This window comes from Oceanisphaera sp. W20_SRM_FM3 (assembly GCF_052119705.1).
In the GTDB taxonomy this organism is placed as follows: Bacteria; Pseudomonadota; Gammaproteobacteria; order Enterobacterales; family Aeromonadaceae; genus Oceanimonas.
In genome coordinates, this window is the sequence record NZ_JBGQOP010000003.1 from 115,344 (window position 1) to 166,541 (window position 51,198).

50 protein-coding genes, 1 pseudogene and 1 other annotated feature (1 of these 52 cut by a window edge) are annotated in these 51,198 nt (G+C 51.6%); of the genes and pseudogenes, 44 read left to right on the top strand and 7 right to left on the bottom strand.

Features of this window, described 5'->3' with window-relative positions:
* The 38 genes from fliF to ACEN2G_RS03255 form a co-directional block, all read left to right on the top strand.
* A protein-coding gene (gene fliF, locus ACEN2G_RS03070; RefSeq protein WP_442019996.1) for a flagellar basal-body MS-ring/collar protein FliF crosses the window boundary here: on the top strand, positions 1-848 show its end. Its footprint begins 862 nt before the window's first position; 848 of the gene's 1,710 nt are visible here — the last part of the coding sequence; the start codon falls outside the window, past its left edge; its stop codon occupies positions 846-848.
* A complete protein-coding gene (gene fliG, locus ACEN2G_RS03075) occupies positions 841-1,887 on the top strand; it encodes a flagellar motor switch protein FliG (protein ID WP_442019997.1) in 1,047 nt (348 codons plus the stop codon). Before fliF ends, fliG begins: the two co-directional genes overlap by 8 nt.
* The gene (fliH, locus tag ACEN2G_RS03080; RefSeq protein ID WP_442019998.1) at positions 1,884-2,759 is read left to right on the top strand and encodes a flagellar assembly protein FliH; all 876 of its coding nucleotides are present in this window, start codon (positions 1,884-1,886) and stop codon (positions 2,757-2,759) included. Before fliG ends, fliH begins: the two co-directional genes overlap by 4 nt.
* Positions 2,760-2,800: 41 nt before the next feature.
* Positions 2,801-4,147: a flagellar protein export ATPase FliI gene (gene fliI / locus ACEN2G_RS03085; RefSeq protein WP_442019999.1), complete on the top strand. Its 1,347-nt coding sequence runs from the start codon at positions 2,801-2,803 to the stop codon at positions 4,145-4,147.
* Between the two features lie 151 nt (positions 4,148-4,298).
* On the top strand, positions 4,299-4,745 hold the full coding sequence (gene fliJ, locus ACEN2G_RS03090; RefSeq protein ID WP_442020000.1) for a flagellar export protein FliJ: 447 nt from the start codon (positions 4,299-4,301) through the stop codon (positions 4,743-4,745).
* A gap of 346 nt (positions 4,746-5,091) precedes the next feature.
* Positions 5,092-7,197, top strand: a complete 2,106-nt coding sequence (locus tag ACEN2G_RS03095) for a flagellar hook-length control protein FliK (RefSeq protein WP_442020001.1) — start codon at positions 5,092-5,094, stop codon at positions 7,195-7,197.
* A 131-nt stretch (positions 7,198-7,328) separates the two neighbouring features.
* Positions 7,329-7,802 carry a flagellar basal body-associated FliL family protein gene (locus ACEN2G_RS03100; RefSeq protein ID WP_442020002.1) on the top strand — a complete coding sequence of 158 codons (474 nt, stop codon included), beginning with the start codon at positions 7,329-7,331 and terminating at the stop codon, positions 7,800-7,802.
* 7 nt (positions 7,803-7,809) lie between these two features.
* On the top strand, positions 7,810-8,865 hold the full coding sequence (gene fliM / locus ACEN2G_RS03105; protein ID WP_442020003.1) for a flagellar motor switch protein FliM: 1,056 nt from the start codon (positions 7,810-7,812) through the stop codon (positions 8,863-8,865).
* Positions 8,862-9,293 (top strand): flagellar motor switch protein FliN, encoded by a 432-nt coding sequence (gene fliN / locus ACEN2G_RS03110; RefSeq protein ID WP_442020004.1) that lies wholly within the window; start codon positions 8,862-8,864, stop codon positions 9,291-9,293. Before fliM ends, fliN begins: the two co-directional genes overlap by 4 nt.
* A complete protein-coding gene (gene fliO / locus ACEN2G_RS03115; RefSeq protein WP_442020005.1) occupies positions 9,293-9,664 on the top strand; it encodes a flagellar biosynthetic protein FliO in 372 nt (123 codons plus the stop codon). The genes fliN and fliO overlap by 1 nt, the downstream gene beginning before the upstream one ends.
* 143 nt (positions 9,665-9,807) lie before the next feature.
* Positions 9,808-10,527, top strand: coding sequence for a flagellar type III secretion system pore protein FliP (gene fliP, locus ACEN2G_RS03120; protein ID WP_442020042.1), 720 nt, complete (start codon positions 9,808-9,810; stop codon positions 10,525-10,527).
* Positions 10,527-10,796 (top strand): flagellar biosynthesis protein FliQ, encoded by a 270-nt coding sequence (gene fliQ / locus ACEN2G_RS03125; RefSeq protein ID WP_442020006.1) that lies wholly within the window; start codon positions 10,527-10,529, stop codon positions 10,794-10,796. The genes fliP and fliQ overlap by 1 nt, the downstream gene beginning before the upstream one ends.
* Positions 10,797-11,156: 360 nt before the next feature.
* A complete protein-coding gene (gene fliR / locus ACEN2G_RS03130) occupies positions 11,157-11,945 on the top strand; it encodes a flagellar biosynthetic protein FliR (protein ID WP_442020007.1) in 789 nt (262 codons plus the stop codon).
* Positions 11,946-13,091, top strand: a complete 1,146-nt coding sequence (gene flhB, locus ACEN2G_RS03135; RefSeq protein WP_442020008.1) for a flagellar biosynthesis protein FlhB — start codon at positions 11,946-11,948, stop codon at positions 13,089-13,091.
* 520 nt (positions 13,092-13,611) lie between these two features.
* Entirely contained in the window at positions 13,612-15,714 is a 2,103-nt protein-coding gene (flhA, locus tag ACEN2G_RS03140; protein ID WP_442020009.1) for a flagellar biosynthesis protein FlhA, read from the top strand.
* 45 nt (positions 15,715-15,759) lie between these two features.
* On the top strand, positions 15,760-17,316 hold the full coding sequence (flhF, locus tag ACEN2G_RS03145; protein WP_442020010.1) for a flagellar biosynthesis protein FlhF: 1,557 nt from the start codon (positions 15,760-15,762) through the stop codon (positions 17,314-17,316).
* Positions 17,309-18,193 (top strand): MinD/ParA family ATP-binding protein, encoded by an 885-nt coding sequence (locus ACEN2G_RS03150; protein ID WP_442020011.1) that lies wholly within the window; start codon positions 17,309-17,311, stop codon positions 18,191-18,193. Before flhF ends, ACEN2G_RS03150 begins: the two co-directional genes overlap by 8 nt.
* Complete coding sequence (locus ACEN2G_RS03155; RefSeq protein ID WP_442020012.1) at positions 18,177-18,899, top strand: RNA polymerase sigma factor FliA; 723 nt, start codon at positions 18,177-18,179, stop codon at positions 18,897-18,899. The genes ACEN2G_RS03150 and ACEN2G_RS03155 overlap by 17 nt, the downstream gene beginning before the upstream one ends.
* Before the next feature lie 223 nt (positions 18,900-19,122).
* On the top strand, positions 19,123-19,494 hold the full coding sequence (cheY, locus tag ACEN2G_RS03160) for a chemotaxis response regulator CheY (protein WP_442020043.1): 372 nt from the start codon (positions 19,123-19,125) through the stop codon (positions 19,492-19,494).
* A gap of 11 nt (positions 19,495-19,505) precedes the next feature.
* Positions 19,506-20,255, top strand: a complete 750-nt coding sequence (locus ACEN2G_RS03165; RefSeq protein WP_442020013.1) for a protein phosphatase CheZ — start codon at positions 19,506-19,508, stop codon at positions 20,253-20,255.
* A gap of 9 nt (positions 20,256-20,264) precedes the next feature.
* Positions 20,265-22,415 carry a chemotaxis protein CheA gene (locus ACEN2G_RS03170; protein WP_442020014.1) on the top strand — a complete coding sequence of 717 codons (2,151 nt, stop codon included), beginning with the start codon at positions 20,265-20,267 and terminating at the stop codon, positions 22,413-22,415.
* Between the two features lie 27 nt (positions 22,416-22,442).
* Positions 22,443-23,615: a protein-glutamate methylesterase/protein-glutamine glutaminase gene (locus tag ACEN2G_RS03175; RefSeq protein WP_442020015.1), complete on the top strand. Its 1,173-nt coding sequence runs from the start codon at positions 22,443-22,445 to the stop codon at positions 23,613-23,615.
* A 1-nt stretch (position 23,616) separates the two neighbouring features.
* Complete coding sequence (locus ACEN2G_RS03180) at positions 23,617-24,360, top strand: flagellar motor protein (RefSeq protein ID WP_442020016.1); 744 nt, start codon at positions 23,617-23,619, stop codon at positions 24,358-24,360.
* The gene (locus ACEN2G_RS03185) at positions 24,357-25,298 is read left to right on the top strand and encodes an OmpA family protein (RefSeq protein ID WP_442020017.1); all 942 of its coding nucleotides are present in this window, start codon (positions 24,357-24,359) and stop codon (positions 25,296-25,298) included. The genes ACEN2G_RS03180 and ACEN2G_RS03185 overlap by 4 nt, the downstream gene beginning before the upstream one ends.
* Positions 25,295-26,080, top strand: coding sequence for a ParA family protein (locus ACEN2G_RS03190; RefSeq protein WP_442020018.1), 786 nt, complete (start codon positions 25,295-25,297; stop codon positions 26,078-26,080). Before ACEN2G_RS03185 ends, ACEN2G_RS03190 begins: the two co-directional genes overlap by 4 nt.
* The gene (locus tag ACEN2G_RS03195) at positions 26,077-27,021 is read left to right on the top strand and encodes a chemotaxis protein CheW (RefSeq protein ID WP_442020019.1); all 945 of its coding nucleotides are present in this window, start codon (positions 26,077-26,079) and stop codon (positions 27,019-27,021) included. Before ACEN2G_RS03190 ends, ACEN2G_RS03195 begins: the two co-directional genes overlap by 4 nt.
* 20 nt (positions 27,022-27,041) lie before the next feature.
* Complete coding sequence (locus ACEN2G_RS03200; RefSeq protein WP_442020020.1) at positions 27,042-27,530, top strand: chemotaxis protein CheW; 489 nt, start codon at positions 27,042-27,044, stop codon at positions 27,528-27,530.
* A complete protein-coding gene (locus ACEN2G_RS03205; protein ID WP_442020021.1) occupies positions 27,530-27,937 on the top strand; it encodes a DUF2802 domain-containing protein in 408 nt (135 codons plus the stop codon). The genes ACEN2G_RS03200 and ACEN2G_RS03205 overlap by 1 nt, the downstream gene beginning before the upstream one ends.
* Positions 27,938-28,387: 450 nt before the next feature.
* Positions 28,388-29,023 carry a cytochrome c biogenesis heme-transporting ATPase CcmA gene (ccmA, locus tag ACEN2G_RS03210; RefSeq protein ID WP_442020044.1) on the top strand — a complete coding sequence of 212 codons (636 nt, stop codon included), beginning with the start codon at positions 28,388-28,390 and terminating at the stop codon, positions 29,021-29,023.
* On the top strand, positions 29,020-29,688 hold the full coding sequence (ccmB, locus tag ACEN2G_RS03215) for a heme exporter protein CcmB (protein WP_442020022.1): 669 nt from the start codon (positions 29,020-29,022) through the stop codon (positions 29,686-29,688). Before ccmA ends, ccmB begins: the two co-directional genes overlap by 4 nt.
* Before the next feature lie 146 nt (positions 29,689-29,834).
* A complete protein-coding gene (locus tag ACEN2G_RS03220; protein ID WP_442020023.1) occupies positions 29,835-30,581 on the top strand; it encodes a heme ABC transporter permease in 747 nt (248 codons plus the stop codon).
* Positions 30,571-30,777: a heme exporter protein CcmD gene (ccmD, locus tag ACEN2G_RS03225; RefSeq protein WP_442020024.1), complete on the top strand. Its 207-nt coding sequence runs from the start codon at positions 30,571-30,573 to the stop codon at positions 30,775-30,777. The genes ACEN2G_RS03220 and ccmD overlap by 11 nt, the downstream gene beginning before the upstream one ends.
* Entirely contained in the window at positions 30,774-31,268 is a 495-nt protein-coding gene (gene ccmE / locus ACEN2G_RS03230) for a cytochrome c maturation protein CcmE (RefSeq protein WP_442020025.1), read from the top strand. Before ccmD ends, ccmE begins: the two co-directional genes overlap by 4 nt.
* A gap of 14 nt (positions 31,269-31,282) precedes the next feature.
* Entirely contained in the window at positions 31,283-33,268 is a 1,986-nt protein-coding gene (locus tag ACEN2G_RS03235) for a heme lyase CcmF/NrfE family subunit (RefSeq protein ID WP_442020045.1), read from the top strand.
* Positions 33,265-33,798 carry a DsbE family thiol:disulfide interchange protein gene (locus ACEN2G_RS03240; protein ID WP_442020026.1) on the top strand — a complete coding sequence of 178 codons (534 nt, stop codon included), beginning with the start codon at positions 33,265-33,267 and terminating at the stop codon, positions 33,796-33,798. Before ACEN2G_RS03235 ends, ACEN2G_RS03240 begins: the two co-directional genes overlap by 4 nt.
* A gap of 3 nt (positions 33,799-33,801) precedes the next feature.
* Positions 33,802-34,314 carry a cytochrome c-type biogenesis protein gene (locus ACEN2G_RS03245; protein ID WP_442020027.1) on the top strand — a complete coding sequence of 171 codons (513 nt, stop codon included), beginning with the start codon at positions 33,802-33,804 and terminating at the stop codon, positions 34,312-34,314.
* A gap of 1 nt (position 34,315) precedes the next feature.
* A complete protein-coding gene (gene ccmI, locus ACEN2G_RS03250; protein ID WP_442020028.1) occupies positions 34,316-35,527 on the top strand; it encodes a c-type cytochrome biogenesis protein CcmI in 1,212 nt (403 codons plus the stop codon).
* Between the two features lie 94 nt (positions 35,528-35,621).
* The gene (locus ACEN2G_RS03255; RefSeq protein ID WP_442020029.1) at positions 35,622-36,482 is read left to right on the top strand and encodes an MlaA family lipoprotein; all 861 of its coding nucleotides are present in this window, start codon (positions 35,622-35,624) and stop codon (positions 36,480-36,482) included.
* Between the two features lie 88 nt (positions 36,483-36,570).
* Here ACEN2G_RS03255 and ACEN2G_RS03260 read toward each other — a convergent pair whose 3' ends face one another.
* Positions 36,571-37,164 (bottom strand): DUF502 domain-containing protein, encoded by a 594-nt coding sequence (locus tag ACEN2G_RS03260; protein WP_442020030.1) that lies wholly within the window; start codon positions 37,162-37,164, stop codon positions 36,571-36,573.
* A 388-nt stretch (positions 37,165-37,552) separates the two neighbouring features.
* On the opposite strand from ACEN2G_RS03260, the gene ACEN2G_RS03265 reads away from it, so the two are divergent.
* Positions 37,553-38,623 (top strand): 3-deoxy-7-phosphoheptulonate synthase, encoded by a 1,071-nt coding sequence (locus ACEN2G_RS03265; protein ID WP_442020031.1) that lies wholly within the window; start codon positions 37,553-37,555, stop codon positions 38,621-38,623.
* Positions 38,624-38,764: 141 nt separating this feature from the next.
* Positions 38,765-39,901 carry a bifunctional chorismate mutase/prephenate dehydrogenase gene (gene tyrA / locus ACEN2G_RS03270; protein ID WP_442020032.1) on the top strand — a complete coding sequence of 379 codons (1,137 nt, stop codon included), beginning with the start codon at positions 38,765-38,767 and terminating at the stop codon, positions 39,899-39,901.
* Between the two features lie 1,268 nt (positions 39,902-41,169).
* On the opposite strand, the pseudogene ACEN2G_RS03275 reads toward tyrA, so the two are convergent.
* Positions 41,170-42,318: pseudogene (locus ACEN2G_RS03275) on the bottom strand (chorismate mutase); the annotation flags it as partial.
* 33 nt (positions 42,319-42,351) lie between these two features.
* Positions 42,352-42,515, bottom strand: a sequence feature (Phe leader region).
* Positions 42,516-42,794: 279 nt separating this feature from the next.
* On the bottom strand, positions 42,795-43,190 hold the full coding sequence (gene hpf / locus ACEN2G_RS03280; RefSeq protein WP_442020033.1) for a ribosome hibernation-promoting factor, HPF/YfiA family: 396 nt from the start codon (positions 43,188-43,190) through the stop codon (positions 42,795-42,797).
* 463 nt (positions 43,191-43,653) lie between these two features.
* On the opposite strand from hpf, the gene ACEN2G_RS03285 reads away from it, so the two are divergent.
* Both ACEN2G_RS03285 and ACEN2G_RS03290 read left to right on the top strand, forming a co-directional pair.
* Complete coding sequence (locus tag ACEN2G_RS03285; protein ID WP_442020034.1) at positions 43,654-45,561, top strand: transglycosylase SLT domain-containing protein; 1,908 nt, start codon at positions 43,654-43,656, stop codon at positions 45,559-45,561.
* Positions 45,551-46,372 carry an NAD(P)-binding domain-containing protein gene (locus ACEN2G_RS03290; RefSeq protein ID WP_442020035.1) on the top strand — a complete coding sequence of 274 codons (822 nt, stop codon included), beginning with the start codon at positions 45,551-45,553 and terminating at the stop codon, positions 46,370-46,372. Before ACEN2G_RS03285 ends, ACEN2G_RS03290 begins: the two co-directional genes overlap by 11 nt.
* A 9-nt stretch (positions 46,373-46,381) precedes the next feature.
* Here ACEN2G_RS03290 and yjjX read toward each other — a convergent pair whose 3' ends face one another.
* Entirely contained in the window at positions 46,382-47,014 is a 633-nt protein-coding gene (yjjX, locus tag ACEN2G_RS03295) for an inosine/xanthosine triphosphatase (protein ID WP_442020036.1), read from the bottom strand.
* Positions 47,015-47,184: 170 nt separating this feature from the next.
* Here yjjX and yciA point away from each other — a divergent pair, with 170 nt between their 5' ends.
* On the top strand, positions 47,185-47,577 hold the full coding sequence (gene yciA / locus ACEN2G_RS03300; protein ID WP_442020037.1) for an acyl-CoA thioester hydrolase YciA: 393 nt from the start codon (positions 47,185-47,187) through the stop codon (positions 47,575-47,577).
* Positions 47,578-47,753: 176 nt separating this feature from the next.
* On the opposite strand, the gene ACEN2G_RS03305 is transcribed toward yciA, so the two are convergent.
* Together ACEN2G_RS03305 and gloB are read right to left on the bottom strand one after the other, a co-directional pair.
* Positions 47,754-49,172 (bottom strand): LysM peptidoglycan-binding domain-containing protein, encoded by a 1,419-nt coding sequence (locus ACEN2G_RS03305; RefSeq protein ID WP_442020038.1) that lies wholly within the window; start codon positions 49,170-49,172, stop codon positions 47,754-47,756.
* 63 nt (positions 49,173-49,235) lie between these two features.
* A complete protein-coding gene (gene gloB, locus ACEN2G_RS03310) occupies positions 49,236-50,039 on the bottom strand; it encodes a hydroxyacylglutathione hydrolase (RefSeq protein ID WP_442020046.1) in 804 nt (267 codons plus the stop codon).
* A gap of 91 nt (positions 50,040-50,130) precedes the next feature.
* Between gloB and ACEN2G_RS03315 the strand changes: the two genes are divergently transcribed.
* A complete protein-coding gene (locus ACEN2G_RS03315; RefSeq protein WP_442020039.1) occupies positions 50,131-50,841 on the top strand; it encodes a class I SAM-dependent methyltransferase in 711 nt (236 codons plus the stop codon).
* 90 nt (positions 50,842-50,931) lie between these two features.
* On the opposite strand, the gene ACEN2G_RS03320 is transcribed toward ACEN2G_RS03315, so the two are convergent.
* The coding region (locus tag ACEN2G_RS03320; RefSeq protein WP_442020040.1) for an integrase core domain-containing protein at positions 50,932-51,198 on the bottom strand (267 nt) is incomplete at its 5' end.

The following is a 51,198-nucleotide window of genomic DNA, read 5'->3' on the forward strand; positions in this document are numbered from 1 at the left end:
ACTTTACCCGCACCGAACAAACCGTTAAGTCTTTTAATCCGGACCTGCCAGCGGTGCGCTCCGAGATGGTGATGGAAGACACGAGTTCGGGCCTGGGCGCGTTAGGCATTCCGGGTGCGCTGACTAATCAGCCGCCGGGTGAGTCAGATATTCCCGAAGATGCCGCTAATGCCAACACCCAAGAAAAGCGCAGTAATGATCGCTCGCGAAAAGAAGCGACCCGTAACTTTGAACTGGACACCACCATTAGTCACAGCCAAAACGCCACCGGTGATGTGCGTCGTTTAACCGTGTCGGTTGCCGTGGATCATAAAGATGTGGTGGCTGAAGACGGTACCGTGACCCGCGTGCCGTTAAATGAAGAAGAGCTGGTGCGGATCGACCGTTTATTGCGCGGCGGCTTAGGTTTTGATGTAAGCCGGGGTGACGCCATCGAAGTGGTGGCCGTGCCCTTTAACCGCCCTGTGATGGATGATATTACCGGCACGCCGTTTTATCAGCAGGCGTGGTTTTTACACATGTTACGCATCTTAGGTGCCGTGATTGTGCTGGTGGTGTTATTACTCACCTTGGTGCGGCCCATGGTGCGCCGTTTGTTGGGCAGCGAAGATTTGCCTGAGGAATTTGATTTAGACGGCCAAAATGCGCTGTTAGGCAGTGATGATCTCACGCTGTTAGCTCAACAGGCCGAGCAAGATGAAGGTATGTTTGGTATTCGCGAAGGGCGCTTGCAGCTGCCGGATCTGAATAAAGATGAAGACGTGCTGTCGGCCATTCGGGCCTTGGTGGCTAACGAGCCAGATTTGGCGGCACAAGTGATCAGAGATTGGGTGAAAGCCGATGAGTAGTACCGAACAGCTAATGGTGACCGATGAGCAGCGTAAGTTGCTCAATAATATGACCGGCACCGAAAGAGCTGCGCTCTTGATGTTAAGCCTGCGCGAAGAAGACGCCGCGCAAATATTTCGCCATCTCGACCCTAAACAAGTGCAACGGCTCGGCATGAAAATGGCGGGAATGGGCGATTTTGGCCCAGAGCGGGTGGGCGCGGTACATAGATTATTTATCGAAGATATTCAGCGCTTTACCAAAATTGGCGTCGGCAGCCAAGACTTCGTGCGTAACGCGCTGGTGGCGGCGCTGGGTGAAGATAAAGCCGGACGCTTGGTGGATCAGATCTCGGCCGGGGCGGGCTCACGCGGGCTGGACTCACTGAAGTGGATGGATGCGCGCCAAGTGGCCGGCATTATCTTGAACGAGCACCCGCAAATTCAAACCATAGTGCTGTCGTACCTAGACCCTGAGCAGGCAGCTGAAATTTTGCAGCAATTTGCCGAGCCAGTACGCCTCGATTTGGTGATGCGCATCGCCGAGTTAGAAGAAGTGCAGCCCGCGGCCTTGCAAGAGCTGAACGACATCATGGAAAAACAATTTGCCGGCCAAAGTGGCGCCAAAGCCGCGAAAATGGGCGGCTTGAAGGCGGCTGCTAACATCATGAACTATCTGGATACTTCTATCGAGGGCACCTTAATGGATGCGATTCGTGATGAAGACGAAGAAATGAGCATGAAGATCCAAGACTTGATGTTTGTGTTCGAAAACCTGATCGACGTGGACGACCGTGGCATACAAATGCTGCTGCGTGAAGTGAACGGAGAACTGTTACAGCGCGCATTAAAAGGCGCAGACGATCAGCTTAAAGATAAGTTTTTAAAGAATATGTCTAAACGTGCCGCGGAATTACTGCAAGACGACTTAGAAGCCATGGGGCCGGTGCGCGTCAGCGACGTAGAGCTGGCGCAAAAAGAAATCTTGGCGGCGGCAAGGCGCTTGGCCGATAGCGGCGAGCTGATGCTGTCTAAAGGCGGCGGAGACGACTTCGTATGAGTCGCAATCCTTATGGCGTTAAGCCCGGGCGCATCCCTACCGGCCTTAATACCGACTTAAGCAGAGAGTTAGACAGAGAATTAGCAGCTGGACCCTCATCCGACAGCTGGCCTTGGCCGGAATTGTCTGGGCATCAGGCTTTGCCGCCCGCAGCCGAGCCCACCCAAGCGCTGAATATTAAACGCCACGTCGATGTGGTTCATGATCAGCCAGAAGATACGCATGAGCCCGAGCCCCTCACCGCAGAAGCGCTAGAAGAAATTCGCCAAGCCGCCTATGAAGAAGGGTTTGAGCAAGGCAAGCAAGAAGGCACGTTAGTGGGCCAAGAAGAAGGGCGCTTAACCGGCTTGCAGCAAGGCCATGAAGCCGGGCTCGCTCAAGGCATAGAGCAGGGCTTGAGTGAGGGTAGCGCGCAAATTGACGCCCAAGTAAAGCTGTGGGAGCAGTTAATCGGCCAGCTGCAAGCGCCCTTGGCGCAGGTTGATAAAGTCGTCGAGCAAAGCTTAGTGACGCTGGCCCAAGAGCTGGCGCGCAATTTATTGAAAACTGAGGCCACTACCTCGCCGCAGCTGCTCTTGGCCACGGTACAAGAGGCCATGTCTGCTTTGCCGAGCGCCGATAATCACGGGGACACCACACGTATTACCTTGTATTTGCATCCAGAAGACTTAGCTGTGTTAGAACAGCATTTTGATGAACGCAGCATAGCTGCGCGCCACTGGCAGTTGATCAGTGAACCCGCTCAAGCTCGCGGTGATTTACGGGTAAAAACCGCCCTTTCTGAGCTGGACGTGAGTCTGGCGCGACGCATCGATGAGTTAATGGCGAATTTCCTTAAAGCCAATTGGACTCGATTCCATGGCGCAGAATAGCGACATGGCACCCAATAGCTATATGCCGCGGAATAGGCTTAATGCCCCACACTAAAAGCTCCCTTCTTAAACGCCTTAACACCTACCAAACCAAAGGCTTAGTGCCGGCCATGGCTGCCAGCGGCAAACTCACCCGTGTGGTGGGCTTAACGCTGGAGGCCGTGGGCTGCACCGCCGCCGTGGGCAGTTTGTGTAAAATTCAAACCTTGTTTGGCGACATGGATGCCGAAGTGGTGGGCTTTTCCGACGACAAGCTGTTTTTAATGCCCAGCGAATCCTTAAAGGGCGTGATCCCAGGTGCGCGCGTCACCCCCGTCGGCCAAGGCGAAGGTGTGCCGGTGGGCATGGAATTATTAGGCCGCGTAATCGACGGCATCGGCCAACCGCTGGATGGTCTTGGGCCAATAGTGACCAGCAAAACCGCAGATTTTACCGCTCAGCGCTTAAATCCCATGGCGCGTAAACCGATCCGTGAGGTGATGGATGTGGGCGTGCGCGCCATTAATGCCCTGATAACCGTGGGCCAAGGCCAGCGTATGGGCTTATTTGCGGGATCCGGCGTGGGTAAGAGTGTGCTGCTGGGCATGATGACCCGTGGTGCCAAAGCCGATGTGGTGGTGGTGGGCCTAATTGGTGAGCGTGGCCGAGAAGTAAAAGAATTTATCGATGAAATATTGGGTGTGGAAGGCCGCGCTCGCGCCGTGGTAGTGGCGGCCCCCGCCGACTCATCGCCCTTGATGCGCCTTAAAGGTTGCGAAACCGCCTTAACCTTGGCGGAATATTTTCGTGATCAAAATTTAAACGTGCTGCTCTTGATGGACTCATTAACTCGTTATGCCCAAGCCCAGCGTGAAATTGCACTGGCCGTGGGTGAGCCACCAGCCAGTAAGGGTTATCCGCCTTCTGTGTTTGCCCGTTTGCCGGCCTTAGTTGAGCGGGCCGGAAATGGCGGCGAAGGGCAGGGCAGCATAACGGCGTTTTTTACAGTATTAACCGAAGGCGATGACTTACAAGACCCCATTGCCGATGCCTCGCGCGCCATCTTAGATGGCCATATCGTTTTATCGCGCCAACTGGCAGACAGCGGCCATTACCCGGCGATAGACATTGAAAAGTCGATCAGTCGCGTGATGACGGCGGTGACCACTCAAGAGCATCAGCAACAGGCGCGAGCGGTCAAGCAGGCCTATGCGCTGTATCAGCAAAACCACGACTTGATTAACTTAGGCGCTTATCAGTCTGGTGCGGATCCGCGCATCGATATGGCGATTATGATCCGGCCCCGTCTTGAGCATTTTTTAACGCAAAGCATGACAGATGTAGTAGAAATGCCCATGTGTTTGGCTGACTTAGCCAACATGAGCTCGCCGCTATTACGTGCTAACTAAGTGCGGGCGCAGTAGTGATGGCTGAGTTGGGATGAGTGGTTTAGAGATTAGAGATTGGAGATTAGAGAAGAGTGGCTTGGGGAATAGTGGATTAGGGAGTTAAAATTCACCCATCACCAGTCCCTATTCCCCTTTTATAAAGGCTTAAGCAATGAGCAGAGCACTGCATTTATTACTGGAGCAGCTAGATAATAAAGAGCGCCAAGCCTCAAGTGAGTTGTCGGCCGCCCAGTTACAGCTACAGCAATTAGTACAGCAGCAGCAAATGCTCAGCCAATATCAGCGCAACTACAGCGAAGACTTTCAAAAACGAGGCCGAGCAGGCTTAACTGCCAATCAATTCAGCCATTTTCAAGGCTTTATTAATAAGCTAGAAGTGGCCCAAGAGCAGCAAGTTGACGGCCTACAGAGCGCCCGCCAACAGCTTGAACAAAGCCGAGCTAGCTGGATGGCGGTGCGTGCGCGCAAGCAAGCCATAGAAACCCTGCTCGAGCGTGAAGCCGAACGAAAGCTAAAAGAAAGCGACAAGCAAGAGCAAAAAATGCTTGATGAACTCACGCTACATCGCTTTTACAGCCAAAAAAACGGTAACAGATAGTGTTTAGCGCCACGCCAACCACAGACTCCGCACACGTAGTCGCTCTTTTTTTACACAGAGAGCGTTAGCGGATGTTTTTGTAATCAAACATAAAACCGGCCCGAATAAATTGAGCCCTACAAAATACCCGCCTCCTGTAGCCGCCAACTTGTTCGGCGGTCCTGCGCAGCAGGATGGTTTGATATTTAGGAAAAACCAAACCGTGGCGCGCCCTTAAAATCTTGGTTCGGTTCTTGCATTAATCTGGCATTAGTCTGAAGTTGCCGCTGAGCTTAATCGCGTCGCGCAGCTTGATAGAGCACATTAGGCTGACGATTAAGCCGCAGGATTGATGGGGAACACTTCAATGACCATGAATATAATGTCGGTAAGCGTACAGACAAACGCACAAACAGGCGCAGCTGTTTCAGGCAAGGCCGCGAGCGCGGCTAATGGCGGCCTGTTTGCCGAGGTGTTTTCACAAGAGTCTGATAGTCAATCATCTCCCTCTTCCTTATCCGCAACCAATCAAGCTGCGGTGGCCGCTAGTGACCAAGACTCGTCTGTGCAAAATAAGTCTGTTCATGCTGAACCGGCGGAGCAAGCGCAGAGCGCGGAGCCTGACGACACGGATGCCGAGCCTGCCGCTAACGCTTCTAACGTTAGTAGCAAAGCTGCGTCCACCGAGACGCGTGCTCGCCAGTCTGCAGATGAAGCGAGTACAGACCAATCGAGTGCAGACCAAGCTGAGCTTGCGCCGCCGAGTGCGCCTGCGCCTGCGCTTAGCCTTGCCCCAAACCAGGCATCTTACCTTGAATCTTCTGAGCTTGAGCCTTCTGAACTTGAGTCTTCGCAAGACAAAGCCAAGGCAGATAGCCTAGCCACGAGCAAAAGCCGTGAGTCAGCGTCACTCAACGCTCATGAGAGTGCTTTTGCTGAGCGGAGCCGCCAAGCTGGTGAAAACGCAGCCACCCAAGCTGATATGAATACCAAGCGGCAAGGCGGCAGCGCTTTGCCGCTTGAGTCTGCTGCATCGCCAGCTCAGGCCGCTGTAAATACCGAATCCAATACTGAATCCACGGCTAAATCACTGATTGTCGACGGGCAGGGTCAGCATAAAGTAGAGAATAAAGCAGAGAGCAAAGCAGCCACGTTGCATTCAGATAACCCTGCAGCAAATGAGGCGGTAAAAGCGGCGGTCAATCAAGGCCCCTTACTTAATAGCGCGAATATAGCCGCCACAGGATCCCTAAACCCAGCTGATTTATCGCCAACCACAGGCACCAAAGCTGGCGAGCTAACAGAAGGTGGGGCCAAACAAACGAGCTCAGCCGCTTCCAGCACCACGGCTCAAGCTGCTAGCGCGCAAGGGTTAGCATCGTCTGCGCAGGTGGTTAGCGCTCAAGCGACCCAAGCTGCTCAAGCCACGCAATCTGCTCAGGCAAATAACCAAGCGGCACAAATTTTAGCGGAGCACGCCGACGTTAAAATGCAAGCCCAAGCTCAAACCCAAGTGAGCGAGCAAGCCGTTAACACCGAGCAGGCTAACCGCACGGCCAATCTTGCTCCCGAGGCGGCACGCACCGCAGCACCGGACTGGTTGGCCCAAATTGAGCATGGCAAGCGTTGGTCACAAGCACCGAGCAAGGGTACGGCTCAAACCTTAGCGACTGACGAGGCGTCGTCGGCCATAGACGAAAAATTAGCTGACAAATCCGGTGTCGCGCGGGCCATTAACGCCGCTTTGACTAAGGCTGAGCGGGCTGATGGCCAAGCCACAGTGTCAGTGAATGAGCTGGCCGCGAATGCTGCAGGCAGTGGCTTAAGCCAAGCCACTGCCGAGCAAACCAAGCCCTTAGAAAGTACCGGCCAAGAGGCCAGCGGCTTACTCATCAATCGCGAAAATACCTTATTAGCGGCCTCGCCTGAGCGCACCGCCATGTTAGATAAGGCGTTGACCTTGCATGGCTCGGCGGAGCAAAACGCCAAGCAGCTGGCGCAGCAAGCACAAGTTTTGGTCAGTCAGAACTTACAAGAAGCCGACATTAAGCTGAATCCGTCCGAGTTTGGCGCCATGCGTATTCAAGTGCGCATGGAGCAGGGCGAGGTGCAGGTACAATTTATGGCCAGTCATCCGCAGGCGCGCGAGTTACTCGAACAAGCCATGCCACGTTTAAGGGAGATGCTGCAGCAGCAAGGCATGAACTTACAGCAAGGTGGCCAGCAGCAAGGTAATCAGCAAGGGCAGCAAGCGCAAAACCAAGCCGCTGCCGGCTTCTTATCTGGTCAAGACTCAGGCCAGTCGGGGCAGCAGTCAGGTCAACAAGCCAACCAAACTGCCAGTCAAATAGGGCAAGAGTCTGAGTGGCGTAGTTATTCTGCTAACGGCGATGAAGTACAAGAGCAAAGGCTGAATAATCAATCTCGTGCGCTTTATGGTGCCGATGGCGCCAAAATAGACTTTTTTGCTTAACCGAAACGAGTACACTAAGCGCCGCTCTCTTAACGGGCGGCTGATGACAGATGCTGGGCGATTGTCTGCTTAAGACGCCCGCACTCAAGAAACTAACTCAACGCACGTATTAAGAATAATTAAGGGTAAACATGGCCGATAATCTGATCATGCCTAAAGTGGCGTGGTACAAACGTAAACTTATTTTAATCCTCATTGCCGTTTTATTAGTGGCGTTAGGGGTTGGCGGCGCCATGTTATTAATGCCGAGTGGTGATAAGGTTGAACAAGAGCCCGTTGTCGATAATAAGCCATTATATGTGGGCTTATCGCGGCCGTTTATTTTCCCGGTGATGGCGGGACGACGTGAGCGTTTAGTACAAATTGAAGTGCAACTTATGGTGCGCGGCGATCAAGGCCAACTTGATGCCCAACGTCATTTGCCGTTATTAGAAAGTACCTTGTTGACTGTATTTAGCCGGCAAACTGCCGACAATTACATCACAGCGGAAGGTAAACTCACCGTCAGGCAGGAAGCGCTTGATGAACTGAATGCGGTGCTGACCGAAGAAGTGGGTCATCCTCTGGTCGAAAAAGTGCTGTTTACCAGTATCGTAATGCAATAGGTGAATCGTGAGCGATCTTTTATCTCAAGATGAAATTGATGCCCTGTTACACGGGGTAGACGATGTAGAAGAAGATGCCGGTAATGTGGGCGGCTTGTCTATGTTCGATTTTTCATCTCAAGACAGGATAGTGCGCGGGCGCATGCCCACCCTTGAGATGGTGAACGAACGTTTTGCCCGCCATATGCGCATCAGCTTATTTAATATGATGCGCCGCACCGCCGAAGTGTCGGTGAATGGCGTGCAGATGATTAAATTTGGCGAATACGTGCATTCGCTGTTCTTACCCACCAGTTTAAACATGGTGCGCTTTCGGCCGTTAAAAGGCATAGGTCTGGTGACCATGGAAGCGCGCTTGGTGTTTATTTTAGTGGATAATTTTTTTGGTGGCGACGGTCGTCACGCCAAAATTGAAGGCCGTGAATTTACGCCCACCGAGCGGCGCGTTATTCAATTATTGCTCAAGTTAATATTTGAAGATTATAAAGAAGCCTGGTCGCCGGTGATGGACGTGGAGTTTGAGTATTTAGACTCTGAAGTGAACCCGACCATGGCCAATATAGTGAGCCCGACCGAAGTGGTAGTGGTTAGCTCGTTTCATATTGAGTTGGACGGCGGCGGCGGTGATTTTCACGTGACCTTGCCCTATGGCATGCTGGAGCCCATTCGTGAGCTGCTGGATGCGGGGGTACAAAGTGATAAGGGTGAAAATGACCTGCGCTGGAGCAAGGCGCTGCGCGATGAAATTCTCGATGTAAAAGTAGACATGTCGGTGCGGCTGCTGGAAAAAGAGCTGAGTTTACGCAACATCATGAACCTGCAGTCTGGCGACATTATTCCCATCGATATGCCTGAGCATTTATTAGTGTCCGTAGAAGGCTTACCTACATTTCGTGCCCAATTGGGGCGCTCTGACGATAAGATGGCGGTGCGGATCAGCGAAAAAATTAAGAAACCAGACACGGTTAAAACCGAACTCAATCAGGTTACTCGTCGCGGTATTCGCATTGACGGGGAAGCCGAATTAGAAGAATTAGAAAGAACGATCGAGGATGCATCATGAGTGATGAACAAAACGAGATAGATGACGTTTGGGGCCAAGCCATGGCGGAGCAGGTTGCTAAAGAGGGCGCCGAATCTGAACCTGAGAAAACGGATGCCAATACGGCAAAGCCGGTAGAGTTGGATGATTTTAATAACACCCACAATGCGCCGCTGTCAGGAGATGAAAGGCGCAAGCTAGACGCCATCTTAGATATTCCGGTGACCATTTCCATGGAAGTGGGCCGTACTCAGATCAGCATTCGTAATCTGTTGCAGCTTAACCAAGGCTCGGTAGTGGAGTTGGATCGCTTAGCCGGTGAGCCACTAGATGTGATGGTGAATGGCACCTTAATCGCTCACGGCGAAGTGGTGGTGGTGAACGACAAGTTTGGTATTCGACTGACCGATGTGATCAGCCAAACCGAACGCATTAAAAAGTTGAAATGATGCGCACTTTTTTCATGTTATTACTGCTGCCCATGGCAGTGCTGGCAGAAGGGCCAGAGATCAAGTGGGGCTCTTGGGCTGTTTCGTCATTAGCTGTGATAGCCGCCATTTTCGTGTTGGGCTGGCTGTTGCGCCGACTGCGTGGTGCCGCACTGTTGGGCGGCAGTCGTCAGCTTAAAATAGTGGCCTCATTAGCCATTGGCCAACGGGAGCGCGTGATGGTGGTGCAAGTGGGAGAAGAGCAATGGCTGCTCGGCGTGACTGCGCAACAGATCTCTGGCTTGGGTAAATTAGAGCAACCGCTAGCGATGGAGCCAACTAAGAGCTTATTAGCGAAACTTAGCCCAGAGCAGCCAGCAAAGGATTTGTAATGAGCCAACGATTAGGGGCCGCCGAGCACAACCGCTTGGCAAATTTTTCTAGCCGTGCAGCTGCGTGCTTAAAACGCAGCTCATTCTTGGCATGGCGCGCTTGCTTTAAATGGAGCTGGCCGTTACTGCTGGGCGTGGTGCTGATGCTGCTGTTACAGGCTAATCCGGCCTTTGCCCAACAAGGCATGTCTGCGGTGACCGTGACCACCAACGCGGATGGCAGCCAAGAATATAGCTTGACCTTGCAAGTGCTGGCCTTGATGACGGCGCTGTCGTTCTTGCCGGCGATCGTCATTATGATGACGTCTTTCACCCGAATTATCATAGTGCTGTCAATTTTACGTCAGGCCATGGGCTTGCAGCAAAGCCCGAATAACCAAGTTTTGATTGGCATTAGCTTATTTTTATCCTTTTTTATTATGTCGCCTGTGCTCGACAAGGTGAACGAAACCGCCTTGCAGCCTTATTTAGCTGAAGAGATCACTTCTAAAGAGGCGCTGTCGTTTGCCGAGTTACCGATACGTGACTTTATGCTGGCGCAAACGCGGGTTAAAGATCTCGAAACCTTCCTTAATATCGCGAACATTCAAGTGGATAGCGAAGCAGAGGTACCACTGCGGGTGGTGATTCCGGCTTTCGTGACCAGTGAGTTAAAAACCGCCTTTCAAATTGGTTTTATGCTGTTTTTGCCCTTCTTGGTGATCGACTTAGTGGTGGCCAGTATTTTGATGGCCATGGGTATGATGATGCTGTCACCTATGATTATCTCGCTGCCCTTTAAACTCATGCTATTTGTGTTGGTCGATGGCTGGAGTCTGATTATGGGGACACTGGCCAATAGCTTTGGCTTAGGAGCGGGATAATGAGCCCAGAAGTGTTCGTTGATATCTTTCGCAGCTCCCTTTGGCTGGTGACGGTATTGGTCTCGGCGGTTATTTTGCCCAGTCTCGCCATCGGTTTGGTGGTGGCTGTGTTTCAGGCCGCCACGTCCATTAACGAACAAACCTTGAGTTTCTTACCCCGTTTATTGATCACCTTAGGTGGCTTGGCCGTGGGCGCCCATTGGGGCTTTGGTATGTTGATGGATTTTTTCTACGAGATCATCGAACAAATACCGCAGGTGATAGGTTAATAGCCGTGAAGAGTGAAGAGTGAAAGGTGAGGAGAAACACCTAACCTAGCGCCAAACTACAGAGAAGGACTCAAAATTTTTGCAACGCTTCTTTGCTTCACCGAGTCACGGAAGAACACGGAAAAATAGTGATCAAATCTGAAAGCTAAGGGCAGCACCAAGCTAAACAAAAAGGGGGGTGTTTATGTTTTTAGCTCGGCACTGTAACTACTTGTCGCACGTGAACTGCTTCCGTGGATTCTGTGCGTCTCGTAATAAAGAGTCGTGGCAAGAATAGGTTGGTTTTTAGTTTAGGGCTGGGTGTTATTTCGTTCGCTTCACCCTTCACACCTTACGCTTCACCCTAGTTAAAGGAACCGCGTGAATTTTTCCACTGAGCAAATATTGCTATGGCTGGCCAGCTACTTATGGCCGCTGTGCCGTATCGCCGGCATGATGATGACCATGGTGGTGTTTGGTGCCAACCTGACGCCTATGTTTAACCGCTTGCTGTTGGCGGTGGCCATTACTATAGCCGTGGCTCCTGTGTTGCCCGTTATGCCGGATGTGGCGCTGTTCTCCATAGGTGGTTTCTTGATTACCGCTCAACAGGTTCTGATTGGCGCCACCATCGGCTTGCTCTCCCAGTTTTTAGTGCAGGCCTTCGTTACCGGCGGCCAAGTGATCGCCATGCAAACCAGTTTGGGTTTTGCCTCTATGGTGGATCCGCTGAACGGGCAATCGACGCCCGTGGTCGGCCAGCTGTATTTGATGCTGGGCACCTTATTGTTTTTAGCGCTCAATGGTCATTTGGTGATGATTGAAGCCATAGTGCTGAGCTTTGATACTTTGCCGGTGTCCATGGATGGCATTAGCGTGGCCAGTTGGCAGCAGTTAGCCGGTTTACTCAGTATGCTATTTTATGCGGCCGTGGCCATGGCGTTGTCGGCAATAGTCGCCATGCTATTGATTAACTTTACCTTTGGTATCATGACGCGTGCCGCGCCCCAGTTGAATATCTTCAGTATCGGTTTTGCGGTGAGCATGGTCTGCGGCCTATTTATTTTATGGCTGACGCTGGGGGGCTTTTTAGGTCACTTTGAAAGCCACTGGCAGCGCACCCAAATGGTAATGTGCGATACCTTGCAGCTCACCTGTGAAGGAGGCTAAATGGCAGAGTCCGATGGTCAAGAAAAAACCGAACTGCCTACGGCGGAAAAGCTTCGCCAAGCCCGCGAAAAAGGCCAGATCCCGCGCTCAAAAGAGCTAGGTACGGCGGCGGTATTGTTGAGCGGCGCCTTCGGCTTAATTATGGTGGGTGATGCGCTGACGTTGGCGTTGTTCAAGGTATTTAAGACGAGTTTTTCTGTCGATCGCGCGACTTTATTTGACCCTGAGTCCATGCTGCCGGCCTTTCGTGACTCCATGTTCGCCCTTATGTGGCCCTTGATGGGGTTTTTCGCCATTGTGTTGGTGGCGGCCTTAGTCGGTAACAGTTTGTTGGGTGGCATTAACTTTAGCAGCGACGCCATGATGCCCAAACTGAGCAAAATGAGCCCCATTAAAGGCTTAAAGCGCATGTTTGGCGTGCAAGCTATGGTAGAGCTGCTTAAGTCGATTGCTAAGGTGGTGTTTATTGCCACCCTCGCCATTACCGTATTATGGGGCCAGTTCGATAATATTTTACGTCTCAGTAACGAGAGCTTACCCAAGGCCATGGTGGAGGCCACCGACTTGGTGATGAATATGGGGCTGGTGCTGTGCTTAGCCTTGCTACCGATCGTGGCCATAGACGTGCCGTTTCAAATTTGGAACCACACCCGCCAGCTAAAGATGACGCTGCAGGAAGTGAAAGACGAATACAAGAACAGCGAAGGTAAGCCGGAAGTGAAAGGGCGTATTCGGCGCCTGCAACAAGAAATGGCTAATCGACGCATGATGGGTGATGTGCCCGAAGCGGACGTGGTGGTGGTCAACCCTGATCATTTCTCGGTGGCGCTGCGTTACGATAAATTTACGCCCGGTGCCTCGCCTAAAGTCGTGGCCAAAGGCATGGATGAGGTAGCGTTAAAAATTCGTGAAATTGCTCGCGAGTATGAGATACCCGTGATTTCTTCGCCGCCTCTGACGCGTGCTATTTATTTTTCGACGAAAGTGGGTAGCGAGATCCCGGAAGGCCTGTTTGTGGCGGTTGCACAAGTATTGGCTTATGTGTTCCAGCTAAATAACTGGCGCAAAGGCCAAGGCCGCAAACCCACGGCGCTAAAAGACGACCTGCCCATTCCCGACGAGCTAAAAGTGGATAGACCCTATTAGAGATAGCTGGAAGCTAGAAGCGAAATACCGATTTTTTTTGCAGCGTGCCCCTATTTTAGGTGGAGAGTATTCGGCATGGTTTGGTGTCTTGTTTAAAAACAACCAACAAAACTATCCCGCCGAAGCCCTAAGTGTCTTGTAGATACCTGTTGGGCGTCAATCTTTACGCCGCTCTGCGCTCTGTTGTTATGCGCCCTTATTCCGTCTTTGCGAGCGTAGCGCGGCAATCCATACTACAACGGCGCTGTACATAACTATGGATTGCTGAGTCGTTGCACTCCTCGATGACGAAGGTTAGGGTTTAGCTCTGGCCTTTTGTAGGGTGGCAACTTGTTCGCCACGGTTTTATGTTGTCTTCAAAAACATCCGCTGACGCGGACCGGCGAACAAGTTGCCGGCTACAAGGACCGTCGCACCGCTCTTCCCCTCACCCTTCACTCTTCACGACTCACAAGTAAGACCTTTGGCTCGTTTCTTGCATCCATTCAGCCCATCTCTCTTTGGTGGCAATTTAGGCGTAATGGCATTTAAGGAAAAATTTCAACAGTTGGGGCCTTGGTCTACTTGGTTTAGCAAGGGCATAGGCACGCCGTTATTGGTGCTGGCTGCATTGGGCATGGTGGTATTACCCATACCTGCGCTGCTGCTCGATATTCTATTTTCTTTTAATATCTCGCTGGCCTTGGTCATCTTATTGGTGGCGGTTTACAGCAAGCGGCCGTTGGACTTCGCCGCCTTCCCAACCGTGTTATTAGTGGCGACTTTGCTGCGGCTCGCGCTCAACGTCGCCTCGACCCGAGTGGTGCTGCTAGAAGGGCACTTAGGTGAGGGCGCGGCCGGTAACGTTATCGAAGCTTTTGGTAATGTGGTGATCGGCGGTAACTATGCGGTTGGTTTGATCGTGTTCTTGATTTTGATGATCATCAACTTCGCCGTGGTGACCAAGGGTGCTGGCCGTATTGCCGAAGTAAGCGCGCGCTTTACCTTGGATGCCATGCCAGGTAAGCAAATGGCGATAGATGCGGACTTAAACGCCGGCTTAATAAATCAAGATGAAGCCCGTAGCCGCCGTGCCGAAGTGACCCAAGAAGCGGACTTTTACGGCTCCATGGATGGTGCCTCTAAGTTCGTAAAAGGTGATGCCATCGCCGGCATCATGATCCTGTTTATCAATATAATTGGCGGCTTTATTATCGGCATGGCCCAGCATGGCTTGTCGTTTGGTGAAGCGGCAAAAATTTATACCCTGCTCACTATCGGTGATGGCTTAGTCGCGCAAATCCCCTCGCTGATGCTCTCTATTGCCGCAGCCATTATCGTCACCCGCCAAAATAACAGCGAAGACATGGGTGAAGCCATGCTGGGCCAGCTGTTTGATAAACCCAAAGCGCTGTCGATTGCCGCGGGTATCTTGATTGTTATGGGGCTAGTACCCGGCATGCCGCATTTTGCTTTTCTGTTACTAGGGGGGGCATCGGCGTTTGCTGCTTGGTGGACGATTAAGCGTAATACCCGCGTGGCTCAAGAGTTAGTTGAACAAGAGCTAGCACCGCCCCCACCGAGTACAGATGTGAAAGAGCTGGGTTGGGACGATGTGGCGCAAGTGGATACTATTGGCCTGGAAGTAGGCTATCGCTTAATCAGTCTGGTGGATCAAGCTCAGGGCGGCGAACTACTGAGCCGCATCAAAGGCGTGCGCAAGAAGCTCTCTCAAGAGTTGGGCTTTTTAATTCCTGCGGTGCATATTCGCGACAACCTAGAGCTGGGGCCCAACCAATACCAAATTACCATGATGGGCGTGAGCTCAGGCTCGGCGGAGATTTATCCCGAGCGCGAGCTGGCCATTAACCCCGGCCAAGTGTTTGGTCCGGTGCAAGGCATAGACACCCGAGATCCGGCTTTTGACTTAGAAGCCACTTGGATTGCCAAAGACCAAATAGAGCAGGCACAAAGCTTAGGCTATACGGTAGTGGATGCCGCGACCGTGGTGGCCACGCACTTAAGCCAGTTGCTGACTAACCATGCCGCCGTGTTATTGGGCCATGAAGAAGTGCAAAACCTCATCGATCAGGTGGGGCGTAATCAACCTAAACTGGTAGAGGGCCTAGTACCCAATACCATGAGCTTAGGTTTAGTGACCAAAGTGCTGCAAAGCTTGCTCCATGAAGGGGTGACCATTCGCGACATGCGCACCATTTTACAGACGCTGACAGAGTATTCGACCAAGAGTCAGGATCCGGAAGTGTTAACTGCGGCGTGCCGGATTGCGCTGCGCCGTTTTATGGTGCAAGAGATAGCAGGCACAGAGCGCGAACTGCCCGTGATCACCTTGGTGCCGGAGTTGGAACAAATCTTGCAAAGCTCCTTACAAGCAGGTGGCGCTCAGGGCAGCGGCATAGAGCCGGGTTTGGCCGAGCGCATGCAGCAATCTTTAGCCCAAGCGGCGGCAAATCAAGAGATGGAAGGGCAGCCGGCAATATTACTAACCTCAGGCATGTTGCGCACCACCTTGGCGCGCTTTGTTAAACACACGATTCCCAGCTTGCGAGTTTTGTCTTATCAGGAAGTGCCTGATGACCGTCAAATTCGCATTGTGGCGTCCGTTGGCGGCCAGCAACATTAGGTTGCCAGCGAGAGCAGGGTGCCAGTTTCAGGGTGGAATAGTTAGATGAAGATAAAACGTTTTTTTGCGAAAGATATGCGCTCTGCATTGGCCGAGGTGAAAGAAGTCTTGGGCAATGACGCTGTGATCATGTCTAATAAAAAAGTCTCGGGTGGCATAGAAATAGTGGCCGCCGTGGACGATGACGAAACCCCGGTCACGCCGCTGCAACGGCCCTTGCATGAAGACAATGTCAAAATATCGTCACATGCGCGTCAATTTGTTCCCCCTTTAAATGATCAGCAGCAGGCGGAAACTTTACAGTCCTTGCTGATGCGTGGCCGCCAAGCGCCGTCACCCCAAACCATAGCCGAACAGGTTGATTGGACTGATCCGCGCTTGGCGCCCGAATCGCCGCTCACCGCAGGCTTGCGCGCCGGACGTGAATCTGGCCGCTATGCGGGGCGTGATGCCTTGTTAGATAATCAGTCCAGCGAACGGCGCACCCAAGACCACCAAGCCGCCGGTTATGGCCGCCGTGAAGGCCGTGCTGAAAGTCGTACTGAAGGCCGAAACGAAGGCCGAAACGAAGGCCGGCGCGAACCGACCTTAAGCCCGCTGGCCGCCTCACCCCAGCCACAACTGCATGACAGCCGCGAATATAAGCGCAAAGACACGGCAAAAGACAAAGAGCTGCATGCCATGCGCAAAGAAATTGCCAGCATTCGTCGCTTATTGGAGCATCAAGTATCGGGCTTAATGTGGCAAGAAGTGGAGCGGCGTGAGCCGGTGCGCGCCATGGTCATTAAACAGCTCAACGAGCTGGGTTTTAGCGATGGTTTTGCCGATCAACTGGCGATGCGCATCAACGATCAAGCCCCACCTCATGAAGCCTGGAGCCAAATTGAAACCGCGCTTAATCAGCAATTGCTGACTGGCGAAGATGAAATTTTACGCCAAGGCGGCGCCGTCGCGCTGTTGGGGCCAACTGGCGTAGGCAAGACCACCACCATTGCCAAGTTGGCCGCGCGTTTTGCCGCCCGCTATGGCGCCGACCAAATAGCGCTGATCACCACGGATCACTATCGTATTGGTGCCCACGAGCAGCTGCAAACCTATGGCCGTATCATGGGCGTGGTGGTGAAGCAGGCGCGCACCTATGAAGAGTTAGCGCAAACCCTGTACCAATTACGCCACCGACGTTTGGTGTTGATCGACACCGCTGGCATGGGCCAGCGCGATTTACGCTTAAACCAGCAACTCGACACCTTAGTGGGCGATAAGCAGATAAAAATTCGTAACTACTTAGTGCTGCCGGCCACGGCCCAGCGCCGAGTGTTACAAGAGGCCGTGGATCATTTTCGTCGTATTCCACTCGCCGGCTGTATTCTCACCAAGCTAGATGAGAGTTTGTCGCTGGGGGATGTGTTGGATATTAGTATTCAAAATAGCTTGCCCATTAGTTACATCACGGACGGGCAACGGGTGCCGGAAGACTTGCGTTTAGCAAACGGACAAGAGTTGGTGAAGCAGGCATTAGGCAACTTAGAGCAGCGTCGAGAAGAACCCTATTATTGGGAATCTTCAGAGTCCGATGAAGAGGATGGGCGTTTTTATGAATAATTGGTTTCCAGACCAAGCGAGTGGGCTGCGACTTATGCAAAAAACCAGCAGGGTACAAGTTATCTCAGTCACCGGCGGTAAAGGCGGCGTAGGCAAAACCAATATCACCCTCAATATGGCCTCGGCCATGGCGGCTCAAGGCAAAAAGGTGATGGTGTTGGATGCAGACTTAGGTCTAGCGAACGTCGATGTTTTGCTCGGTATTCGGGTAACGCGCAATTTGTCTCACGTATTGCGCGGCGAATGCAGCCTCGATGAAGTCTTGGTCGAAGGCCCCCAAGGCATGATGATCATTCCCGCCACCTCGGGTAATCAGTCGATGACTGAGCTTTCGCCACTTGAGCATGTCAGCTTAATTCGTGCCTTTAGCGAGATGAAAACCCCCATAGATATTCTGTTAGTGGATACTGCAGCCGGTATTTCTGACATGGTATTGAGCTTTTCTCGCGCCGCCCAAGAAGTGATGGTGATAGTGTGCGATGAGCCCACCTCCATTACCGATGCTTATGCCTTGATCAAGATTTTATCTCGGGATTATGGGGTATTTAGGTTCAAAATCGTCGCCAACATGGTGCGCAGTCAGCGTGAAGGGCAAGAGCTGTTTGCCAAGTTAACGCGCGTGACCGACAGATTCTTGGATGCGGCACTTGAGCTAGTGGCCTGTGTGCCCTTCGATGGCAACTTACGGTTGAGCGTGCGTCGCCAAACCTTAGTAGTGAATCAATATCCACACTCGCCGTCGGCCATGGCGATTAAGCAACTGGCTAATAAGGCCTTAAGTTGGCCGGCGCCGGAGCGAGCAGGAGGGCACTTGCAATTTTTTATCGAAAATCTATTAAATCCGCCGGTGGCAGAGAAAAATGTCTGGAGCGAATAAAGCACTGGTGTACGCCAGACAACAAGGCAATCAGCTGGTGGAGCGCCATGCGGGTTTAGTGAGGCGCATCGCCCACCATTTGCTGGCGCGTTTGCCAGATAGCGTGCTACTGGACGACTTGATCCAATCGGGCATGGTGGGTTTATTGGAAGCGAGCCGTAATTTTGACGCCAGCAAAGGCGCTAGCTTTGAAACCTTTGCCGGCATTCGCATTCGCGGCGCCATGCTGGATGAAATTCGCCGTGGTGATTGGGTGCCGCGCTCGGTACATAAAAATAGTCGCGAAGTGGCCGCGGCCATCAATGCCGTGCAGCGCCGTGAAGGGCGTAATGCCAGCGACCGCGAAGTGGCGGACGAGCTGGGTGTGAGCATGGAGGAGTACAATGCCATGCTGCTCGATACCAGCAATGGCAAAATTTTAGAAATGGATGAGTTTGAAACTGGCATAGATAGCAAGGTAGAGCTGAGTAATCATGGCGCTAATCCGTTTGATGACATGGCGAAACAGCGTTTTCAAGGCAGTTTGTCGGCACAAATCAAGACACTGCCTGAGCGAGAAGCTTATGTGTTGTCTTTGTATTATGATGAAGAGCTTAACTTAAAGGACATTGGTCAAATACTTGACGTTAGCGAGTCACGTGTCAGCCAAATTCACAGTCAAGCCATGCACCGGTTACGCGCTAAATTACAAATTTGGCAAGACTAAGCAGCACTTTTCGCCGCCAGATTATTTTTGGTTGGGTGAAGGCGTTGTTTTTTTATTATCACTTGTTTATTAAATGACCAATATTAGGCTTTGCAAACACATTAATGGACTAATCACTCAATATACGATTTAAGTTAAGGTTTAATGGGTCGATATAGTTAAAATACTTGCCATGTTCAGCGTCTAAGTGTGCTGAGGAAGGAGAACTTGCTTGGATAAAAATATGAAAATCCTGATCGTGGATGATTTTTCTACGATGCGCAGGATTATTAAAAACTTATTACGTGATCTTGGGTTTAATAATACCTTTGAAGCTGATGATGGTTTAACTGCATTACCCATGCTTAAAAATAGCGATTTTGACTTTGTGGTCACCGACTGGAATATGCCGGGTATGCAAGGCATAGATCTATTGAAAGCGATTCGCGCCGACGAAAAGCTCAAGCACATGCCGGTATTAATGGTGACGGCAGAAGCCAAGCGTGAGCAAATTATTGCTGCCGCTCAAGCGGGCGTAAATGGTTATGTGGTTAAGCCGTTTACTGCAGGCACTCTGAAAGAGAAACTCGAGAAAGTGTTCGAGCGCATTGGATAAAAGGCAACAAGATGGCAGTTAATAACAGCACTATCAGCCTAGAACAAGCGCGCATTTTGGTCGCTATGTTAGAGCGCGGTGATCAAGACGGCGCCGATCGTTATCTCACCAGTGTTTGCATGCCGCAAGCCAAAGAATTGGTCGATCAAGTAGGGCAGTTAACGCGTCAATTACATGATTCGTTACAGGAATTTCGTAATGATCCTCGCTTACCTGAGCTGACCGAAAACGAAATACCCGATGCCCGTGAGCGCTTGAGTTACGTTATCGACATGACGGATAAAGCAGCGAACCGCACCATGGATGCGGTAGAAGCTAGCCTACCGATTGCCGAACGCTTAACTGATAACATCGGCCGTATCATGCCGGGCTGGCGCGAATTGATGGGGCGTCAATTAGAGCTTAATAAATTTAAAGATTTATGTTTCGAACTCGATGATTTCTTAATGAGCTCAGAGCAAGACGCAGATCAATTAAAAAATCTGCTCACCGAAATATTGATGGCTCAGGATTATCAAGACTTAACCGGTCAGATGATCCGTCGCGTGATTAACTTAGTGCAAGAAGTAGAAGCCAAGTTAGTGGCAATTTTAACGGTATTTGGTCGCTTGCCCGGTATGGAAGATGTTAAGCCTGCGCCTAAAGTGGCGTTGGTTGCAGACATTACTGCCGAAGGTCCAATTATGAATAAAGAACATCGTAACGATGTGGTCTCGGATCAAGACGGCGTAGACGATTTGCTGTCTAGTTTGGGATTCTAAGGAGAGAACATGGGCTTTGAGGTAGACGAGGATATTCTTCAGGACTTTTTGATCGAAGCATCAGAAATCCTAGAGCAACTATCTGAGCAGTTGGTGACACTAGAACGCCAACCAGATGATAAAGACTTGCTGAATGCGATATTTCGTGGCTTTCACACCATTAAAGGTGGCGCCGGATTTTTGTCACTGACGGCCCTAGTAGATACCTGCCACAAAGCCGAGAACGTGTTCGACATTTTGCGCAACGGTCAACGCCAGGTGACGTCTGAACTGATGGACGTAATTTTACGCGCCTTAGATGCGGTCAACTTAATGTTTAGCGAGCTGCAAAATCGCGAAGCGCTGACGCCCGCCGAGCCACAATTGCTTGACGAACTGCAGCGCTATTGCCGACCTGAGATGGTAACAACTGTGACCGAAACTGTTGCCGCTGCGGTTGCCGCTGCCCCCACAGCTGAAGCGCCGCAGGCGGCTGACGGCATTGCCGGGTTGGCTTTGGCTGAATATCAGCAGATGCTAAATGAGCTTGACGCTGAGGATGGCGCTAATACGGCTGCTGAAGCCGAGCCCGCCGCTACGCCCGTCATTAATTTCGATGCTAATGACTCAAATGACATCAGTGATGATGAATTTGAAGCCTTGCTTGATCAGTTGCACGGTGCCGGTAAACACAGCGGTATCCCCAGCGCTGAAGTGAGTGAGGCGCCAGCTTCTGCGCCAAGCTCAGCCAGTGATGACCAAATGATAAACGACGACGAGTTTGAAGCCCTGCTCGACCAACTGCATGGCTCAGGCAAAGGCCCGACCTTTACTACGGATGATGAGTTAAGTGTGGAAGCTGCCGCGGATGTTGAAGTCGTTGCGGATATTGAGCCGGTAGCCGCCATGAGTACGCCAGTAGCCAGTGCCGCCGTTAATACGCAAGTCGCACCTAAAACTGACGCACCCAAAGCAGAGTCGGCCAAAGCACCCGCAGCCCACGCCGCTGCAGCCGATACTACGGTGCGCGTAGACACCAAAATTCTCGATAACATCATGAACATGGTGGGTGAGCTGGTGCTGGTGCGTAATCGCCTGCTGAGCTTAGAAGCCAATCATGATGATGAAAATATTTCCAAAACCGTGGCTAATTTAGACTCGGTAACCGGTGATCTGCAGGGTGCGGTCATGAAGACTCGCATGCAGCCTATTAAGAAGGTGTTTGGTCGTTTTCCTCGGGTAGTACGTGATATTGCCCGCACCATGCACAAAGAAATTAATCTGGAAATGGTCGGTGAAGACACGGATCTGGATAAAAACTTGGTAGAAGCGCTAGCGGATCCCTTAGTGCACTTGGTGCGTAATTCCTGCGACCACGGCATTGAAATGCCGGACGTGCGCGCAGCCGCCGGTAAGCCAAGAGTGGGCACCATTCGCCTGACCGCATCGCAAGAAGGTGACCATATCTTACTGGGCATCGAAGATGATGGTGCCGGTATGGATCCGGAGAAGCTGAAAGGCATCGCCATTAAGCGCGGTATTTTAGACGCGGATGCGGCGGCGCGTATGACAGATAGCGAGTCTTATAACCTGATTTTTGCGCCGGGCTTTTCGACCAAAGTTGAAATTACCGACGTGTCTGGCCGTGGTGTGGGCATGGATGTGGTCAAAACCGGTATTACCTCGGTTAATGGTTCTATTCATATTGACTCGGCACTGGGCAAAGGCACTAGCTTACAAATTAAAGTACCGCTGACCTTGGCCATATTGCCGACACTGATGGTGCTCGTCGGCCAGCAAACCTTTGCGCTGCCGCTGACCAACGTCGATGAAATTTTTCACCTCGACTTAACGCGTACCAGCATGGTGGACGGTCAGCTGACGATAGTGGTGCGTAATCACGCTATCCCACTGTTTTACTTGCAAGACTGGTTATTAAAAGGCGCCCGTCGCGCCCGTAAAGACCAAGGCCATGTGGTGATAGTGGCCGTCGGCAACCAGCAGGTGGGCTTTGTGGTCGATGGGCTGATTGGCCAAGAAGAAGTGGTGATCAAGCCTCTAGACCAACTGTTGCACGGTACGCCAGGCATGGCGGGCGCCACTATTACCAGTGATGGCGGCATTGCCCTTATTTTAGACTTGGCGGGCCTTATCAAAGCCTACGCACGCCGCTACGTCTAGATAATAAAAACACGCATTGAGGTATGAATGGCTATTCGGGTATTAGTGGTTGATGATTCAAGTTTTTTTCGTCGCCGCGTCAGTGAGATTTTAGAACTCGATCCCATGTTGAGCGTGGTGGACACGGCCGCCAATGGTCTTGAAGCCGTGGAAAAAGCCCGCACTGGACGCTTTGATGTGATCACCATGGACATTGAAATGCCGGTGATGGATGGCATAAGAGCGGTGCGTGAAATAATGAAAGCCACGCCCACGCCTGTGTTGATGTTTTCATCACTTACCCATGACGGTGCTCAAGCTACGCTGGATGCATTGGACGCGGGCGCCATGGACTTCTTGCCCAAGCGCTTCGAAGACATAGCGCGAAGCAAAGAAGAAGCCATCTTGTTGTTGCAACAAAGGGTGAAGGCCATCGCAAGGCGTCGCAGCGTGATCGCGCCCAGAGTGACGGCTCCGGTTGTACCTGCTGCGCTGGCCAAGCGTCCTGTGAGCTCGACCCTCACCTCGGGTATCACGGCTCGCCCTCGAGTTGGCGGCGTAGCGCCTCTTGCTACGACCCAAACCGCGGCCACGGCACCTGCTCATGCTGTTACTGAACGCAAGACGGTGCCAAGACGCACCGGTAAAAGCTACCAGTTGCTGGCCATTGGCACCTCCACCGGCGGCCCCGTGGCCTTACAAAAAGTGCTAACTGCCTTGCCGGCTAATTTTCCCCATCCGATCATCCTTATTCAGCATATGCCGGGCACCTTTACCACCGCCTTTGCCGCGCGTTTAAATACCTTGTGTCAGGTAACGGTGCAAGAAGCGCAAGACGGCGATACCCTGCGCCCTGGGCATGCTTATTTAGCACCTGGCGGTAAGCAAATGTTGTTGGAAGGGCGCCCCGGCGCGGCGCGACTGCGGGTGATAGAGGGTAACGACAAGGTGAATTATAAGCCGTGTGTGGATATTACCTTTGCCTCGGCGGCCAAGATTTACGGCGGCAAGGTGCTGGCGGTGGTGTTAACCGGTATGGGCGCTGACGGGCGTGAAGGTGCACGACTGTTGAAAGATCAAGGTGCCAATATTTGGGCCCAAGACGAAGAAACGTGCGTGGTCTATGGCATGCCTCAAGCCATTGCCAAGGCAGGCCTCGCCTCTGAGTCGCTGCCATTGCCGCTGATTGGTGAAGCCATCATTAACGAAATGAGCAGCTAACATGGCATTTTCCGGGCTGGCACTGGCGCTTATTTGTATTGTGGTGGCGCAATGGTGGCACGGCGGAAACTTATGGGGGCTGCTGGATGGGCCCGCCTTATTAATTGTGCTGGGCGCTACCTTAGGTGCTGTGTTGCTGCAAACGCCTTGGAGTCAATGCAAGGCGGCGGTGCTGGCTTTAAAAGGACTGTTTAACGCTAAGCCTTGGCCTTTTTCTGAGCAAGCCTCGCGGCTTTTGCATTGGTCTCATCAAGCGCGCCAAGAAGGCTTTTTGGCCTTGGAGTCTCAGGCGGAGTCGTCAACTCTTGATGATTTTACCCGTCAAGGATTGCAATGGCTGGTGGACGGCACAGAGCCGTTAGCACTCGAACAATTGCTTGATAACGAACTCAGTCGCATCGAAGAACAAAAAGAGTTAGAAGCCCAAGTCTATGAGGCCATGGGCGGCTATAGCCCGACTATCGGTATCATAGGTGCCGTGTTGGGCTTGATCCAAGCCATGTCTAACTTAGATGATCCAAGTCAGTTAGGTACCGGCATAGCGGTCGCCTTTGTGGCTACCTTATACGGCGTTGGCTTGGCCAACTTGTTGTTATTGCCCTTGGCGAATCGCTTGCGTTCTGTGTATCGCTTAGAGCTGCGCTATCGGGAGCTGACCGCCATCGGCTTGTTGGCCATCGCGCGTGGCGACAGCAGCTTAAGCACCAGTCGTCAGTTGGCCCAGTACCAAGGGCAACGCCAATGAGGCGTCGCTCGCTGGCCATGCGCGTAGGCGGCCATCACGCCACGGGTGCGGATCGCTGGCTGGTGTCTTATGCGGATTACATGACCTTAGCCTTTGCGCTGTTTGTGGTCTTGTATGCGCTGCATGCCAATAAAACCGAATTACAGCAGCCCTTGCTCGATGGCATGGAGCAAGCCTTTGTGCGCTTAAGTGGCGAAGCCAAACCGGCGCAAGCGGCGAATTCCATGTTAAGTGCTGCAGATGAGCTAGATGCAAAAGGCACCGGCAATCCCTTAGCCGAAGACGACCCCAGTTTGGCGCGTTTAAAGGCGGAGCTGGAGTTAAGGTTAGGGCCTTTGCTGGATAAAAATATGCTGGTGTTAGAGCAAGAGGGCGATTGGTTGACCCTGAGCTTTGATGGCAGTTTAGTGTTTGCCAGTGGCAGTGCGCTGCTCAGTCGCAACGCTGACACTATTTTAAATGCGGCCTTACCGCCCTTGGCTGAGGTGGCCCATTTTATTCGGGTGCGCGGCTATGCGGACAATCTGCCGGTGAGCAATGAGCTATATGCCTCTAATTGGCAGCTCTCGGCAGAGCGGGCGCGCGCCGTGCTGGAATGGTTGCAACACCACGGCATAGCCGCACCCAGATTGAGTTTGGAAGCTTTGGGTGAGTTTGGTCCGCAAGTGAGCCGGTTAGGCGAGGATGCAAATTCAAGTAGAGCAAGCTCAAGTAGAGAAAATAATAGACGGGTAGAAATTGCGATTTCTACCCGAACTTGGCAAGCGCCCACGGCCTTGCCATCTCGGCCTTTGGCCACAAAACATAGCTCTGATAAGCAGTCAGATCAGCACTCAGGTCAGCATTCTGGCCAGAAATCAGAGCTTAGGGTGTATGAGTTACCTAATGGTGGTATTCGTATCGGTACCAGTGCGACGCAAGATGGGGTAACACAGTGATTGTTTGGACCGTAGCAAATCAAAAAGGTGGCGTTGGCAAAACCACAAGCGTGGTGGCGTTGGCCGGTTTGCTGGCGCAGCGCAATAAACGGGTGTTGCTGATTGATACCGATCCGCACGGCTCACTCACCTCCTATTTTAACTATGAAATGGACAGCCTGCCTTACAGCCTGTTTGATTTGTTTCAAGCAGCACGCCCTACGCGAGAGCTGTTTTCTAAGGTGGCCTTGGTCACCCGTTTCGATGGTTTAACTTTATTGCCCGCCTCTATCTCATTGGCAACCCTTGAGCGTACCTCCAGCACCCGTGAAGGCATGGGGCTGGTATTAAAGCGCTTATTGGTGGAGATCAAAGACGATTTTGATGTGGTGATCATCGACTGCCCGCCGGTATTAGGGGTGATGATGGTGAATGCCTTGGCCGCTTGCGATCGCATAGTGGTGCCGGTACAAACGGAATTTTTAGCGCTCAAAGGCTTAGAGCGTATGGTCAGTACCTTTAAATTGATGCACAGAGCGAAAAAAGAAGGCTTTAAATATACTGTGGTGCCGACTATGTTCGACCAAAGAACCAAAGCCTCGCTGCAGAGTCTGGAAAGCCTAGAGCAGAATTATGAGGGAAATTTATGGCCGTCCTGTATTCCGGTGGATACTAAGTTTCGTGATGCCAGCTTGCGCCACGAGCCGCCTTCTTATTATGTGAAAGGCAGCCGTGGCGTATTTGCCTATCAAAGTTTACTGCACTATTTGTGGCAGCTAGATGGGGCAGAGGTCGCGTTATGAAACAGCCTTATGCCGATGTCTTAAATGACTATTTTGGTGCCTTGCTGGAAGAGAGCCCGCCGCTTGAGCATGAGCTGGCACCTGCACTTGAGCCGGCACCTTTGGCGAAAGCCGAGCCCACTCCCGCACCGATGGCGCCTTATGCAGAGCCAGACGCCGCCGCGCGTCGTGTGGCGTTAGAAGCCCTGTTGGCGCAGGTTGCCGCGCTTAAAGAAGAAGAAACTACTGTCTTGGCCACTGAAACGCTAGCGGCAACAGAACCAGAAGCCGAGCCACAAACGGCGGTGGAGCCTGAGCCGGTCGTAATAGCTGCGGCTGTGGTTGTCCCAGTCGTTGCGCCTACGACAGTTACGCCTACCATAGCCGCGCCCATGGCCGCGCCCATGGCAGAGCCTGTGGTTGCAGAGCAGGTTGCGAGCGCGATTGACCTAGAATTACAGGCTCAGTTAGCGGCCCAGCAAGTGCAGGCTGACCAAGCCGCCGCTTGGCGTAATATGGAGACCGAGCACAGTTTTCAGGTGTTGTTTTTTGAAGTGGCGGGCATGACCTTTGCGGTGCCGCTCACCCACTTAGGCGGCATTTATCAGGTGGCTAAGCTGACCAGCTTGTTTGGTAAGCCGCATTGGTTTGCCGGGGTGCAAACTGAGCGCGATCGTCAAATTTATGCGGTCGACACGGCGCGCTGGGCCATGCCTGGCCACACGGCCGAAGAAGAATACGGTTATCTGGTCACACTGGGTGAGAGCAATTGGGGTTTGGGCTGTCACCAGCTAAAAGGCACGGCACTGTTAACGCGAGATCAGGTAAAATGGCGGGCCACGCCCGGTGCTCGACCTTGGTTGGCGGGCATGGTAAAAGAAAGAATGTGTGCCTTGCTGCATGTAGACGCCTTGATAGCGCTACTGGAGCAGGGTAAAAATATTGACGGCCAACAGGTCTGAGCTAAGCATAAGGGTAATCTATGAATAAGAATCGTAATGTAGCTGAGAGTCTCAGCGATGATGAAGTACTGCAGTGGGTCACCTTTTGTTTAGACAATGAGACCTATGGCATCAACGTAATGCAAGTACAAGAAGTGCTGCGTTACAGCGATATAGCGCCTGTGCCGGGTGCGCCCGACTATGTATTAGGCATAGTCAACTTGCGCGGCAACGTGGTGACGGTACTGGATACGCGCCTGCGTTTTGGCCTAGATACCTGTGAGGTGAGCGATAACACCCGCATCGTTATCATAGAAGCCGAAAAGCAAGTGATCGGTATCATGGTCGACAGCGTGGCCGAAGTGGTGTATTTGAAATCCTCAGAAATTGAGACTGCACCTAATGTGGGTACCAGCGAAAGCGCCAAGTTTATTCAGGGCGTATGTAACCGCGACGATCAACTGTTGATCTTGGTCGACTTAGACAAATTGTTGTCCGATGACGAATGGGACGAAGTGGGCCAGTTGTAATGTGGTTTGAGCCCGCTTTTATCCTTGTACTGGCGACGCTGGCATTAGTGATAGGCACGGTCGCCTTGTTTGTGGCTTGGTCTATGTGGCGCCAGAGTCAGCGTAAGCTGGAGGCCATGAGTCGGCTGATGCGCGAGCTCACTCGTACCCGAGAAAGTTATCGCAAGCAAATTGAAGAATTGCAGGCGGCCAACATAGGTATGGGTAATAAAGTGGGCGAGCTGTATCGCCAGCAAGATAAGCTCAGCGAGCAGCAGCAAGAGTTAGCACTTAAAGACCCGCAAGGTAAGTTGTACAGTCGCGCCACGCGCATGGTGCAACTGGGCGCTGATATCGATGAAATCATGGCCGAGTGCGAAATGCCCAGAGCCGAAGCCGAGCTGATGATCACCTTGCATCGGCAATAGCTTGAAACATAGCTGACCGCCGAACGCCCAGCACCAAGCTTAAAACCAACACCGAGCCCTGCGCTCGGTGTTTTGCTTTGTGGAGCCTGAGGGAGTGATGTGAGGATAAAAGTTACAAGGTGTTCCTTAATCTTAATTATGCCAACATACTTGTTTGTTTTTGCAGTGGCCCGACTCTTTGGTCAAGAAGACGTCGTCGGGCCAGCTTGCTTGTATGAGTTTAAAATCCCCCAACAGCCGTAAGATCAAGATGTTAACAAAGCTATCGGCGTCACGGTTCCTGATTTGTGTCGCGGTTTGTTCTGCATATATCGGTGCGCTGTGCTAAACTGGCGGCCATTTTTAATGGTCTATGTTGCAGCTTATGGTTGCCGTCATGGTTACAGCTATAGCGGTCAATCGGGGCTGTTATTCAGGTTGCAGCAGGTTCTTTGCCAATAATGGTTGCCAATTATGCTCGAAGCTAAAAGTTTAACCTGTGTCCGAGAAGAGCATACGCTGTTCAGCGAGCTCTCGTTGAGCGTGGCTCCCGGCGACTTGGTACAGGTGGCGGGCCCCAATGGGGTGGGTAAAACCAGCTTGCTGCGTTTGCTTGCCGGATTATCACGCCCGTTTGCGGGTGAGATCTGCTGGCAGGGCCATAACATAGAGCAAAATCGAGACGAATATCACCAAGACTTACTCTATTTGGGCCACCAAGCAGGCATTAAGCACGAATTGACCGCCTTAGAAAATTTGGCGTTTTTTAAGCGTATGCACTACTGCCAAAGCACGGCCAATTTATGGGATGTGTTGGCCCAAGTGGGTTTAGCTGGGCTGGAAGATCAGCCCGCCGGCCAGTTATCGGCGGGGCAAAAGCGCCGCGTGGCCTTGGCGCGCTTGTGGCTGGGTGGCCCTAAGTTGTGGATACTCGATGAGCCGTTTACCGCTATCGATAAACAAGGGGTCAAGGTGTTAGAGCAATTATTGCTGGATCACACCGATAACGGCGGCATTGTGCTGATCACTACTCATCAAGATTTATCCTTATCGGCCAAGCGCGCCCGCATTTTGCAGCTGACGCCCCATGAAGAGGATCCCGCATGAGAGCCATGTTTAGCGGCGTGTTGCGCCGAGAGTTAGTATCAGCCTTGCGTCGGCGTGCGGATATCTTAAATCCGCTGTGGTTTTTTATTATCGTCATCACCTTGTTCCCACTCGGCATTGGCCCCGAGCCCGGTCAATTGGCGCGCATCGCCCCAGGCGTGGTGTGGGTGGCGGCGCTGTTATCCTCCTTATTAGCGCTGGAGCGTTTATTTCGGGATGACTTTTTAGACGGTACCTTGGAACAATTAATGCTAATGCCCTGTCCTTTAGGGGTGCTGGTGTTAGCAAAAGTAGTGGCTCATTGGTTATTAACCGGTTTACCTTTGCTGCTGCTGTCGCCGCTGGTGGCGGTATTGCTCAGCCTAGATATGGTGGCTTTTAAGGCGGTGTTTTGGACGCTGCTGCTGGGCACGCCCATCTTAAGTTTGCTCGGTGCCATAGGCGTGGCGCTGACCGTGGGCATAGGCAAGGGCGGGGTCTTATTGAGTTTATTGACCTTACCGCTGTATATTCCGGTATTGATTTTTGCCACCTCAGCCATAGATGCTGCCAACTTTGGTGTGCCTTATCATGGGCAGCTGGCCATTTTGGCCGCCATGTTAGTGGGCAGCATTACCTTGGCGCCCTTTGCCATCGCCTCGGCCTTGAGAGTGAGTGTGAACTAGGTCTATTTATCACTAGGTCTGTTTCTAAATAGGCCGATTAAGGTGGGTTGCTAAACGAGTAAGCAATATTTTTAACGCACATTATAGATGCATGTCGGCCTAAGCCGCTGCACCATCATTACGCTAAAAAAGGGTCTGTGAGCAATATGTGGAAATGGTTACATCCTTACGCTAAATCCGAGCATGCTTATCGTATCGCCGGTTTATGGCTACCTTGGTTTGCCGCGCTCAGTGTGGTGACATTTGCCGCAGGTCTTGTCTGGGGGCTAGCTTATGCGCCGGCGGATTATCAGCAAGGCGATGCCTTTCGCATTATCTACATTCACGTGCCGGCGGCTATTTTGTCCATGGGCGCTTATTCGTCCATGGCCATAGCGGCCTTTATTGGCTTGGTGTGGCAGATAAAAACCTCAGACATGGCGGTAGCCGCCATCGCACCCGTGGGCGCGGTATTTACTGCCATTGCGCTATTTACCGGTGCCGCTTGGGGTAAACCCATGTGGGGCGCTTGGTGGGTATGGGATGCGCGCCTGACCTCAGAGCTGATTTTGTTGTTCTTATATTTGGGCGTAATTGCGCTCTATAACGCTATTTCCGACAAGGTATTGGCGGGGCGCGCGGCGGGCATTTTGGCACTGGTGGGCGTGATCAATTTACCCATCATTCACTACTCGGTAGAATGGTGGAACACCCTGCACCAAGGGGCCAGCATCACTAAGTTTGACCGGCCTTCGATTTCCAATGACATGTTGTGGCCGTTATTGCTGATGATAGTGGCTTTTAGTGCTTTCTTAGGTGCTGTGACCTTGATGCGCCTGCGCAATGAATTGCTCCGTCGTGAGTCGCACCGCCCTTGGGTGTTGGCATTGGTGGAGAAAGAACATGAAATTTGATTCTTGGTCGGCATTTTGGGCCATGGGCGGTTACGGCTTTTATGTCTGGCTGTCGTTTGGTTTCACCTTGGCCATATTGCTCGCAATTGTATGGTCAACCTTGGCAACGAAAAAAAGCCTGCTGCGTGGCGTTAAGCAAAAGCAGCAACGGGCAGAACGTCGTAAGGCCGCTCAGAAGTTGGAGAATACGTTATGAATCCTAGACGTAAGAAACGCATGGCTCTGCTGGTATCAGTGGTGTTGGGCTTATCGCTGATGACGGGGTTGGTTCTGTATGGCCTACAGCAAAATATCGACTTGTTTTATACCCCGACTGAGTTGGTGCAAGGCAAAGGCGACACCAAAATTAAACCCGAAGTGGGCCAGAGGCTGCGCATTGGCGGCATGGTGGTGCCGGGCTCGGTGAGCCGTGACCAAGAAAGTTTAAAAGTCAGCTTTGATTTGGTGGACGGGGGCGGTGAAGAAATCACCGTGGTGTTTGATGGCATCTTGCCGGACTTATTCCGCGAAGGGCAGGGCATAGTGGCCCAAGGGCATTTAGCGGATGCACGCACCATTACCGCCTTTGAAGTGTTGGCCAAACACGATGAAGAATACATGCCACCGGAAGTTGCCGAGGCGATGAAGGGCATTGAGCATGTGAAACCCGAATATTCCCAAGAGCAGCTCAAAGGAAGTAAGTCATGAATTTGACGTTAGGTATTATTCCCGAATTGGGTCAATTTAGCCTGATTTTGGCGTTGGCCGCGAGCTTGATCTTAAGTATTTATCCCTTGATTGGCGCGTCTCGCGGTAACGTTAGCATGATGTTGCTGGCGCGCCCCTTGGCTTATGCCATGTTCGGCTTTTTGTTGTTTTCTTTTGGCTGCTTAACCTGGGCCTTTATCGAGCACGATTTTAGCGTCGTGTATGCGGCTTCTAACTCCAACAGTTTGCTACCGCTGGAATATCGTATTTCTGCGGTATGGGGCGCCCACGAAGGCTCCTTATTGCTGTGGGTGCTGATCTTAGCGGGTTGGGCCGCTGCGGTGGCGCGCTTTAGTCGCTCACTGCCATTAGATGCGGTGGCGCGGGTATTAAGCGTGATGGGCATGATAGGCGTGGGCTTTTTGCTGTTCGTGATCGTGACCTCCAACCCATTCTTGCGCACCTTGCCGTTTTTCCCAGTCGATGGTCGTGACTTAAACCCCATGCTGCAAGACCCGGGTCTTATCTTCCATCCGCCTATGTTGTACATGGGTTATGTGGGCTTGTCGGTGGCTTTTGCTTTTGCCATCGCCTCCTTGATGACAGGTAAGCTGGACGCTGCTTGGGCTCGCTGGTCGCGCCCGTGGACCATGGCCGCCTGGATATTTTTGACGATAGGTATTGCGCTGGGCTCTTGGTGGGCTTATTACGAATTGGGTTGGGGCGGCTGGTGGTTCTGGGATCCGGTAGAAAACGCTTCCTTTATGCCTTGGCTAGCAGCGACCGCCTTGATCCACTCGTTGGTGGTCACCGAAAAGCGCGCCACCTTTAAAGCGTGGACCGTATTGCTGGCCATTATGGCCTTTTCACTGAGCCTGCTCGGCACCTTCTTGGTGCGCTCCGGCGTCTTGGTGTCGGTGCACGCCTTTGCCTCGGATCCGACTCGTGGCTTGTTTATCTTGATCTTCTTTATGTTGGTGGTGGGCAGCTCCTTATTGTTGTACGCCATTAAAGGTGCCGAGGTGAAAAGCCACGGCAAGCATGAGCTGGCCAGTCGCGAAAGTATGCTGCTCGGCAATAACATCATGCTGATGGCCGGCCTGTTTGTGGTGCTGGTGGGCACTATCTTACCGCTGATCCACAAAGAAATAGGGTTGGGCAGTATCTCCATAGGCGCGCCTTTCTTTAATGGTATTTTTGCCTGGTTGATTATTCCTTTTGCGCTGCTAATGGGTGCCGCACCCTTGTTTCGCTGGCGCCGTCAGAGCATGAAAGAAGTGAACGTCAAGTTGTTGTCGGCCTTAGTTTTATCGGCGGCCATCGGCTTTGCGTTGCCTTATCTGTTTGCTGATCACTTTGAAGTGTGGGCGGCCATTGGCCTGAGTTTAGGCGCCTTTATTATCATCACCAGTGTGCAAGAAACTTGGGTGCGTGCCACCCATAGACACAGTTTTGGTCGCGGCATCACCAAACTTGGCAACAGCCACTGGGCTATGTTCTTAGGCCACTTAGGCATGGCGGTCACCATAATAGGTATCAGCTGTACCCAGTTGTATAGCATCGAAAAAGACGTGCGCATGAATACTGGCGATAGCGTCACTTTTTCCGGCTATACCTTCACCTTTGAGGGCACTAAGCGTGCCGACGGTCCTAACTATGAAGGCTTCAAAGGGGTGATAGCTGTTAGCAAAGATGGCAAGGCCTTACCTAAGCTGAAAGCCGAAAAACGTCTGTACGTAGTACAGCGCATGCCGATGACGGAAGCGGCGATCAGCGCCGGCATTACCCGCGACTTGTATGCAGCCCTTGGTGAGCAGCTGGACGACGGCGCTTGGGCCATTCGCTTATACTACAAACCTTTTATTCGTTGGATTTGGTTTGGAGCCCTGTTTATGGCTTTGGGTGGCGTGATTGCTATGGTCGATAAACGCTATCGCTTTGCTGGTAAAGCGGTTACCGATAAAGCTGTTGCCAATAAAGAAGAACAGGAGCTTGCATGAAACGTCGTGGCTTAGTTTTATTTGTACCGCTGGCCTTATTTTTAATGGCCTGTGTGTTCTTATTTAAGGGCTTGTTCTCGGATCCGACAAAATTAGAGTCGGTATTATTAGACAAGCCGGTGCCGGAATTTGCGCTGACCTCTTTGCATAATCCGGCACAAGAATACAGCCGCACTATTTTCACCGGCAAGCCGATGTTACTTAACGTGTGGGCCACTTGGTGCCCGACTTGTCGGGCCGAGCATGAGTTTTTAAACGAGCTAAAGGCGCGTGAAGACATTTATATCGTTGGCATGAACTACAAGGATGATCGCGCTAAGGCGTTGCAGTGGTTAAGCAACCTCGGTAATCCTTATGCCATCGACTTATATGATCCCGATGGCATGTTAGGGCTGGACTTGGGCGTGTACGGTGCGCCAGAAACCTATTTGATAGACAGCCAAGGCATTATTCGTTATCGCCACGTGGGTGATTTAAACGAGGCAGTCTGGACAAGTACCATCAAGCCTATTTTTGAGCAGCTGGAGTAAGGCATGCGTTTATCCTCTGTTTTAGTGCTGTTATCCAGCCTGTGCTTGCCTCTGTTAGTGACGGCTCCGGTATTGGCCGCCACCAGCGTCTATGACTTTAGCTCGCCTGAGCAAGAGCAGACTTTTCGTGAGCTAACCAAAGAGCTGCGCTGCCCTAAGTGTCAGAATCAAGACATAGGCGACTCAGATGCTGAGCTTGCCAAAGACCTGCGTGACAAGTCTTATGAATTGCTGCAAGCGGGCAAGAGCAAGCAAGAAGTCATCGATTACATGGCGGCCCGCTATGGTAATTTCATTCTCTATAAGCCGCCTTTTATGGCGTCGACCATGATCCTGTGGTTTGGTCCTGTCATCGTTATGCTGATTGGCCTTTTTATCGTGGTGGTGCGCACCCGTAAGCAGTCGCGTAATAAGGCTGAAGATGCCTTGAGCACGGACCAAGAAGCGCGCCTAAACGCACTGCTGAATGCTGATCAGCCTAAGACTGACCTGCTGAAAAAAGACAAAGAGAATTAATATGATATTATTTTGGATTGGCAGCGGCGTGCTAACGCTGATATTAGCCTTGGTCATCATCTTGCCGCTCACGCGTGGCCGTGCAGAGTCGAGCCAGAGCCGTAATCAGCTCAATACCGAGCTGTATAAGCAGCGCTTAAAAGAGTTAGAAGAAGACAGCGCCCAAGGCTTGTTGGAAGAGGGTGAGTTAGCGACTCAAGAGCTGAAAAAAAGCCTGCTTGACGATGTAGTGGTCGAACAACCGCAACATTACAAGCGCGGCGTGCACTTGTGGTTACCGGCTGTGGTAATAGTGGTACTAGTGGCATATCTGGGTTATTTCCAGATGGGTGCTTATCAACAAGTAGCACAGTGGCAACATAACAGTAGCCGTTTGAGTGAGTTAACGCAGAAAGTGCTACTGGAACCCAATGGCGATGTGACAGAGCAAGACATGATGGATTTGATCCAGGCGCTGCGCACTAAGCTGTATCTTGATGGGGATGACTTTCGGGGTTGGTTATTACTGGGGCGTTTGACGCTGGAAATGCGTGACGGTAATACGGCGCGTGAGGCCTTCGAAAAAGCCATGACCTTAACCGATGATCCTGATTCTGTGATGGTGCCTTATGCCGAAGCTTTGGCCATCAGTGGCGAAGAGCTGCGCGGCGAAAGCATCATCAAGCAAGTTTTGGCTAAAGATCCGGACGATCTTGAAGCTTGGTCTGTGTTTGCCTTTATGGCAATACAGCAGAATAACTTCACTGCCGCCATTGCGCGCTGGCAACAAATATTACAGCGTATGACACCTGATAACCCGCGTTATGCCATGATAGAGCGCTCGGTTAACTTTGCTAAAGAGCGCTTAGCTGAGCAAGATGAGGCAACCGTGGCAGGCCCGCGCTTCCAAGTGGAAGTGAATACCAGCGCCAATACGCCTTATCATCCCGGTGCCGTGCTATTTGTGTACGCCATGGATGCGGCGGGTGCAGATGTGCCCTTAGTGGCGCAACGCATCGAGAATCCGTCATTCCCTCTGACGCTGACCTTGTCAAACAAGGATGCAATGCGCCCCAATGTGAACCTTAACGGTCATGACAAGGTGATCATTAAGGCACGCCTGGCGCCGAGCGGTAATGTCACCGATAAAACCGGCGCTTGGGAAGGCCGCAGTGCGGTACTGAGTACCGATGCAGACCGTCAGTTATCGGTAGTGATAGATACTGAACTCTAATCCCTAACTTTTGAGGCAAGCCTCTTATTAAACCGGCCCTGGTGGCCGGTTTTGCACGATAATAAGATAACCACACTGCGATAAGGCAACTAGTATGTGGCAAAAAACACTCGTTATTACCAGCCTGCTGCTAGCAGGTTGCGCGGCTCAACCCCAAGACCAAGTAGCTGCTCAAGAGTCAATCAGTGCTCAGGATCACCAACAAACCAGCACCAAGGCCCAAGAGCCTGCAAAACCCGTGGCCAAAGGTGACGCTTTTAACGACTATAAGCCGCAAGACGGCGCTCGTTCGACGGCCAATGACGCTCGCGATCCGTTCGAGCCAGTTAACCGTGCCGCTTGGTTTATCAACTATGATGTGCTGGATCCTTATGCGGTGCGCCCGGTCGCCCATGCTTATGCAGATTATGTGGCCGTGCCGATACGCGAAGGCGTGCAAAATGTCGTGCTCAATCTGGAAGAGCCAGCCAGTTTCGTTAACCACGTGATCACAGGTGATGCAGTCGGCGCCGGCACTAACTTAGTGCGCTTTGGCGTGAACAGCACCCTAGGTCTGTTGGGCTTTTTTGATGTAGCAGAAAAAATGACCTTAGCGTCTAAGCCTAAAGATTTCAGTCAGGTATTGGGGCAAATGGGGGTGGGTAACGGGCCGTTTTTAATGGTGCCGCTATACGGGCCAACTACGTTACGCCAACTATCTGGTGATGTGGTAGACGGCTTGTACTTCCCCTACGATGCTATGACCGTCGCCATGCGCGCCGGCAAGTGGGCGCTTAATGGTTTGTATGAGCGCAGCGAGCTGATTGACCGTGAGCCGATTATCGATAACGCCCTCGACCCTTACGGCTTAACCAAAGATTTTTATCTGCAGTATCAAGATGCCAAAATTGGCAAAGAAGCCGCAGCCGACGCTGATGACGATCTGTCAGAGTTTATGGATGAGATTGACGAGTAATTGTTGGTGAGGCGTAAATAGTGAGGGGTGAGGAGAGGGCTATTTGCTAGGTTTTGCTCCTCACGCCTTTCACCTCACCCCTTACGGATCAATTTTTCCCCGTGATCCCGCCGCTAACGATAAAGGTCGTTACCTTGCCGGCGGGCACATCCAGCAGTTGTATCTTGTCTTTATCAACCAATAACAGGTTACCAGCAAAGTTATAAGACTGAGGCAAATACACGGCCACCTTATCGGGCAGGCCAAATTCGCTCATGTCGTCGCGGGTAATAAAACCCAATAACTGCACATCGCCATTCATCAAGCTCACCGCTACCGGTTGATTAAAGCGTTTGTTATCGCCAATTAGTGCGTTAAATAAATCACTTAACGCGTTATACAACATCTTCACGAGTGGAATGCGGTTAAGTAATCGGTCAAATAAAGATAAAAAGAACTGGCCAAAGTAAAACGAGGCAAACATGCCGGTGACAATGATCACGCTTAAGGTCAGTAAACCGCCAGCCAAGTCAGCAATCCAACCGGCCGCTAAGGCGGGCACGGCGATGCGCAACAAAGATCCGATGGCGGAAAAAAGGGTCTCGTTGAGTACGGTAAAAATTAAATACACCAGATACACTGTCAACACAAACGGCAGTAAAATCAGTAAACCTTGAAAGAAGTAACGCACCAGTCGTTGCATTGATAAGCTCCCGCGAATAAGAGGCGCATGATGGCAGATCCGGCGAGTCGTCGCCATGACAAAGCAGCATCATCAGTCGTTATCTGTCGGCTCAGCTTGCCGCTCCCCCTTATGGGCTAAACTGCGGCCAGTGCGCTGTTTTAGTAGGCAGTTCGGTAAGGCTTACCAAAATAACCCTCAATTAGCGCTATTCATGCTTTGCAAGCTGGGCTTGCCTTGTTATGGTGAAAAGCTGAGGTGAAAAACCAAGGTGAAGAGCTGAGGTAAATCGTTAAGCTCATTACGAAAACCAGCTGCTTGCATAGAAAATGAATCACTCGATGTCAAACAAGACACAGTATTTGTTTTTATAGGATGATAATGTTTTGTTTACAGAGAGGATGTCGTCATGCAGAAAGACACACTGAATAATATTAATATTCGCTCCGAGAAGATAATGATCACTCCAGCTGAACTAAAGACTAAGTTGCCCGTGTCTGAACAAGCTCTAAGCTTCATTAGCGGTGCGCGACAGACTCTGTCTAATATTATCCAGCGTAAAGATCACCGTTTCTTAGTGGTGTGCGGCCCTTGCTCCATTCATGACATAGACGCCGCCAAAGAGTACGCCACTCGCCTTAAAAAACTGCATGATGAATATAGTGACAGCCTTTATATAGTGATGCGGGTCTACTTTGAAAAGCCGCGTACCACAGTGGGTTGGAAAGGCTTTATCAACGATCCCCACCTAGATGGCAGCTTCGATATCGAACACGGCTTACATCAAGCCCGCGAGTTATTGTGCTGGTTGGCCGAGTTAGAGCTGCCCTTGGCCACCGAAGCGCTGGATCCCATTAGCCCGCAATACTTGGCCGAATTGTTCTCTTGGTCTGCCATAGGTGCGCGCACCACAGAGTCGCAAACTCACCGCGAAATGGCGTCTGGTCTCTCCATGCCGGTCGGCTTTAAAAATGGCACAGACGGTAACTTGGGCACTGCTATTAATGCCTTAAAGGCGGCGGCAGAGTCTCATGCCTTTATGGGCATTAACCAGCAAGGCCAAGTGGCGCTGTTAGTGACTCAAGGTAACCCAGACGGCCACGTTATTTTGCGTGGCGGCAAGCAGCCTAACTACGACTCTGTGCACATTAACTTGGCAGAAAAAGCCATGACTGGCGCTGGGCTAGTGCCTAACTTAGTGGTGGATTGCAGCCACGGTAACTCTAATAAAGATTACAGTCTGCAGCCGTTAGTGACTGAGAACGTGGTGCGTCAAATTCAAGAAGGCAATCAGTCGATTTTAGGCATAATGTTAGAGTCGCATTTGTTTGAAGGTAACCAGTCTAGCGAGCAGCCACGCGGCGACATGAAATACGGCGTATCCATTACCGATGCCTGTATCGATTGGGAGACCACAGCCGAGCTATTAGCGCGTTGCCACAGCCAACTGGCCGGCCCGTTAAAAGCGCGACTCGGCTAATTTGCGTCCGTTTTCCTACATGGACTAATAGCATCAATAGCCGCCAAATCCAGACCATATTTGTCTCAGTGTTGGGTTTGCAGGCATAATAGAGCACCGCGTCCGGGAAGGGCCGGTGCTTTTATATTTGGGATAAATCCAATGGTAGATGAGTTAGCCGTCCTTCGGGACCAAATAGATGAAGTGGACCAAGAGCTGGTGGCACTGTTTGCGCGTCGCCTAAAGTTGGTGGCGGGCGTGGGTGAAGTAAAAAGCCGCCAAGGGGTGCCGATTTATGCGCCCGACCGTGAAGCCAGCATGTTGGCCAAACGCCGTGCCGAAGCGATATCACAAGGCGTGCCGCCAGACTTAATTGAAGACGTATTACGCCGCTTTATGCGCGAGTCTTATGCCAGTGAAAATGACACCGGTTTTAAGTGCATAAATCCCGAGTTGGGCAAAGTGGTGGTGGTAGGGGGAGCCGGCCAACTGGGCAGCCTGTTTGCTCATCTTTTGTCATTATCCGGTTATCAAGTTTGTATCTTAGAAAAAGACGACTGGGCAGACGCCGAGGCGATAGTGGCGGATGCAGGTTTAGTGGTGGTGGCCGTGCCTATCGACCAAACCGTCACTATTATTAGCCAGCTGCCTACCTTGCCCGAGCATTGCTTGCTGGTGGATTTAACCAGCATTAAGGCCGAGCCCCTCGCCGCTATGCTGGCGGCCCACACGGGCCCAGTGCTGGGGTTGCACCCTATGTTTGGCCCCGATGTATCAAGCCTCGCCAAGCAGGTGATCATCTACTCTGAGGGCCGTGGCGCGAGCGAGTATCAATGGTTGCTGGATCAGATGCGCATTTGGGGTACTCGTTTACAATCGGTCGATCCCGCCGAGCACGATAAGGCCATGAGCTTAGTGCAAGCCCTGCGCCACTTCACCAGTTTTGCTTACGGCGCCCACTTATGCGCCGAGCAGGCAGATTTAGCGCAACTGCTGCGTTTAAGCTCGCCGATTTATCGCTTAGAGCTGGCCATGGTAGGGCGCTTGTTCGCGCAAGATCCTGTGTTGTACGCAGATATTATTTTATCCTCACCGGCCAACCTGGATATGATCCGCCGCTATCACACTCGCTTTGGCGAGCTGTTAAGTCAGTTAGAAGCCGGCAAGCGGGACGCCTTCGTCGAGCAGTTTGCTACCGTGAGCGAGTTCTTCGGTGACTATGCGGATACTTTCCTCAAAGAAAGCCGCAATTTGTTAGCGCAAGCCAACGACAGTCGCCATCATGGCGCTGAAAGCTGAAAGCTGAAAGCTGAAAGCTGAAAGCTGAAAGCTGAAAGCTGAAAGCTAGAAGCTAGAAGCTAGAAGCTAAAGGCTAAAGGCTTAAAAAACACCGAGTCTATTGTGTAGGCTCGGTGTTTTTTTGTGCGCTCCGACCTTATAGACGCCAAGCGGCACTAATACCAATCTGTAAAACTAACTGATCAAAACCTTTTTGCCACACTTCTTTGTAACGAGAGGCGCGGAAGAACAGGTCAAAATAGTGATCAGATCTGAAAAAACCACGGTATGGGTAAGAGCCAAACATCCACAACCTGAACGAGAGGAGCTCTTACCATATACAGTATTGGTCACTTGTCGCACGTGAACTTCGTCCGTGCCTTCTGTGTTCTTCCGTGGCAAAAATAGTCTTTGATCTTTAGTTTTTGCCTTAATGTAAACCGATCACATACTTACTTGGATTGGTATAAGTTGTGTTATTCAACCCATAAAAAAGCCCAGCTCTTAAAGGAGCTGGGCTTATTCTTTTGTTGGGCGCTGAATCAATCTCGATACAAGCGTTGAGCCAGTTGCTGCAAGGGTACTAGATTGTCGTCCTCTTGCAGGGTTAAGCAAAAGCCTTGAATACCGGCGCTTTTTAGTGCCACGCCAAGCTCGGCTAATACGGCTTGATTGGCGTTTAATTGGCTCACTAAAGGCAGACGGCTGTGTCGTTGCAAGTCCAAGAGTTCGGCTAAGCCGCGGGCTTGAGTGTCGATCAAGGCCAGCTGCTGATTGCCTTGTGCTAGCACCTGTTCGGCATCAAGTAAGGTGTCATTCAAGCTGTCAGCCAGCGGCAAGAGAATAGGCCGAGTGCCGCGCCCCGCGGCGGCTAACAAGTCATTGCGCTTCGCCGTTAGCGGTTGTAACAGCAGCATATCCAGTGACTCGGCGGCACGCTGTAATTGCTCAGGCGTGTGTACGGGGGTGAGGGTGGCTAAATCAAATTGCTGGGCCACTTCGCGCAATTCTTGCAGGCGTGCTTGTTCAAACTGACTATCACCTTCACCAAAGCAAGGGACGCCTAACACTTGGCCACCTTGCTCTTTCACACGGCGCGCCATTTCTTGCAAGCCGTGGCGTTCGGGCCATTTGTCTAACAAGCTTATTAATAATGGTTCTTTATGAGTCATGTGAAAACGGCCTACTTGCAGTGCTAACCCAGTGGCTTTGGCGCTATCTGTATTTGCCTTACGTGTTGGCGTCAATGAGGCCGCAGGCGCTTGGCCTTGGCTGAGCGCCTTAGATGACACGCGAGTGGGCGCTACTTCTGCACTGGGGTAACAGCCCAAAATTTTAATAAAATGTACTATGTCTTTTAGCTCGCTCAAGGCCGCTTGCATGGCTTGGCTATTCACATTGGCTGCTACATCCACGTAGAACATCTCTTCCCAAGGATTGCCAATAATAGGGCGCGACTGCAGCTTAGTCATGGGAATATCATGATTGCGCAGCACCAATAAGGTTTCTACCAGGGCGCCGCTTTGCTGGCCGGTCGACATAATAAAGCTGGTTTTAGCCGGAATTTGCTCCGCCACTTCCACCGGTTTACGTGCCACTACGATAAAGCGCGTCATGTTTTGTTTTTGATTGGCCAAGCCGCTGACCAGTGGCGTTAAGCCGTGTAGCTCACCGCCATCGGCACTGCCCATGGCACCTATGTCTGGGCGCTGCTGCTGCGCCACTAACTCCATGGCGTTGGAAGAGGCGGCACAAAACTCAACCTTAACGTTGGGCAAGGTGCTTAAATATTGTGAACATTGCTGGAATACCTGCGGATGCGTATAAAGCGTGGTCAGCTTGCTGACGTCTGTGTCGACCGCGACTAAAATGCAATGCTCAATTGGCTGGGTGAGCTCACCCACAATAGACAAGCTGGTATGTTGAATTAAGTCAAACACATCATTAATGGCGCCTGAACTGGTATTCTCAATCGGTAATATGCCATATTGCGCCTGCCCCGACTCGACAGTGTCAAAAATTTGCTGAAAGGTATCGCAGTTGTGCTCGACCAGAGAGGCTTTAAAGCGCGATAAGTACTTGCGCGCCGCCATATTGGAGTAAGAACCGCGCAGGCCTAAAAACGCCACACTAATGGCTGGCGTCTCATCTTGAGGGTTCAGCAAGTCCTGTAACAGCGCCTGTTGCGAGAGCACAGAGTCTTCAATAATGGTGTGATAAATCTGCGTCACATAATGCGCATCTAGCCCTAATGGTCGGCCTTGATTGATAAGCTCCACCAACAGCGACTGCTCGCGTGCTTGGTCACGAATAGGCCGCGGATTTTGCAACTTGCTGCGCGCCACGTCTAAGCTTAGACCTTTACGTTTGGCTAGCAGGGCTAACAGCTCTTTATCTAAGCTGCTGATATGGGTTCTGATCTCATCCAGATTTATCAATTGGGCTTCCCTTATTACCTAAAAATGTCAGCTCATAAAAAAGCCTCCCAGCGGGAGGCTTATCTGTTCGTCTTTCGCTACTTTCTTGCTAGACCAGATGCCCCCAAGGTGTGCGCCAAAACGTGATCGGCGAGCACTGGGTGACAAAACAGAGAGTTGCAAAAAAGCCGTGAAAGAAAAACATTAACTTAAACACGCAGTCATTATGATTTCCGCCTTTACCCGTGGGCTTGTAATGAAAAGCACGCCTACAAATACTGAAAAGCACGCGAGCTGGCAAGCCTTTTTCAGAAATTGACTTTAAAGTAACACACTTGGTTGGAAAAGGCCGAAAAAAGCCGTGGGTACGGCCAGATTGCGGCTTTCATTTGTTAGCCATAACCGATAAAAAAGACCGAATCAATTCGGCCTTTTTAGATTTACTTAATTGTCAGCGGCGGGGCGCTTAATGCTGCGGCGAGCCTGACTCAGGAAGCTTATTCCTCTTCGTCAAATTCGTGGTCGAACTCTTCATCAAACTCGTCGTCTGACTCATTGCCTAACTCACCCGCTAATACGGCAGCTACGGCACCTGCGGCGACGGCACGCTGGGCTAACGGCTTATCTGCATAACGGTTTAACTGGCGCTCCAACTTTTGGCCCAAGTCTTTAATGGCTGCATATAAGTTATCGTCTTCTGCCTTGGCGAACAAAGTGTCGTGGCGCACCCCGGCGGTGGCTTCAACCTGATATTTAAGGCCTTCTTTGTTGATAATTACATGCGGTGCTATCAGGTCGACTTGGCGACGAGACAGTTTTTCAAAGCGACTCTCAATCCGTTCACGGATGGCGGGAGAAATGTCGATGACGGTGCTGGTAATAGTAATGGACATAAAATACCCCCTGGGTGTGCTCATGTTTGTGTACAACTTCAGACTACCCTGACCGAACTTAAATGATGTGATCCAAGTCAACCTTTGGCGGCGCTATGGCGAGTGACTTAAAAATCTGTGACCCAGTCGCCGCTACCTACATTTTAGTCTTGTCAGAGTCTACAGCCTTAAGTCAGACTCGAATGGATAAAACCTTACGGGCACTCTTAACCTAACAGTTGTTGTTTACGCTGACTAGCGGTTGTTTAGTCGCTCGCCTTGCTCCCATATTGGTATCTGGATGCATATCAAAGTGCACTTTTGGTGCTGTGCGACTCTAATTGTCAGCTTTAAACAGATTATTTCGTATTCCCCATTGGCAGTGTTGAGACTATTACATAGGATAGCTCTCTATTTACGATTCGGGCTATTTACGATTTAGTCTATTTACGGATCAGGTTATTGACGACTGAGGGATGCGCTGGTGAGAGTTTGGTTAGGATTAGGTTTGCTGCTAGTCGGCATGAGCGTAAGCGCACAGACGGCGCCACTGCGTGAACAATATCGCCAAGCAGAGCAGGCGTTAAATAAAAATGATGTGGCGCGCTTTCAACAACTGCGCCGAGGCCTAGACAGTTATCCTCTTACCCCCTATTTAGATTTTCAATACCTAGCCGATCGCATCACTAACTTGAGTACGACTCAGGTGGTGAACTTTATGCACACTTATCCTGATTCCTTGTTGAGCGATCGCTTAGAAGGGCGCTATTTGCATCGTTTAGTCCGAGAGCAGCGCTGGAGCGAATTTTTAACCCTGTATCCCGACTTGCCTAACAGTGAAGTGCTGCAATGCGCTCACTACCGAGCTAAGTGGGCGTTAGGCGATAAAAACACCGCCATTGCCGGTGCTAAGTCGATGTGGTTGCACGGCGGTTCGCGCGCCGAGGCTTGTGATCCTTTGTTTGATGCGTGGAAAACCGTCGGTGGGCGCACCGACGAAGATATCTGGCAGCGTATGCTGCTCGCCTATGAAAAAGATGAGCACGGTTTAGTGACCTACTTGGGCCGCCAGCTGAGCCCAGCGGCGCAGCCGGCCAGTGAGCTGCTGCAGTCGTTAGACAAAAATCCTCACCAGTTGCTGAAAGGCGACTTAATGCGCGTATCTGGCGAGGCACAAAAGACGGCACTCAGCTTGGCTTTGGCTAAATTAGCCGATACCGAATATGTGCAAGTGATGAGCTTATATCCTAAGTACCAACGCCAAGCGGGCTTAACTAATGCGCAAGTGGCGCGCATTGAGCAGAAGCTGGCGCAGCGGCTGATGTTTAATCGCACCCATGATTATCGCAGCTGGCTCGACAGCCGTTTGCCGGCCATGGGCACAGAAGACTTATTTGAGCTGCGCGCTAGGCTGGCGATTTGGGAGCAAGATTGGCGGCATTTAATCGGCTGGATCGATCGCTTATCAGCCGAAACACAAAAAGACAGCCGTTGGCAATATTGGCGCGGCCGTGCCTTAAAGGCACAAAATCGCCACAGTGAAGGTGATAAGGCGTGGAAGTTGGCGGCCAACAACCGTGATTACTACGGCTTTTTAGCGGCCCAACAAAGCAAGGTGCCCTTCGCCTTACAGAAAAAATCTTTACCGCCAGCGCCTTCGTTAGCACAGGCGCGCAGCCGTTGGCCGGCCTTCGCCAGAACGGAAGAGTGGTTAGCCTTAGGCGATAAAACCGCCGCCCGTAGCGAGTGGTACCATATGCTGGGTAAGGTAAGTGAAGCCGATGGCCTAGCACTGGGCAGTTTGGCATTAAAGCTTGGTTGGTTTGATAAGTCGATTCAGGCCAGCATTCAGCTGCAGGCTTGGGATCACTTAGACCTGCGCTTCCCTGTGGTATACCGACCTACTTTTCAACGTCAAGCCCAGCTATTAGGCGTGAATGAAGCGACCTTGTTTGCCATTACTCGTCAAGAAAGTGCCTTTTATGAACAAGCTCGCTCACCGGTGGGGGCGGGTGGCTTAATGCAATTGATGCCCGGCACAGCCACAGATACGGCGCGCAAGTTCAATATCACCGATTTTAGACAGGCTTCGGATGTGTATCGTGCCGATGTGAATATTCAGTTGGGATCCAGTTATTTTAAACAAATGCTCGACCGTTACAGCAATAACCGAGTGGCGGCCATTGCCGCTTATAATGCGGGCCCGGGGCGGATCGATGCTTGGTTGCGTAACAGTGGCTCTCGTCCAATTGATGTATGGGTAGAAAATATCCCTTATCGAGAAACCCGCGGCTACGTACAAAGTGTGCTGTATTATTCGGTGATCTACCAAGATATGTTGGGCCAACCGAAAACATTTATCACGGCTAACGAGCTGAATTATGTCTACTAATGTTAAGGCCGATTCTGTGGCCATAGTGGGGCTGGGCTGGCTGGGAGAGCCGCTGGCACTCACCTTACAAGGCTTAGGCTATAAGGTGGCGGGCTCTACCACTACGGTGGATAAAGCCCAGCGCTTGGCTGAGCTTGGCATCGCGACCTTAGTGTGGGATTTAAATGCGCCACTGCCCACACAGTGGCCGCCAGCGTTAGCGGCCGACACCTTAATTTTGTGTGTGCCGCCGGGCAAGCTAAATAATTATGCACGGCGCCTTGGCGAAGTGGCGCAGTTAGCGGCCTTAGGGGGCGTGCCGCGGTTAATCTTTACCAGCGCCACGTCTATTTACAGCGGGGTAGGCACTAAGTGCGAAGCGGACGCAGCACCCGACTCAGAGCGCGGTGAGCGCATGCACGCCACAGAAATGGCCATGCAGGCCAGCGGTATAGCGCAGGTGCTCTGCCTGCGTTTGTCAGGGTTAGTGGGTGGCAGCCGTGAGCCGGGGCGTTTTTTAGCGGGGCGCAGCTTTGAAGGCGGCGAAGAGCCCATTAACTTGGTGGCTCAAGAAGACTTGCTACGTTTTATTCCGGCATTGCTGGCGCGTAGTGATTGGCCGAGCACCTTAAACGTAAGCGCGCCTCATCACCCGAGCCGTCGCGAATTTTATAGCCAAGCGGCGAGGCTTCGCGACTTGCCCCCGCCAGCATTTAGCGGCGGCGGCATGGGCAAAACCATAGATGGCTCGGCCATCAGTCGTTACCTAGGCTTGGATTATCTGGTGAGCGACTGGTTTGAGTGGCTAGCGCAACGAAATAAGCAGGGCTAACCGTAAGCGTTAAGCGTATAACTCAGGATTAAGCCAAGGAGCCAGCGCTAACACTAGGGTGTCTCGATACACAGTGCGCCGTGTCAGGTGTTGCTGGGTTAAGATGCCGATGGCACCGCCGGTTTGTTTGCTATGGGTCTTATTGAATAAACTGTCTATGACAGGCCCCAGAGCCTCGCCCTCTGCTAAAGCCTGGGCCACGGCAGGCGGCAGCGTTAAACTGGCGCTTCTACTGGCATTATCGAGCGGGCGTTCGCACTCCAGGCCAGAGACCTGCTCAAATGCAGGTCCCAATACTTGGATCCAAGCAAAGGTGATGCAGCGAGGCGCACTCAGGCCATTCTCTCGGGGCTCAGTGAATTCAATACCGCCTTCCATACCAATCCACAGATCAGCGTTAGGTACTAAGGCTCTGGCGCCTAAGGCACGCCGTCTTGCTCCTTGATAGGTTTCGGTGTCGCTCATGGGCTGCTCAGCCACGCCCGAGGGCACAGACACACCGCATACGGTTACCCTCCTCTCCGGCAACAATTGGGCAAAGGCGAGGCGTGCCGACTCAATTTTAGCGGGATTTAATGATGCCACTATCACCTGTAACTGACGATTACTGACCTGTAACTTACGCTTATTGTCCGGCAACATACTCTTATTCCTATTGGGGCTGATAGCCATGCGTGTTTTAGCTCTACGTGTTTTAGCCCTAAACGTTAAACCATAAATTTATCTAAATAGTGAGCAATAACAGGCTCACTGCCGAGGTATCATTATGCCAGCGTTTACCTATCATTTAATCCAATAAAGAGACTCTCGTCATGACTGACCAAGTAGATCCGAGCGGCGTTTTATTGATGCGCACTATGGCCATGCCCGCCGATACCAACGCCAATGGCGCTATTTTTGGCGGCTGGATCATGTCGCAAATGGACTTGGGCGGCAGTTTACTGGCAAATGAAATAGCGCTGGGCCCTGTGGGTACGGTCGCGGTCAGTGAAATGAATTTTTCTCGCCCAGTGAAAGTAGGCGATGTGGTGTGCACCCATGGCACCTTAGTCAAGGTGGGGCGCACCTCTATTACCGTGCAAGTGGAAGTGTGGGTAAAACCCGTGTTAATGCCTGAGGCGGGAGCGCGTTATAAAGTGGCACAAGCGCAGTTTGTGTATGTAGCGATTGATAAAGAGGGACACTCGCGGGTGATTAACCGCTAACATCATAGCCGCTCAAGCTTGGCTAATAGGTTTTGGGCTTATTGATCGAGCGCGGCTTGTGGCTGGCATAGGTATGTAGTCTGTCATTAGGGCACATTTAAACACGCGCCCAAATAAAAACACCGAGCTAAGGCTCGGTGTTTTTATTGTTATTGCTTTTAGTTTGTCGCTAATAGTTAACGGACATTGGCCGCTACAATTAAGCTTTGCCCTGCGCGCAGGCTGTGCCTACTCGACAACTTATTCCAGCTGAGTAGCTCATTGATACTGACGCTAAAACGACTCGCAATCACAGACAAGGAATCGCCGCGTTTTACCTTATAAACACTGTTGCCCTGAGTAGTAGCAGGCTTAGTGGTGGCGGCATAGCTGCTAGATAGCGCTAACGACTGGCCGATACGAATATTGTTACTGCTAAGGTTATTCGCTTGGCGAAGCTTCGCCACTGTCGTGCCGTGGCGTTGGGCGATAGCACCTAAGCTGTCACCGCGGCGCACTTGGTAGTACCCAGAGCCACTGCGCTCTTGATATTGCCCCGCTGAGCTACGTTCTTGCTCTGGCATATCGGCCATGGCAATTTCAAAGCCTTGGGCATGAGCCACAGGCACTAAGATCTCTGCGTTACGCACAGGTGAAGTAGACGCTTTCTTAAAGGCAGGGTTCAGCTCTTTGAGCCTGCTACGGTTCATGCCGGCTAAATCTGCCGCCATGTTCAAGTCCACTTGACCCTCTACTTCTACCACTGCCAGTTGCGGGCGATTAGGCAGAGCAGGTATGTCCATGCCGTAGTGCGTGTCATGCTTTAAGATAGCGGCCAAAGCTAATAGCTTAGGAACGTAGTTTTGTGTTTCTTTGGGCAAAGACAAAGACCAGTAGTCTGTTTTTTTGCCTTGGCGACGGTTGGCTTTCATGGCGCGTTGTACTCGGCCTTCGCCCGAGTTATAGGCGGCCAGCGCTAACACCCAATCACCGTCGAAGAAACCATTCAGGTACTCGAGGTAATCCAGCGCCGCACGAGTCGATGCCATCACATCATAACGGCCGTCATAAAAGCTGTCGTAATGCAGGCCAAAGTTCTTACCTGTGCCTTGCAGCATTTGCCACAAGCCGGCCGCATGGCCATGTGAGTAAGCTTTCGGGTCGAAGGTACTTTCAACTACCGGCAATAGTACCAGTTCCATTGGCATGTTCCGTTTCTCTATCTCTTCCTTGATGAGATAGAGAAACGGTCTGGCGCGTTCAGATACAGAACGCATATAGCTGGGGTGTTTGAGGTACCACTCGCGTTGAGCGATAACCCTGGGGTGATCGAGGGGCACATCGAGTTTCATTTGGTCAGCTAGGTCGAGCCACAGGTCTGGCTGTTTAGCCTCCACCTGCGGTTGCTGTTGCCGACTCGAAGAGTGGGGCACAGTGCTGTAAGCTCGACCTAAGTCGGTAGTTCGATGGTGCGTTTGCAACGATGCATGGATCGATGACTTTTGATAAAGCGATCTGCTCGCTTTATCATCGGTGCTGTCCTGGTGGCCAGAAGAATTTAATCCTTGGCAGCCCGCCAGGAGTAAGGCACCTGTAATGATACAGAGTCTTCTCATGGTGTCCGCGTCTCTTTAAAACGACGGCCAGTGTATGCTTTGTGAACAACCTAATCAAGTTCGTTAAAAAGAGTCTTTCCAGCGCCTAAGTGCAGCGAACACCTGAGTGTCGTCATTTAGCTCCGATCCCACCTGAGACTGCACGCGTGCCGCAACCCCCGCCAGATGGGCACGCAGGAACACATTGATGGCTTTTTCGAGGCCGATAGAAGAGGGTAAAGTGGGCACACCTTGTTGGCGTAATTTAGCTACTTTTTGCAGATAAATTTTTAATTGGGCGTTGTTTGGCTCCATTTTGTGACAAAAAGCCAGGTTCGATTGTGTATATTCATGTGCACAATAAACCGCCGTATTGTCCGGCAGGGCGCTTAAGCGAGTTAACGACTGATACATTTGCTCCGGTGTGCCTTCAAACAATCGGCCACAGCCTCCTGAGAACAGAGTATCCCCACAAAACAGCAGCGGCTCAGCCATGTGATCAGTAGAAGCTAGGCCGTTAGACGCATAAAAAGCTATGTGGCCTAGGGTATGACCTGGTACTGAGAGCACGGCAAACTCCAACCCTAATTCAGGAAGGGTCAGGGAATCGCCGTCTGTTACGCCAATGGCGGTGGCCGCAGGCAAGGGTTCTGTGCTCGGCGCATACACCTTGGCGTTCGGCCATTGGCTGAGCAGGGCCTTAACGCCACCTGTGTGATCATAATGATGATGGGTAATCAAAATGGTGGTGAGCTCCAATTCGCGCTCCTTCAACATCTTAATCACAGGCTCTGCCTGCCCCGGATCCACCACCACAGCTTGCTTGTTATTCGCAAGCAGCCAGATATAGTTATCTTGGAATGCCGAAATCGCACTAACGTGCACCATGTAGTTGTTATCTCGGTCTTTATCTAAATGGTTATCCATATCTGGATCCTTAAACAGAGGAAAGCGCTAGCTTAGCAGAGGCATAAATGTGATGAAATCAGTCGCTCCCCCCAATCACTGGCAAGAGGTGCTGCGCGGCCCCTATTTGGTCAAGCTGTTACAGGCTAGATTGGCACAATGGGCACCCTCGCTATTTGGCTTTAACCTGCTCACAGTCGATGCCCTAAGCGCGGCTTGTTCCTTGCCCGGCAGCCGCTTATTGCACTCTGTTAACCTTAGCCAAACACAGTGTTACGCTGATACTGTAGATATTATTGGCCAAGCCACCGCCATGCCGTTTGCGCCCGGCAGCTTAGATGCGTGTCTTTTGGCTCACGTGCTGGATTTTAGCGCCCATCCTCACGCCATCTTGCGCGAAGTAGAAACTGTGCTGCGCGATGACGGTTGGTTGATTATCTCTGGTTTTAACCCCTACAGTACGGTGGGCTTAGCCAGTTTTTTACCGGGCTTAAGTCATAAATTGCCCGCTTGGCAGCAAATGGTGGCGCCAGAGCGGCTGGAAGATTGGTTAAAACTGCTTGGTTTTGAAGTGTTAGAGCGAGACTACTTCGGCTTAACGCCATTGTTTGAAGGCTCTCTGCTCAGAGCTTGGCGCCAGCAGCTGGTGCCACATTATTGCCCTTCCTTCGCCGCCGTGTATGTCATGCTGGCGCGCAAACGCCGTTATCCGCTCACGCCCATTCGTCAAACCATCAGGCCGCAAGCCGTGTTGCAACCAGAAATGGCGCGCCAAAAACTGTGAAGAGTGAAGAGTGAAGAGTGAAGAGTGAAGAGTAAAGAGTGAGGTGTAAGACCTAACCTTTGGAATGGCCCGACTAAAGTAGACACCAGTTTAAGCAGCATTAAGTTGCTGCGCATATGCGTTGGGGGTTAATCCTCCCAGCGCAGTGTGTTGCCTTACTTTGTGGTAATACTGCGTGATGTAGAAGTGTATTTCTTCTGTCATCTCTTTACGAGTTAAAAGCCCTAAACGGCGGGTCCACTCCTTTTTCAGTAAAGCAAAAAAGCTTTCTGAGCACGCGTTATCCCAGCAGTTTCCCCGACGAGACATGCTGATGGTCACTTTACGCTTATTCAACCACGCCATGGTCGCCATGCA

Bases quoted from the DNA above. Each gene is read 5' to 3' on its own strand.
- ACEN2G_RS03260 (WP_442020030.1), bottom strand. From the start codon at position 37,164: ATGCAACGACTGGTGCGTTACTTCTTTCAAGGTTTACTGATTTTACTG.
- ACEN2G_RS03305 (WP_442020038.1), bottom strand. From the start codon at position 49,172: ATGAGAAGACTCTGTATCATTACAGGTGCCTTACTCCTGGCGGGCTGC.
- ACEN2G_RS03220 (WP_442020023.1), top strand. From the start codon at position 29,835: ATGTGGAAATGGTTACATCCTTACGCTAAATCCGAGCATGCTTATCGT.
- ACEN2G_RS03185 (WP_442020017.1), top strand. From the start codon at position 24,357: ATGAGGCGTCGCTCGCTGGCCATGCGCGTAGGCGGCCATCACGCCACG.
- yciA (WP_442020037.1), top strand. From the start codon at position 47,185: ATGACTGACCAAGTAGATCCGAGCGGCGTTTTATTGATGCGCACTATG.
- ACEN2G_RS03290 (WP_442020035.1), top strand. From the start codon at position 45,551: ATGTCTACTAATGTTAAGGCCGATTCTGTGGCCATAGTGGGGCTGGGC.
- gloB (WP_442020046.1), bottom strand. From the start codon at position 50,039: ATGGTGCACGTTAGTGCGATTTCGGCATTCCAAGATAACTATATCTGG.
- ACEN2G_RS03175 (WP_442020015.1), top strand. From the start codon at position 22,443: ATGGCTATTCGGGTATTAGTGGTTGATGATTCAAGTTTTTTTCGTCGC.
- flhF (WP_442020010.1), top strand. From the start codon at position 15,760: ATGAAGATAAAACGTTTTTTTGCGAAAGATATGCGCTCTGCATTGGCC.
- ACEN2G_RS03240 (WP_442020026.1), top strand. From the start codon at position 33,265: ATGAAACGTCGTGGCTTAGTTTTATTTGTACCGCTGGCCTTATTTTTA.
- fliO (WP_442020005.1), top strand. From the start codon at position 9,293: ATGCGCACTTTTTTCATGTTATTACTGCTGCCCATGGCAGTGCTGGCA.
- fliQ (WP_442020006.1), top strand. From the start codon at position 10,527: ATGAGCCCAGAAGTGTTCGTTGATATCTTTCGCAGCTCCCTTTGGCTG.
- fliP (WP_442020042.1), top strand. From the start codon at position 9,808: ATGCTGCTGTTACAGGCTAATCCGGCCTTTGCCCAACAAGGCATGTCT.
- fliN (WP_442020004.1), top strand. From the start codon at position 8,862: ATGAGTGATGAACAAAACGAGATAGATGACGTTTGGGGCCAAGCCATG.
- tyrA (WP_442020032.1), top strand. From the start codon at position 38,765: ATGGTAGATGAGTTAGCCGTCCTTCGGGACCAAATAGATGAAGTGGAC.
- ACEN2G_RS03165 (WP_442020013.1), top strand. From the start codon at position 19,506: ATGGCAGTTAATAACAGCACTATCAGCCTAGAACAAGCGCGCATTTTG.
- fliJ (WP_442020000.1), top strand. From the start codon at position 4,299: ATGAGCAGAGCACTGCATTTATTACTGGAGCAGCTAGATAATAAAGAG.
- ACEN2G_RS03180 (WP_442020016.1), top strand. From the start codon at position 23,617: ATGGCATTTTCCGGGCTGGCACTGGCGCTTATTTGTATTGTGGTGGCG.
- ACEN2G_RS03245 (WP_442020027.1), top strand. From the start codon at position 33,802: ATGCGTTTATCCTCTGTTTTAGTGCTGTTATCCAGCCTGTGCTTGCCT.
- ACEN2G_RS03095 (WP_442020001.1), top strand. From the start codon at position 5,092: ATGACCATGAATATAATGTCGGTAAGCGTACAGACAAACGCACAAACA.
- ACEN2G_RS03195 (WP_442020019.1), top strand. From the start codon at position 26,077: ATGAAACAGCCTTATGCCGATGTCTTAAATGACTATTTTGGTGCCTTG.
- ACEN2G_RS03150 (WP_442020011.1), top strand. From the start codon at position 17,309: ATGAATAATTGGTTTCCAGACCAAGCGAGTGGGCTGCGACTTATGCAA.
- ACEN2G_RS03255 (WP_442020029.1), top strand. From the start codon at position 35,622: ATGTGGCAAAAAACACTCGTTATTACCAGCCTGCTGCTAGCAGGTTGC.
- fliH (WP_442019998.1), top strand. From the start codon at position 1,884: ATGAGTCGCAATCCTTATGGCGTTAAGCCCGGGCGCATCCCTACCGGC.
- yjjX (WP_442020036.1), bottom strand. From the start codon at position 47,014: ATGTTGCCGGACAATAAGCGTAAGTTACAGGTCAGTAATCGTCAGTTA.
- ACEN2G_RS03205 (WP_442020021.1), top strand. From the start codon at position 27,530: ATGTGGTTTGAGCCCGCTTTTATCCTTGTACTGGCGACGCTGGCATTA.
- fliG (WP_442019997.1), top strand. From the start codon at position 841: ATGAGTAGTACCGAACAGCTAATGGTGACCGATGAGCAGCGTAAGTTG.
- fliI (WP_442019999.1), top strand. From the start codon at position 2,801: ATGCCCCACACTAAAAGCTCCCTTCTTAAACGCCTTAACACCTACCAA.
- flhA (WP_442020009.1), top strand. From the start codon at position 13,612: ATGGCATTTAAGGAAAAATTTCAACAGTTGGGGCCTTGGTCTACTTGG.
- ACEN2G_RS03170 (WP_442020014.1), top strand. From the start codon at position 20,265: ATGGGCTTTGAGGTAGACGAGGATATTCTTCAGGACTTTTTGATCGAA.
- cheY (WP_442020043.1), top strand. From the start codon at position 19,123: ATGAAAATCCTGATCGTGGATGATTTTTCTACGATGCGCAGGATTATT.
- ACEN2G_RS03100 (WP_442020002.1), top strand. From the start codon at position 7,329: ATGGCCGATAATCTGATCATGCCTAAAGTGGCGTGGTACAAACGTAAA.
- flhB (WP_442020008.1), top strand. From the start codon at position 11,946: ATGGCAGAGTCCGATGGTCAAGAAAAAACCGAACTGCCTACGGCGGAA.
- ccmE (WP_442020025.1), top strand. From the start codon at position 30,774: ATGAATCCTAGACGTAAGAAACGCATGGCTCTGCTGGTATCAGTGGTG.
- ccmB (WP_442020022.1), top strand. From the start codon at position 29,020: ATGAGAGCCATGTTTAGCGGCGTGTTGCGCCGAGAGTTAGTATCAGCC.
- ACEN2G_RS03200 (WP_442020020.1), top strand. From the start codon at position 27,042: ATGAATAAGAATCGTAATGTAGCTGAGAGTCTCAGCGATGATGAAGTA.
- ccmD (WP_442020024.1), top strand. From the start codon at position 30,571: ATGAAATTTGATTCTTGGTCGGCATTTTGGGCCATGGGCGGTTACGGC.
- ACEN2G_RS03265 (WP_442020031.1), top strand. From the start codon at position 37,553: ATGCAGAAAGACACACTGAATAATATTAATATTCGCTCCGAGAAGATA.
- ccmI (WP_442020028.1), top strand. From the start codon at position 34,316: ATGATATTATTTTGGATTGGCAGCGGCGTGCTAACGCTGATATTAGCC.
- hpf (WP_442020033.1), bottom strand. From the start codon at position 43,190: ATGTCCATTACTATTACCAGCACCGTCATCGACATTTCTCCCGCCATC.
- ACEN2G_RS03315 (WP_442020039.1), top strand. From the start codon at position 50,131: ATGAAATCAGTCGCTCCCCCCAATCACTGGCAAGAGGTGCTGCGCGGC.
- ACEN2G_RS03155 (WP_442020012.1), top strand. From the start codon at position 18,177: ATGTCTGGAGCGAATAAAGCACTGGTGTACGCCAGACAACAAGGCAAT.